This is a genomic window from Paraglaciecola hydrolytica (assembly GCF_001565895.1).
GTDB lineage: Bacteria > Pseudomonadota > Gammaproteobacteria > Enterobacterales > Alteromonadaceae > Paraglaciecola > Paraglaciecola hydrolytica.
The window spans coordinates 867,562-916,887 of sequence record NZ_LSNE01000005.1; the positions used below are offsets into that span (position 1 = coordinate 867,562).

Here is a 49,326-nt window from a genome sequence, read left to right on the forward strand (position 1 = left end):
AAAACAAAGTGAGAGCCATTCAATTTATTTAACAGGAAAGGAAAAGGCGATTTTTAAGCAAATCTGATTATACCTGTATAAAAAATCAGCAAGTGCTTAGGGTAAATGATAATGACTGTTTTGTCTGATCTCCTGCCAGTCACGTTTGATTCATCGTATGCCGAGTATTTGCGCTTTGTAGCTCTTTAGATTACGGGCTGCAATTACCTAAACTCCCCCTGAATAGTCACCACTAGAGATTCACAATAGTCATCGAAAATATTGCCAATAGATCTCAATCATTTGAATTACAATGAGAACTTGCATAATTTCGTCACAAAAAATCTCAATCAAACCAAGGAGCGTATAACCATGTCATTTAGTGTTTTAGGCTTGGGTGATGAGTTGTTAAAAACCCTTGTCGAACAAGGTTACACCCAGCCAACTCCCATACAGATTGAGGCGATTCCGGCGGTGCTAAGTCAGCGTGATGTGATGGCAGTGGCGCACACTGGCACGGGTAAAACGGCGGCTTTTGCGCTGCCGATGTTGCAGCTATTGTCTGGCGGTTTAAGTCCAAAACCACAATCTGTGCGTGCCTTAGTTATTACTCCCACTCGCGAGTTAGCTGCGCAGGTTGCCAGCAGTGTACAAACTTACAGCCAGCAAATGAATACTCGCTGTGGTACGGCGTTTGGTGGCGTGCGCATAGAGCCGCAAATAGCTCAGTTACAAGTAGGTGTAGATGTGCTGGTTGCCACACCAGGCCGTTTGCTTGATCTTTACCAGCAGCAGGCACTTAACTTTACACAGCTTGAGATCTTAGTTTTGGATGAGGCGGATCGCATGCTGGAATTAGGCTTTATTGACGATATCCGGCGCATTCAGTCGTTACTGCCCAAACAACGTCAGACCCTGATGTTTTCAGCCACCTTTTCTGAGCAAATCAAATCTCTTGCCAAAGGCATGTTAAATAATCCACTTTTGATTGAAGTGGCTGCTACCACCCGCTCTCTAGATAGCATCAAACAACTGATTCATCCGGTAGATAAAAAACGTAAGAGTGAGTTATTGATCCACCTGCTTAAACAGCACAAGTGGTCTCAAGCATTGGTGTTTAGTGGTACTAAACATGGCGCGGATAGTTTGGTAATCCAGCTAGAAAATGCCGGCATTAGTGCTGTATCCATCCATGCCAACCGAACCCAACATGCTCGTACTCATGCTCTTGATGACTTCAAAAACGGTGATGTTAACGTATTAGTTGCTACCGATATTGCCGCTCGGGGCATTGATATTAATCAACTACCTTGTGTGTTTAACTTCGATTTGCCTTATGTAGCAGAAGATTATGTGCATCGTATTGGCCGCACGGGGCGTGCTGGCAGTTCGGGTTTAGCGATTTCATTTTTTAGTGAAGATGAAACTAAACAGTTACTGGCGATTGAACGTTTAATTGGCCATAAGTTTACACATGAAAGCATCCCAGGGTTTGCGCCTTCTACTAACACTAAAACCAGCGCCGCCCCAAAACTCTCTCCAAGTAAAAAACCAGTAGCCCCAGCTGATGATGACGAATATGGTAATTTCGAGCCAGATCCTAAATCCCAATACAAAGGTCAATCCCAAAAACCTCGAGGTCGCAGAAGTCGCTAATTTACGTTTCACCCTGTTCTTTGGGCGTATGCCTATTAATAATTTTACTTAGTAAAGTGCTACATGTTAGGTAATTTAAATGGTCGTATTGCTTGCAATTTACTGATATTAGGTTAGGTTGGTATCGATCTTTAAAACAGAGGGCTTGGGTTTACTGAGACTTCTACATAATCTGTTGATATGTTTACTAAGAAGGTCCCTTTATGTCTGTCAAAATTAATCACTACGCTCAACCCATTGAAACTAACATTAGAACGTGTATTGAAGCTGGTTTTATAGAGCTTTTTATTGGTCTTATTTGTGCGGCATTTGCCTATTTTACTTACAATGAATCCTTGGTTTTATTTGTGTCTACGGCCCTGATCGCTGTAGTCTGTTTTGGACTGACTCTCTTTAACCTTTATGGGGTTATCGATCATTTTAGATCGCAAAGACAGCAACAAGCTCTGCAAAACACGCTTAAAAGTGACGAATAAATTAACCTAACATCGAGTTGCTAGCCTCTATTTACTAGTAACTCGCTTCTGCCTTACCTTGAATTGTCACAACCACTGTCCTCGCGCCACCATGATTACGGTGTTCACACAAATAGATGCCCTGCCAAATACCCATATTTAATCTGCCGTTAGTGATAGGAATAGTCACGTTTGAACCTAATATGCTGCTTTTAAGATGGGCAGGCATATCATCACTGCCCTCATCTAAATGTTGATAATAAGGCTCATTTTCTGGCACTGCGTGATTAAAAAAACGCTCAAAATCACCACGCACCGTGGGGTCGGCATTTTCATTAATGGTTAAAGAGGCCGACGTATGCTTAATAAATACTTGGATCAAACCTACTGATACCGAACGCAACTCGGGCAACTGGCGCACAATTTCATCGCTGATTAAATGAAAACCTCGAGGTTTAGCTTTGAGTGTTAGCTCTGTTTGATACCACATGTTAATTCCTCACTCTGTATCAGAAAATTAAAGCTGAATATTATGCGGCATGAACAGTTGAATGGCTATGAGGCTTGAATCCGTGCGATTTATCATCAGAGGTGTTACTGAGCCCAGTGGATTATGATTATACTCAGTACACGCTATGTAAGTTACATTCGACTCTGACCTTGCTTTGTTATTTAATAACTTACTGCATCTTGTGTTTATCGTTTTGAGGTGGGCTTTGAAACAAATTGAAATCTTTGAAATAACCAGCCCCTGCATTGGTGTATGCCAATCGGGTCCGTCTGGTTATTGCTTAGGTTGTTTCCGCTCACGGGATGAACGTTTACATTGGACTAAGTTAGATCAGGATGTGCAAAGCAAGATCATCAAAGTCTGCGCCATCCGCAAAAAACGCCTAGCCACAACTAAACAAAAACCAGCTAACGAGCCAAAAAAACCACTGCAAAACGATTTTTTTGATTAAGCCAAATAACCTTACTTTTTCATTCGCAGCTTTTTGCCAAGTTGATAATTTGCATGACAACATCCTGCTGAATTTCGACGGGAATAGTATGCCCCATACCTTGATAGCTCAGAAACTTAGCTTGAGGTATGGCCTTAGCTGTGGCGATACCACAGTCTAAGGGCAATAAAGGGTCGAGGCTTCCATGGATAACTAAGCTTGGGATCTTCAGCTTGGCTAAGTCGATAGTGCGATCGGGCGAGGCTAAAATAGCCGCCAATTGTCGACTAATGCCCTGACCATTAACCCCACGTTGCCATGACAACTGTAGTAGCTCACTTATCTTTTTTGCATCAAAAGGAAAGTGATCTGCATGCAGAATCCGCCAAATATTTAAACCACGTTTAACATAGTCTTCGGCATTTTTTGCAGGCGTGGTTAGGAGCTTTAACAACGTACTATTTTTGGCCCTTGGCAAAGCTCGATTACCGGTAGTAGACATAATCGACGTCAGGCTGATGACACGTTGTGGAGCCTGAATTGCCAGGATTTGAGCAATCATGCCGCCCATAGAAGCCCCTACAATATGGGCACGTGGGATGTTTAATGCATCCATTAAACCCAAGGTGTCGGCGGCCATGTCACTTAGCTGATAGGCACTTTGGAGTTTTTTACCTGTCAGTATATTGAGTAAAAAAGCCAAACCACTGGGTGGATTGAGCTGAGTCATATGGGTACTTTTACCAATGTCTCTATTATCAAAACGCAGTACCCAAAAGCCCTGCTGAGCAAGTTGTCGACAAATATCGCTGTCCCAAAATATCATCTGAGTTGCCAAACCCATGATTAAAATAATAGCGGGATGAGCAGGGTCACCAAAGCTGTCATAGTTCAATTTGATATTGTTGCTCGCGATCTGCTGCTCGCTGATATACTGCATCGTGTTAATCCCTAACTTACTCATTGAGTGTGTGGCGATGCACAACAGCATATCAATCTTTATACCGGTTAATCGATAAAGAAACTCTCATTTATCACACCTTCTGTTTATACTACTTCCCATGTCTCATTATGCCTTATCAGAATATGCTGACCATTAACCCAAAAAATGTAGCCAAAATCGCCAGTCAGTCTTTTGTTTTACCGGATATATGTATACGCATCCGTGAAATGTTAGACAACGATAACGCCAGCATTGAAGATATCGGTGACTTGATAGCCTTGGATCCATCCCTCTCGTCTAAGTTACTCAAACTAGCCAATTCGTCACTATTTCGATTTGAATCGCAGATTGATACCTTAAGTAAAGCGATTAGTGTGATAGGCGGCGAGGCCTTGTATAACCTGGTGATGGCAGAAACCGCCAGTTCAGCTTTTGAGCATTTTAGTAGCGATGTGATTAACTTAAACCGTTTTTGGCTACAAAGTGTCTATGCTGGTTTAGTCGCCAAACATCTCGCCAAAATTGCCAAGGTACGTGGCAGTGAACGTTTTTTTGTTTTGGGTTTATTGCATAACCTAGGTGAATTGTTAGTTGCGGTACAGGCTCCAGATTTGGCGATTGAATGCAGTAATTTTAGTGAAACTGTCAGTCCCTGGAAACGTCAACAACAAGTGCTTGGATTTAATTACGCCAGTTGTAGTGCCGAACTCATGCAAGCATGGCGTTTACCTTCACAGCTATATATACCGGTGATGCACATACATGATGAAAATAAAGCATTAAAAGATAAAGAAATTGCCATTATTTACTGTGCTGTCAGAGCCAGTATTGCCATGGCCACTGACGGAATGTATACGACTAATCAATTGATCCCACCGCTAGTATTAAGCTCCTTAAAATTAGAAACCTACGATGTCAACGCTGCGGTTAAATTTGCTCTCATGGAAGCGGACAATATTATTAGCATCATGCAACCAAAACCCAAAAAACGTTAATTAATGCACCTGTAAACCAAATAAAATCGGCTTTTTAGCCGCTCTAGGCATTTTTAACTTTGCACATTTATTCCATATGCCGATACAATGCCTTTTTGTTGTTAAAGTCGTTGTGAAGCACCTTATTTTGTAATGAAAAAAATTCTCCTGTTAATCTTATTGGTATCCAGTAGCTGCCATGCTCAGATCAATATAATGCGCTCATTATATATGGCCGAAAAACCGGGTTATGCAGTAGGCCAGGATAATGAAATGTCGATGATAGGTGAGTTTGGTTTGGTCGTTTCAGCAGGCAATACCAATACCTCCACCATGACCGCCAAGATCAATACCAGTCAAGAATTAAAGTACTGGAGTTATCAGATTATCAGTGACCTGCTCTACAAACGCAGTACAACAGTAGTGAATGGTGAAGATGTAAAAGCCACCTCCGCGCAAAAAATGTTTTTGTCTGGTCAATTTGATTACAAACTAGAAGATCCCAGCAACCGGATTTTTATTTATGGTGAATACGAAGATAAACGTTTTAGCGGCTTTGATTATCAAACTTCTGTGGCGGCCGGTTGGACCTCAAGATTATGGCGCGACGACATCAGTGAATTAAAATACAGCGTTGGCCCTGGTTATACAGTGTCTAAGTATGAAGCTAAAAAAAACCTAGCTGATTTACAAGGTTTGATTGTCAGGGCAGCCTTTGAATATAAACATAAATTTAGCAAACAGGCGACCTTCAGACAGTTTGTCAGTGCCGAAGCCGCGACCTTTGCAACTAAAACCAAATCAGAAACGTCTTTGTCAGCAAAACTCAATGGCTCATTAGCCATGAAGCTTACTTTTGTGATGAATCATGACTCTGGTGTGGGTGAAGACAGAGATGAACTTGATACCGAAACCGCAGTAACCTTGGTTTATCAATTTTTTTAATCTCGTCTTTGGCGTAAGATCCCATTAACGCCATCAGCCTAACGAAACAATTTCTACATTTTCAATAAGGATTTAACATGCAAAAAACATTATTAATAATCGGACTTTGCGCTTCAAGCACCGTATTTGCTGCCGACGAAGTCAAGCCCTTAACCATGGACGGAGAATTTGGTTTTATCTCCACCACAGGTAATACCGAAACCACCTCTTTTAAAGGCAAGTTGGCTGCCCATCAAGAACTAGAGATGTGGAGTAATGACTTTGTATTAGAAAGTTTATACAAAAAAGATGATGTGAATGGTGAGTCTAAAACTACCGCACAAAAATACTTTATGTCAGGCCAAGGTAACTACAAACTAAATAATCCAGATCATCGTTTGTTTGGTTTCGCTTCGTATGAAGATGATAAATTTAGCAGCTATGATTATCAGGCAACACTTGCCGCGGGTTGGCAACAAAAGCTGTGGGAAACCAAAACTAGCAAATTTAACTACAGTATCGGTCCGGGTTATTCGTTTAGAAAAAACCGCGATACCCTTGATGCCGATGGTAATGTAGTTGCAGGTGAAACTGATAATGGCGCCATTGTCAGGGGAGCCTTGGATTACCAATGGAAAATCTCTGATACAGCCACTTTCAAACAACTGTTTTCAACGGAAGTGGGTAGCGACAATACGAAATCTAAATCTGAGACTTCAGTGTCAGCGCAAATTAATGGTTCACTGTCGTTAAAAGTATCATTAATTATGGATCACAACTCAGAAGTTGCCGCCACTAAAGAAAACCTCGACACTCAAACTGCCGTGACTGTGGTGTATACCTTTTTCTAAACCCAAGGGTTTGAACAAAACAAAACCGACATTGTTCGAGTATATAGTAAAAAATATGTACATTCGCGAGTGAGTGAGTGAAAGACCTTTTATAATAAGGCTTTTAGTATGTTCCATTAATGTACACACTATGTATATTAAGTGTGTACGTTTTTTAAAAATCATCGTATTTAACTATCCATCTAATATTTTATATGGCTATTTACATTATAGGGGTGAGGGTCGGCTTTGAGCGATCAACGGTCATTCGGCCAATCGTAGTCGTCCGGCCGCTTTTCCCAAGGTAGCAGACGCATCTATTTATTGTCTAATGTCAGCTTCAAGCGAATTGTGAGTCATCAATTTATAATTGATGACGATTGGCAGTGCTAAGAAAGTACGCAACTATATAGTTGATTAGTATTGATGAGTGCTTGCCATATATGGAATTAAGGAAGAAAACTATGTATTAGTAACTTTACCTAATCTGAACCATGATGAAACCGTAGGAAAGTTTAAAACTATAAGACTGATAGATATGAGTATTACTCTTCAAGCAACTGCAATACCCCACACTCTTTAACTTTTCTATTATCTGTGCATGCCGAGGCCATCTCAGATAGGGTAAGCTTCAGCTCTTGAAGCTCTGCAATGCGATGTGTGACGTCAACCATATGTTGATGGATCAAGTTGTTCACACTAGAACAACTTTTATCGGGATTATTTTTTGTATCCAATAACTGTTTAATTTCAATTATAGTCAATCCTAAAGATCGGCATTGTTTAATGAATTGCAATGTCCTTAACGATGAGGCGTCGTAAATTCTGTAGTTGCCTTCACTGCGATTGCAAGCTTCCAACAAATCCTGTTTTTCATAAAAGCGGATCGTCTGAATAGAACACCCACTCTTTTTTGATAGCTCACCTATTTTCATAAACATGCCTTTGTGCAGTTGACTCTATACTTGGTATAGACTTTACACTGTGGCTACGGTATTTGGAATAAGAGTTAAAAAATGAGTGGTTGCGGTTGCGAAGTAGAAATCAAAAATTCGTCACAAAAGCGCATTTTGTATTGGCTCCTAGGCATCAATGCGACGATGTTTTTTATAGAGATAACTATAGGTATATTGGCTGATTCCACCGCTTTGATAGCAGACTCGCTGGACATGCTGGCAGACGCAACTGTGTACGGCATAGGTATATATGCTGTAGGCAAATCTTTGCTTCACAAAGCCAACGCTGCTCAAATCAGTGGCTACTTTCAGTTATTGCTGGGCGTGATCATTCTCATTGATATTACCAGAAGGTTATTTTTGGGCAGTGAGCCTATCTCATCACTAATGATAGGAATGGGATTCATTGCACTAATTGCAAACGTCGCTTGCTTGATAATTATTCGTAATCATAAAAATGACGAAGTACATATGCGAGCCAGCTGGATTTTTTCAGCCAACGATGTCATCGCCAACATGGGTGTCATCATCGCTGGTATTCTGGTGGTATGGCTTGATAGCCGTATACCCGATATTGTCATAGGTTGTATCGTATCAATAGTCGTACTACGCGGGGCATGGATGATCCTAAAAGACGCAAAGCAGGAATTGCTTAACAATGAACTGTCTAAAGACAATGTGAGAAGCTCCCTATGAAATACAACCAAGCTGTTAAGCCGCATATCGACTCCAAATTGACGGACTACTCGGGCGCAATGTCAAATAACAATGAAAAACAAGCATTTTCTGCACTAGAGGACGCACATGTAATTGGTCAGCACTCTACTTATTATCATTGTTTAATTCATTGTAAAATGCTGCAACATGGTCTTCGAAACAAAGATTGGAGAGCCGTTTTTGGACAAGTAATAAGAATAATTGGTGCTGCAACCAAAACCGCTATCGGCCTTGTACCCAAAGGGAACACAGGTGGCACGAATATCAGTCCATTCAAACGACTACCGGTAAGTGCTGAAAATCAAGCTATATTGGACAAAATCAACGATGCATAACCACAGTCACAGTGATAACAGCGCATCAAAACGCATTGGCTGGGCATTTTTCTTGAATGTCGTATTCACTATCATTGAATTTATAGGCGGATGGCTGACAAACAGCACGGCTATAATGGCCGATGCAGTGCATGACTTGGGCGATAGTTTATCCATTGGCACTGCTTGGGGCTTAAATAAACTCAGTGATAAAGAAGCAAACAATACATTTTCTTATGGCTACAAACGCTTCTCTCTTCTTGGTGCATTGATCAACGGGTTAGTGTTAACGACTGGCTCAATATGGATCTTATTCGAAGCTATCCCTAGGCTTTCAGCACCCGAAATGCCACAGGTGGAAGGCATGTTGTTGCTGTCAATTTTTGGCATCGCCGTAAATGGTTTTGCCGCGTATAAACTCAGCGAAGGGAATTCTTTAAACGAGCGTATCTTAAACTGGCACTTGTTAGAGGATGTATTGGGTTGGGTGGCAGTGCTGATCGTATCGATTGTGCTGATGTTCAAGTCATGGGCGATCTTGGATCCCATTTTATCTATTGGCTTTACATTATTCATTTTATTCAATGTCGTCAGAAATCTAAAAGAAACCTTATTGTTATTCTTGCAAGCCACGCCAGATATTACTCAGATGGAGGAAGTGCGTAAAGTGCTCATGTCAAACGCTGATGTGGCGGATATACATCATTTTCATATTTGGTCGTTGGACGGTGAACATAGCGTCATGACCGTACATGTGGCGTTGAAAAAAGATGTTTCTGTTTCTCAATTGAGAACACTCAAAGACGAACTTCGCCACGGACTTGATGAGTTTGATTTTGTGCACACTACCATTGAAATTGAATTTGCCAATGAAGATTGTCGAGATGAGTAATGTTAGGATTGAAATACTTTGTTGCGGTTGGTCGATTGGTCTTAGTTCGATAAGCTGTTAACATAAAAATGATGAGAGTAGATAGATATGTTTAGTGTGAGGGTGGCAAGTTACCTGTTGATTTCGCTGATTTTGTTTCAGTCGTTTTCGGCTGTCGCCAATTCCTTGGATTTTCATGCTATCGACTCGCAACATCTAAGCGAAATACACGAACATCAAGCGGGAGATAACACCGCTTCTGCGAATACGCATGTTCAATTACAATCTAACGAACAAGCCGATACTAATAACGTCACCGTAGATATTTCTCACAATCCCGCTGATTGCCACCACTGTGGTCATTGTCACGGAACCCATGCCCAATGGCTTGGAAACATCAATGGTATCGAACTCGATGCTGTTACCACCCATCACGGTTTCTATTACTTATCAAAAGTAATAGATGCACCGGTCACACAATTATTACGCCCACCTAAAGCATAACCCTGAACTAATCAAACACCGTTCGCCAACAGTTTGGCGATATACATTTTTGATAATTTAGGAATAAAACAATGATGAATATTTCATTGAATCGCCCTGTGCGTGTGCACGCTTGGGTGGTTTCCACGATGCTTGTCCTTTTGACAACACACACCGTGGTAGTAGCACAAACAAACAGTATCACCAATGGCGAAATGACGTTGCAAAGCGCCATACAGCAAACATTAACAAATTCGCCAGAATTGCATGAGTTCACATACAAGCAAGAGGCGATAGAAGGGGAAATTAAAACAGCTTCGCTCAAACCTGCTCTCAATGCAGGCATTGAAGTGGAAAACTTTTTAGGAACAGGTGAGGTCTCCGGCATTAAAGGCTCGGAGTTAACTCTCACATTGTCATCGGTAATTGAATTGGGCAATAAACTCAACTCACGTAAGGCGTTTGCTAAAGCGCAATTCACCTTAGTCGAAGCGCAAAAACAAGTGCACACTTTGGATGTATTGGCTGAAGTGACACGTCGCTACATCGATGTATTGGCGCAACAAGCACTAATTGACGCGCAACAAGAGGCAGAAACTCTTGCTCGATATACCTATCAAGCTGTTACAAAGCGTGTGGATGCAGGAGCATCTCCGGTATTTGAACAGCAACGCGCTGAAGCAGCACTGGCAAGAGCCAGACTGGATGTGGTGACGGCACAGCAAACTAAGCAAGCCATGATAAATAGTCTGGCGATTATGTGGGGGGAACAATATCCCACTTTTACCGATGTAGCGGGTGACTTATTTGCGCTGCAATCGTCACCATCTTTAACCGTGCTTTTCAACACCCTATTGGGCAGTCCCAATCTCGATGTCTATACGCAAGAAGCGAGATTACAGGCATCCCAAGTACGTCTGACCCAAGCAGCCAATCAGTCGGATTTAAGCTGGACAGCCGGAATCAGGCGCATGAATGGTATAGATGAAACAGCCTTTATAGCGGGAGTCAGTATGCCGTTATTTGCCGGTGAGCGAAATATTGGAGAGTACGAAAAACAGCGAGCAATTCAGGCACAACTGGAGCAACAAAAAGAGTCAGCGACTCAAAGTCTATACCATCAGCTAAATATGGCATTGATGGTCAGAAATAATGCGTTGCTCAATGTGCAGACACTACAAAATTCTATTATCCCACCCTTAGTTCAAGCGCTCGAATTGGTAGAGCAAGCCTATATCAATGGACGATTCAGCTACCTTGAATGGGTGAGTACACGTCATGAATTGCTCAATGCCAAACAAGCCCTAATTCAATCAGCGAAGCAAGCTCATCAACGGGGCGCAGATATCGAATCACTGACTGCACAGCCCCTTGTGGATACGATCAACACCTCTTTTTCGAGAAAAACAAAATGAACAAAAAAATAGTAATCAAGAAGCAAAACACTATGTTAGTTTTCATTTTTTGCAGTGCGCTGGGATTTTTTTCAAGCACCACAATACAAGCATCAGAGGATGCACATGGCAATGTAGAAACCCATGAGGATGAACTCGTGCTCATGTCTGATAGCATGGCGCAAAAAATGGATGTAATGACGCAAAGTGTTCAAGCTGGAAGCCTTAATATTACCATCTTGGTCTACGGAAATATCGTAACCGACCCTGCTTCACTGAGTCATGTTCGTGCACGATTCGACGGCATGGTAACCAAGGTCAATGCAAATTTAGGTAACAAAGTTAAAAAAGGCGAGACACTGGCGGTTGTAGAATCCAATGAAAGCCTCAAAAGTTATCCTGTTACAGCCCCGTTTTCAGGCACGGTGATTGCCAGACATGCCAATGAAGGCGAGTTATCCAATGGTCAAGTGTTATTTTCAATCGCAAACTATGATGACGTGTGGGCACAACTTAAAATCTTCCCTCAACAGCTATCAGATATTGCAGAGCAGCAACCCGTTCAGCTTAGCCTGTCAGGGGCAGCGTTAGACACCACTATCCAACATATTTTGCCCTCACCCGATGAAAAGCCTTATGTCTTGGCATATGCCAAAATAGCTAATACCTCAGGTCGATGGCCGGTCGGTGCAGCTATTAAAGGGCTTATAACAATCAACAAACTTGATGTCGCCATGATGGTGCCTAAAACGTCGATTCAAGAGTTTGAGGGGGCTTCTGTCGTGTTTGTCAAAGAAGGTGACGAATACCGTCCTGTGCCCGTTACCTTAGGTCTACAAGACAGCTTCAATATCGAAGTGTTATCAGGTCTGCACATTGCAGATGTGATTGTCAGCCAGAATAGTTATCTATTTAAAGCCGATTTGGAAAAGTCGGAGGCTGGTCATGATCATTAATAACTTAATGCCATCTACATGGTTAGACGTCTCGGTATTTGGGGGGCTAACACATGATTGAATCCATATTACGTTTGTCCATCGCGCGACGAGGTCTAATGCTGATGTTGATCTTCCTTGTGCTTGGCATGGGGATATTCAGTTATCAAAAATTACCTATTGATGCGGTACCCGATATCACCAACGTGCAAGTGCAAATCAATACACAAGCATCGGGCTATTCGCCTTTGGAAACCGAGCAGCGGATCACATTCGTAGTAGAAACAGCGTTGGCGGGATTGCCTGATCTGTCCTACACCCGCTCATTATCTCGCTACGGGCTATCTCAGGTAACAGCGGTATTTGATGAGGGCACTGATCTGTATTTTGCGCGTAATCTCATTAATACCCGATTGGGTGCAATCAAAAGTCAGCTACCTGAAGGGTTAGAGCCTGAAATGGGGCCTATCGCTACTGGATTGGGCGAAATCTATATGTATACCTTGCGAGCCAAGCAAAATGCCATGCAAAAAAATGGTGAGCCGTACAATGCAATGGCGCTTCGCGAGATACACGACTGGATTGTAAAACCGCAGCTCGCACTGGTTAAAGGGATCACTGAAGTAAACGCCATTGGAGGCTATGTTAAGCAATACCATGTGAATCCTGAACCACAGCTTATGCTGAATTTTGACATTAGTCTAAGTGATATCCATCGTGCTTTGGCGCGAAACAACACGAATCAGGGAGCGGGGTTTGTTGAGCGAAATGGGCAACAAATTCTGGTGCGCTCACAAGGTCAACTCCAGACAATTAGCGATATCGAAAATGTGGTGATAAAACGCATTAATACTGTCCCCGTTGCGGTGAAAGACATTGGCAGTGTCGCTATTGGCAAAGAGCTGAGAACGGGTGCGGCAACGCAGGAAGGTGAAGAGACCGTTTTAGGTACAGCAATGATGCTAGTCGGCGAAAACTCACGAGCCGTTGCCCAATCAGTTGCCAAAAAGGTGAAGGACATTCAATCCAGCTTACCTGATGGTATTGTCATTGAGCCAGTCTACGACCGCACCCTACTCGTCGATAAAGCGATTGACACGGTTCAGAAGAACCTTGTGGAAGGTGCGTTATTGGTCATCGTGATCTTGTTCATCTTGCTTGGCAATATTCGCGCTGCGCTGATTACTGCGGCAGTTATACCGCTAGCGATGTTGGCGACCATCACTGGAATGGTTAATACCGGTGTCTCTGCCAATCTGATGAGCCTTGGGGCATTGGATTTTGGATTAATTGTCGATGGGGCGGTGATCATCGTAGAGAACTGTATCAGGCGGTTATCCGAGTCTCAAAAACGCACAGGCGGAGTCTTACCCCTTAAAGAGCGGCTAGAACTGGTTTTTCAAGCAACCAACGAAGTCATTCGTCCTAGCTTGTTCGGTGTATTGATTATTACTGTGGTGTATATCCCGCTGTTCTCATTGACAGGCGTTGAGGGCAAGATGTTTCAGCCAATGGCCGCAACGGTCATCATGGCGCTGATAGCAGCGATGCTGTTCTCCATTACTATTGTTCCGGCGGCAGTCGCGATGTTTATGGGCGGTAAAGTCAGTGAAAAAGAAAGCTTCATAATTGTTGCAGCCAAATCCGCCTATCGCCCCATCATTCACCTTGCACTGAAATTACGCTGGATAGTGCTATTCGGTTCAGTCCTGCTGGTAGTGGGCAGCTTATGGTTGGCAACGCGATTAGGCTCTGAGTTTGTGCCCCAGCTTGATGAAGGAGACATCGCACTGCACGCCATGCGCATACCAGGAACCGGTATTGAACAAGCCGTTGCCATGCAAAAAACACTTGAATCTACCTTGATGGAATACGAACAGGTACTCACAGTGTTTGCGAAAACCGGTACCGCAGAAGTCGCTACCGATGCGATGCCGCCCAACGTAACCGATACCTTTGTTATGCTAAAACCACGATCACAGTGGCCTGATCCTGACCTATCAAAAGCTGATTTCGTGGAAACCCTTGAGCGAGACTTGCAAGCGGTGACAGGCAATAACTATGAGTTTACTCAGCCTATCCAAATGCGCTTTAACGAGTTGATCAGTGGGGTAAGAGCTGACCTTGGTATAAAAGTATTTGGAGATGATTTAACCACGCTAGTTGCTTCTGCAAACGACATCTTAACCGTTTTGCAATCAATTGACGGCGTGGCGGATGCACGACTTGAACAGGTCGATGATATCCCTATCTTCACTATCAACCCTAAGCCAGTCGAGTTGGCACGTTATGGATTGGACGTCGCCGATTTGCAGGAATGGTTGGCGTCGGCCATCGGTGGTAATATCGCTGGCTTAATTTTTGAGGGAGATAGACGATTCGAGTTGCTTGTGCGATTTGATGAAGGTATTCGCACAGATTTAGATGCCATTGGCAGCACTCCTATCATTACATCCGATGGGGAATTTGTGCCATTATCAGAAGTTGCTTCGCTGGGTTACTCGTCTGTTCCCAATCAAATCAGTCGAGAAAACGGTAAGCGCAGAGTCGTGGTTACCGCCAATGTCAGAGAACGAGACTTGGGTAGTTTTGTTGACGAAGCAAAAATCAAAATAACCGAACAGGTTGCACTCCCAGCAGGCTACTGGCTAGATTATGGCGGCACATTTGAGCAGCTTGAAAGTGCCAGTCAGCGGCTGTCTATCGTGGTGCCAGCTACACTATTTCTGATATTGGTGTTACTGGTAGTCGTGTTTGGCTCAATTCGTGATGCCTTGATCATCTTCACTGGCGTGCCTTTGGCCTTAACTGGGGGTGTTTTCGCGCTCTGGATGAGGGACATGCCAATGTCCATATCAGCTGGAGTCGGATTTATTGCGCTCTCTGGTATTGCGGTGCTCAACGGTTTAGTGATGTTGTCATTCATTAGACAGCGAGTAATGGAAACAGGTGACCTAATTAACTCTATTGTCGATGGTGCTATCACAAGATTACGTCCGGTTTTAATGACGGCACTAGTAGCAAGTTTAGGTTTTATTCCGATGGCACTGAATGTCGGGACGGGTGCTGAAGTGCAAAGACCACTAGCAACGGTAGTGATTGGCGGGATCATCTCTTCCACCATTTTAACATTGATAGTGTTGCCTATTTTGTATCGGATGATGCACTCGAAATCAACCAAAGTGTGATTATTGGGCACCGTATTGCATAAGATACGGTGCTCTTCGTCTGGAGATTCAAAACAACTGATAATGACTACTGAATTGTGTATTCACCAATAAGAAGCTGATTGTCCGGAACGCTACAATTACCACCAACTCAATCAAGGTCGAATGAAGATCCGCAAATGACACAGAATCTCAGTCAGGGTTAACGCTCGACTGTCCGCTTAGGTTCACAGCTGCCTTCCAGAGAACTTCTACTCAACGGCTGCAAATGGCACTGAGACGACGGAAAGCTTCAAGTGAAGCAGTCATACGACTAGGGCCTGCTGATTGTGTCATAATAACACTAGATAGTGAAACTGTTAGAACCTCAAGCTGCTATAGACAAAATTTTAGCTGCAAATAAGCACATTTTGGATGAAAGCAAAGTGCAAAAAATGCACATTACTAATTCTGCAAGACCTCTGCAAAATTAGCCGTAGAAAGTGGTTTGTTCCAGTTGGAGCTGTTCACTCAAAAGTGCATCTGCTAATTTGATCAGTCACAAAGCTTATCTCGAAAGTCTTTCTCTGAAAGATAAAGGCAATATGCATAAAATGCATATTCGAAATATTCGCTGATGGCACTTTAAAGCAGGCAGTAATTGACTAAAAAAGTCCCAATGTTATACAAAATGCTTGATGAGGTTATCAGCATACAAACTGAGGTAACGACACTTATCAAGTGTCGTTAAATCGAATGAGTTTGCAATCGATACCATTCGCTTTACTGCGTTCCACAATGTTATCGAGAACACAACCAGTGTAAAACGTAGTGCAATTTTCGTCTTCAACTCTTAGTTTATATATACTGCCGGATGTTTGAGGCCAAGTGATCACACCCTCGTGCAATTCGGCATCCTGGGGACTAAACGAGCCAGATGACATCTGCCACGTGTCTCCATCTAGATATCCCCCTCTCCATGTGCCAAAAATCTTGTAAAAAGTAGGCGTATCAACGGGCATAAATTTTACAATCACCCAGCCGTGTGGTTCACAAACTGCTGACATAGGTCACTCCGTTAGCTATTTAAACAATCAAAATAGCAATTAAAATTTAATTTAGTGCTAGCCGTACATGAAAATACAAACCAAAAAAATCTTCAATCACTGGTTTAAAATATTTTGTTTTCTCGACCATGTTTTACTGAGTTTACAATTGTCACGCCATTAATCTTGTTGTTCACTTCAGCTATTGCTCCTAATGAAAGAGATGCAACATCTACGGAATTGTTAATTAGGAACGCTCCTCCATAATAAGTGATAGTGTAGCCTTTTGTTGATACCAAAATTACGCCAAGAGCTTCTGGCACTTCGCCAGCAATCAATTCAAGATTTTCAGTCATTAACCCTCCTTTAGTCCGATTTTCGGACATTTTTAAATCCATTGTATTCTCCTGGCTATGAAATTCAAATCAATTTACGACCCTCACTACAGGAAACTAGTCGCGACATTAGTCGAGGCAAGGAAGAATGCTGGAATAAGTCAAACCCAACTAGCAATAGAGCTTGGTTTAAACTCCCATTCATATATTTCTAAAATTGAAAGCTGTGAGCGAAACGTCACTCTTCTAGATTATATTAGAATATGTAGAGTTCTAAAATTTGATCCTAAAGGAGGTATAGATATCTTGATGAAGGCTTCTTCCAAAATGCGATGAAAGTATCAATAAGAATATTGACGTCATCGATTACGTAATAATTCACCTACATCAATATTAAAGTGTTAGTACATATTAGTAATATAAAAATCATGAACGACCCCTTTATATTAAAGCAGTCATTCAAGGTCGTTTAATAGAGTTCACTTTCGGAGTTGATTTCTGTCATTTAATTTAAACAATTTTTTCAGTAATTAGGTGAAACTGGACGTTGAGTCCGGTTAGTTTACATTTAGAACATTCTGTCTATAGGGCTTGTGGTTCCTGAAGAATGTTGTCCAATGACATGAGTGTATATTTGAGTTGTTTTCTCAAGTCGGTGTGTCCTAACAACTCTTGGACAGTGCGGATATCAGTTCCACTTGTGAGAAGTTGTGTGGCAAAAGAGTGCCTGAATGTGTGGGCAGTAATGTGTTTGTATATTTTTGACTTCTTCACTGCTTTTCTTAATATGTTACTTAGTGAAGTCCAGTGCAGATGATGGCTTATGGCACATTGACGCAGTTCGAATAGTTAAAATCCAACCCTAGATTTCAATAGCCTATTTAAAAGATGGTTTAGCAGGGCGCGAGGTGAGAAAGTCACTGTCATTGGCATTGTCTGCGCGTCGCAACTCGTCAACTGTCCTCATGTCCCGCAGGTTTAGCAGGTTTAGCATCAAGAGGCTATCGCCCCTTAATAATCCCCATAGCGAATACTACGATAGAAGTTGTGACAGATAACTTCTTCGACTATTGGAATTGCTGGGTGATTTTGTTATCTCGGCAAAGTCTGACGCACTACCTACAATATGAATTTCACTTTCAGCCCTAGTGATGGCAGTATAAAGCCATGCACGGTCAACGATACGACCCTTTTGCAGTGCAATGATTATACGTGGAAATTGCGACCCTTGAGCTTTATGAAGGGTTATGGCGTAACCCAGTTTCATACAATCAAGAACAGCTTGAGTAACTTCAATTTTATCACCCGTATCGAGTGTCACTTCACCATAACTTTCTCCAGATGCAACAACACTTGTGAGGATACCAAGCGATCCATTCTGAATGCCTTTATCATAGTGATTTTGCGTAAACAAAATGATGTCATTAAGGCGCAGATTTAGAAATAATTGCTCACCATGCATTTCAAACTCAAGCCTACTGCCTCTGTGATTCACAGCCTCTTGAGTGAGCGTGTTGATTTCATCAACCAATGCTTTGGTTGGTGCCATCACACGGCAGTTTTCAGGAGATTGCTGATACAATTTACAGCAGACTTGAGGTATCTCTTTCTTGTCTGTTTCGTGGAAATGAATTGCGCCTGTGGTAAGACATTCTGGGATGTTGCCTTGATTGATTAGTTGTGAATACTCAGGGATACCTGTCGATGCCTCAGCACGTTTAACGATGTTCAAAGTGGTATTAACTATCGTCTTCGACTCAACGATGTCTGCTAACACCTTCCCACAGCCAATTGGCGGAAGCTGATCGGGATCACCTGCAAAGATAATGCGCACGTAGGGGTGAATGTGATTTACCAAGCGATACATGGTTGGTAAATCAATCATGCTGGCTTCATCAATAACAAGCAGGTGTTTTTGTTCATCTGAATCAATAGGATCATCTCTCAGGAACTTGGCAATCGTTGACGTGATAAAACCAATTGACTCATGTAAGCGCATGGCCGCACGACCACTTAAGGCAACTGCATGTATTTCAAACCCCATTGTATGATAGGCACGCAATGCCGTTCTAAGAACTGTCGTTTTGCCTGTACCCGCACCACCTGTGATGCAACTGACGGCGTTATCTAAACATGCTGTGATCGCTTCAACTTGTTTCTTTAATAGTTTGTAAGGCAGCTCACCTGCCGCTGAGCAATATGCAGATTCTGCATAATCGTCATAGAGGTTTTTTTGAGTAGCGAGCGATTTAAGTCGTTTCGCGACGACATTTTCCATCAGCAACTGAGCTGTTGGATGGTAAGTGCCTGTCTCGTGATTTAAAAGGTATTGAGCCTTGTTATGACCCGCCTTAAACGCTTTGGCGACCAGCTCTTTGTCTTTGAGTAACTTAGTTAGGTGAGGACGTAAATTGTCTTGTACTGTATAGGTATGGCCTTTTTCAATCTCTTTGCGTATTGCTACTTCAAGGGCTGCGCTCAATCGTCTGTCATCATCTGTTGCGTCCTCAAGTTGCACTTGAGAAAGAGCATCCACCTCTGTAAAGCTCATACCGAAACCAATTAACACATAAGGATTCTGTTTAATTGCTTCAATGGATTGCTCAGCGTGATACTTCAGCAAACGCTGCTGAACACTGGCAGGTATCTTGTATTCGGACATCCAATTGCAGTATGCTAAATTCTTGTATTTAGCATACCCCTTAAATAATGCGATGATAGAATCTTCGCTCAGAACGCTTCTAAGTAGCCCCCTTGATTCTGGAGTATCATTACTCAAAGTTGTATGAAAATTTTTACCTAGAAGCTCCCAGAGTGCTCTCGCTTTACTTTCACCAACACCTTTAAAATCTCTTTCTTTGGCGATAAATTGGATAAGTTGCTCACCTGTTTCTGGCAAACTACATTCAACATGCTCAGGTGACTGGTAAGTATGCTGCTGCATCACGTAATCACCCGTGTCCATGCTTTCAATTTGTCGATTCCCTTTGACTGACCAATACTGACCGATTGCAGGCTGTGTAGGCAATGCGTCAGGATCTATCTTTATCGTGACATAGTATTTACCGCTGTTGACTCTGTAAGAGTTTTTCTTCAGCGGTGTGCCGCTGAATATCACCATGTTAGATGAACTGAAAGGGATACTGGTAACGCGAAATTGGTCTTCATGCAATTTCGCAACAGCTTGTTGCAAAATTGGGTTTCTCAATATTTTGGGATTTTGTCCGATAGCTTGTTGGACAATTGAATTATCACCCATCATCTTGGCATGAACCCCATTTCTGATAAGGTTTCTGACAATTCACCAAAGCGTTTAAGCTTACCTTCAAGCTCTTTGATTTTGGCTTTTAACTCGACATTCTCAGCCTCAAGTGACGATGAACGCTTTGAATCAAGCGCCTTGCGGTTCGCTGTATTGTCGTATTGCTTCGGCTTATCCGCTTCTTTTTTTGCGGTGTCTGTCAGTGGCGGCAGCACGCCTTTGTCACGCAGGTTGTCTTCCAGCATTTTTAAGTGCTTTCGTATGTCAGGATTTTGATTTAAGGCTGACTTACCAAAGCCTACAGCTTTTGCCACTTCGATACGATTTAGCTGACCTCTAAACGCAATCTGCCTGTAGTCATCATCAGTTTGGGTTGCAGACCACGCCAGAAACGCATCGAGGTTTTGCTGTGCTTTTTGCTGCCCACTTGCCATCAGTCGTCAACCTCACCTAATAGCTTTCGCAAGCCAGTCACAAAGCCACGGGGAAATATTTCAGCGTTGTACTCCATATCTTTCACTTGACCTGCCTGCGTGGTTTGCCAGCCGTTCTTGTCCATACACTCATCGGAGATGGCGTAAGCCAGTGCTTTTTTCTCTGATTCGGTAAACACACCAGAAAGAGAAGGTAGCACTTCAATGCTTGGCTCTGCGCTGGCATCAAACTGACGGACAGGTCGCTTATCAATGGTGATATTGGCATGCTGCTTAAGCAGGTTCACTTCTTTGCGGTAGCGGTTGCGCTCAGCAATGATTTGCCCAAATAAAGCGCGAACGGCAGGGTCTGGAATACGCTCTAGCAATTTATTATCAACGGGTACGGACTTTGAGCGAGAATGCGCCACCAATGGTTTTTTGGTGTTGGTCTTGCACTTTTGCGCCCATGCTTCAATCAAGGCGCGGTAATGCGTGTTACGGGTTGCTCTAAGTGCTTCATAACCTGGGCCAGATTCGGCTGCCGAAATGCGTCCAATCTGGGTAATGGAGAAGTCCTTCTGACCTGAACCAGCATACGCTTTTAAGATAGTGTTGAGCGTATCTAAGTTTTGTTTGGTTCTCGGTACTTTACCGTCTTTTAAATCCTCAAGAATGACATCTATATCCAGCTCCATGCTATTTCTCCACTAGTGCAGGTTGGATGAAATTTTCTAAGCTTAATACTTTACCTGTCAGGGCATTCACACCTGCACTGAACAGCTTGTTGTCAGTCAAATATTCACCCGCTTCGATGTAACTAGCCACTTTACGGTAGCCCTCCATTTTGTCGTCAGGGTCGGCTATCTTTGCCATTTGGCGTAGCATGGCATTACCAGCGATTAGCTGTTGTTTTTCATCCATTTCCATAAAGATAGGCTCAAAGCCTTTCTTCATAAGCGCACGACTAAGCTGCATGGAACGCTTTTGGATAGCTGGCGTCTTGCGCAATTCATCCTGCAAGTCTGGAAAGAATTCCGCATCGTCACACAGCAGTGATAGATGCAGCAATTCAGAGTCTGTTTCAATGAATTTCAAGGCGTGGCTAATGTCACGCTCACCCCCTACCGCAATCATTTTATCTTTCGTATCACCATTGCCTCTAGCTTCTTCAACATGAATAATTTTGCCGATTAACTCAAAGCAGGCTATCCAATCTTTGACATATTCATCAGCCTCCACTTGTTGCTTTTCATAGCGGCGTTGCAATACCTGCATGTCATCATGCTTGGTAAACGGCGTACCTTGCTCTTCACAGAAGAACTGCTTGTCTTTAAGCGCTTCCAGCTCACCTTCGATTTCAACCGATAGATTGGCGGCTTGGTACGCCTTGTAGCTGAGTTGATTAAACTGAGCATTAAGCGCTGGCAGGTATCGTGCTTCGGTGATAAACCAACGGCAACGGATGCAGTTTTCAGGGCCGTGCGGTACGCTGCTATAGACACGATTAGCGGAAGCACTTGAATCTCTAATCAACTCTCCACCGTTCCAGCAACCGCCGAGCGTACTGATTTCATCGGATTTGACTGTGTTGCCTCCGACCAAACATAAGCCAGATGAGCGTTCTTCCCAACCGATGGGGTTACGGTTAATCAATGCTGCCTGAATGCTATCTTCTTTGTGGTAGACCATCTTGCATTGAATTTGCGCTAGTGAGGCATCTTTGAGAAAGTTGCGCACCGACTGCTGAGATTTACCTTTTAAGTGCCCTTCTGCTTCACTCATTTTTTCCGCCATCACGGATGGGGTAATTTTGTTGTAGTAGATGGTCATTAGGATACGTGAGTGGCCTGCCAGTAGTTTGGATATGACAGGCAGGGGTAATTGGGTATCCATCGTGTAGGCGGTTATCAATGACACACGCAAACTGTGTAGTGGGTGGTTCGTGGCAGCCTTATGGCCTTCTGGAGTGCCTTCTGGGTAATCCAAAACCAGTTTAAGTCGTTCGCCGTTATCAAGCGTATTACCTTGCTCAGCGAGCTGCTCTTCTAGTGTTAGCAAGAGTTGATACCAGAAAGGAGTCATAGCCGTATTGCTAATTGGTTTTGAACGGTCAGCCCCTTTCGCTGATGCTTCCCGAAACAGAAACGCAATTTCACCCATGCTTTCTAACTGGGTTTGTGACTTCTTATCGCGAGTATGCTTAGCTAGCAACGTAGTACAGTCTGTCGGTCTCTCTATCGGGTTGTATTTTTCCTGCCAGTTACGCAACTTTTCCAGCCAATACAGTACCTCTTCGTTTTGCCAAGGAATAATGTAGCCGCGCTCTAGTTCCGATTTATTCTGGTCTGCGGTTTTGTTGGTGTTGACATACAAACCTGTTGAATATTGCCCTGTCATGGTGTCATGAATGCGGCGAAAGATACCTTTACCAAAGGGGCGTTTTTCGCTACCGAGCGCAAAGTCATGCTTATCATTAAGCTTCCAATGACCACTTTCATAACGCCACGTATCCGCTTCACCACTGTCTAACATACGCACCTGATAGGTGCGCAGTGGCAGATGCAGCTTCATAAATATAACCATTGCTTTGACGGGTGACCAGATTTGGTGGAGGGTGGTTTTTTTACCATTTCTAGTCACTTCTTTAGTGCGCCACACGCAATCGGGGTCGGCTTTGTCAATCAGCTCAGACTCAACCTCGAACCAGTCTCCACTTCCACCTTTTTTACCTTGCCCTGACTGCTCTTGCGCCCACGCCCAATGCTTGAAATGGCGATAGTGATAGCTAGGCAGTAACGACTCACCTTGCGGTAGATTTTGCTCAATCACCTTCAGTTCCGCTTTATCTGGCAACGGGCATAGGATTTGGCGCTGGTCTTGGATGTACCGATACGGCAGTGGGTTACGCACGGTTTCAGTGTGTGAGCCTTGGGTCTTGATTTTGCTCAGCGGATTGCGAACCAGTGGCATTAAATTGCCACTATCATCTTCTTCAGATAAATGATGCTCAATGATGTAATCAATGAAGTCACAGGGGTAGTTGATACCGTTTGATACTTCGTTGGGGTCGTTAATAGTTTTTCTCGTACTAGCTTCTAGCTCTTCAGTGGAGCAGATATGACCGCTGTACCCCTTGAAAAACAGACCAATATCAGTTGCATAGGGAGCGCACTCCAACAGGTAGGACTCAAAGAAACGGCTCAACGCCTTAAGCTTGTGGTTTATTCCTGAATGTTGTGTCGCCATCCACTCAGCGGCTAGTTCCTGCCATTGCTCCCACTCAGGGCCAAGGGTGGTGAGCATCCATTTAAACGTTAAGTCCGATGCACGCCCGTCATTTTTTCTACCTTTCGTTGCCATTATTTACCTCGTAATTTCGGATGTTTGCCTGTGAAATAGCCTTGCGGGTCAATATCGTCAAAGCCATGTTCGACCAATGATTTCCAATCTAGCGGTTTCACTTTGGACTCAGGATTTGCTAGTTGTAGCGTGGCCTTGTTGAGTTCATTGGAGATTTCCTGTTGCCCTTTGCCTGTGTAGGGAACTTGAGACTCCAATGATTTGTGGTGCATACAGCGACGAATGACTAACGGGTTAAGCCCTGAACGCTCTAATCGTCTGCCGTAGTTATGTCGATGTCCGTGAGGGTCTAACCCTTCCGCTTTATTCGGTGCTAACCCAATGCGTTTTAATCCTGCCGCATAGCCTTGATGAAAAGCGTTAAGCGTGTATGGGTTGCCGAGGGCGCTGTGATGGAATGAAATGAACGCATACGGGTGATGACAATCAATACTGGCTCGGTACTTTTGATAACTCTTCCACAATAACATAAAGACCTTGCCAAACTCCGTGGGGAACCATTGCACTTGGATGTAATTATCACGATGGTCTACAACACGATTTTTCCAACCAATCCGCGATGTACCCTGCATTTTGATGCGCGGTATACGGGCATATTCTTCTTTAAGATAGTCTGCTCTGGTATGCTTTCCACTTCGACTGCGCCAGCCATCAGGTGCTTTACCATCAACTTCGTTGTATACCCGAACCACAGCATTATCTGGATTGTATGGGTCTTCAAACACGTCCGTCACCCAAATTAATAATGCTTCACTTTCTCGCAGACCACCGCCGTGCATTAGCAGAAGAATAAGCTTATCCCTCAGCGTCACTCTTGGGTCTGTAGCACCACCAATGCCGTCTTTGAAGAATGACTCCCAGTGTTTTTCTGGAAAGGCAATCGCATCGTCTTCCGTCTTGGTGAGTGGAGTGCGCCCCTTCATTGTTCTGGCTTTGCGAATAGTTTTATTGATGCTCTTGTCTTCGATATGCCCAAGAAAATCATGCTGGTTTTTACGAAACCATGCCGCATAATTTAAGCGTTGTTCATGCGGAGTCGCATCCCTCAAGGGATTCATTGGCTCAGTGCCTTGCTTATTAGCAATCCAGTCAGTAAAAGCTGTCAGCCTATGGATGTGTTTATTAACATGCTCTGTCGAGCTTGGCATCCAATATAAGCCAGACGGATCGAGTCCATCTTCACCGATAGTGCCGCTATAAAGGCGCTTAGCAAAGGTTTGGAATAAAATTTTAGGGTCGTTGAACAAGTCCTTGTTCGCCTCCATATATTCTAAAAGCAAAGAAACGACTTGAATGAATTGATTCATAACGGACGCACTGACACCGTTTGCCTCCATTTTAAGAAGGTAATCCGTTACAACACTCAATTCGCCTTGTTCGGTAAGCAACACTGGCAGTTGACTTTTTATGCCCGTGTTATCTTCAATAATGGTGGCTTTTACTTTTACTGAAGACAAATATCGTATCCCTATACACTATAAACATATAGTACACTATAATCCCAAAAGATTTTTTGTCAAATAAAAGGCAGATTTCTCTGCCTTAATACACATTATACACAGTTAAATCACCTATATATAACTCCGATGTCGGTTTTTTTATTCAACTCCTAATAAGACCAGCGGTATTGCAACACTGCCATGCTTTGTTGCTGCTCTATTTGTGGATCTTGTTTGAGCGATAAACGACTCGCCGCATAGTTACGATTAAAGTGCTGCTCCAATCCAAATTGCCACTGTGCATTAAAATCATAACGCCACGCCAGTGTCAGCGCTTCACCATGGCTGTCGTTCCAGTCCCAAGGAAAAACATCATCTTCAGTGACCTCAAACTTATCAAAACGCGCACTTAACCTATGAGGTCCTAATGTATGACTTAACAATATATACCAAGCGTCAAAATCAGCGGCGACATAACGTTTGCCCATCACGGTATCACCTGACATCCACTGGGCAACGGCTCGTGTATTGGCACTAAACTGATGTTGCATGGCTAAGGAATGAAAACGTGTACGCCAACCATATATACGCTGAGCATTGAGCTGATTGGGATCGGCTTGATTATCGTAATAATAGTAACGCACACTGCTTTGTTTATAGTATTCAAGATGAGCTCCGACATAAAAACCTAAACGCCCATCAAATTCGTGAAAGGGCTCAACATACGCCGGGTGGTTGAGGCGATAAGCGCCTGTGACACTAGGATAGGCCGCCATCGGAATTTGTTCGTTGTATAGGCTCTGCCTGTCATGCATGGCAAAACCACGCCAAGTTAACATTGCGCCCATGGGATCGTTGCCTTTAAAAAGCCCACCATGCAGTTCCCATGAAAATGCACTGTTGCGCACCCTACCAGGACTAAATAAGGTCATTTCAAGCCCAGCTATACGTAACTCTTCACCCAACCAACTATTTATTGCCGATTGGGTATAACTATAAGGAGATAACCAGCCTTGCGCAGTGTTTTCCAGCGACATGGCGGGATAAAACAATCCGGCTCTAGCGCGCCAACGCACTGTATCTTGACTCAAGGGTTTATAACTGAGCAGGGCTTGAGATAAACCTATATTTTGCTCGCCCAAGGGATAATAGTTCGCCACTACTTCGTAACTCAGGCCAGAACTAAAACTATCACTGACATCTAACACTGCTTGTTGGATATTGGCACCACTGTGTGAATAAGCCAAAATGCCGGTATCACCTGCATACCATGAAGCTTGTTGGTCGGCATTAACGTAGTTTGCCTGCACCAGCACATTGATTTCTGCCGCTTGCAGACCAGATGTAAACGCAAAACTCGCAGCAAATAATGCCAAGACCTTTTTCATATTTATGCTTCCACCCGATGAAAGTTGTGATACCAGGTCTCAAATTGTGCCGCCGGTAAGGCCTTACTTAAATAATAGCCCTGAGCCTTGGTGCAATTAATACTTTGTAAAAACTCCAAAGTCGCTAAGTCTTCAACCCCTTCAGCGACAGTTTGTAAGCTGAGGTTTTGTGCTAAGGAGACCAAGGTTTTGACCATAATTTGATCGTCTTTGTTGTTAGCTAAATCGAGTACAAAGGCTTTATCAATTTTGAGTTCATGTACCGGCATTTTTTTCAATTGAGCCATAGACGAAAAACCTGTGCCAAAATCATCTATGGATAAAATGACTCCCATAGAGCGTAAAGTATGCAAGGCTTTTAGGGCATTTTCTGGATTACCCATCACGGCGCTTTCGGTGACTTCTAAGGTCAATAAATCGGCGGCTAAATCATACTTACTGAGCAGTTTGGCAATGTAAGCGGGCAACTGCATATCCACTAAATCCATAGCCGAAATATTTACCGCCAAACTTAAAGTGATATTCTGACTCTGCCAGTTTTTTAACTGCATACAGGCCGTATTGAGCGCCCAGTGGGTAACATGCCGAATGGCTCCGGTTTGTTCCGCCAAAGGAATAAAATCATCAGGAGCAATAAAACCATGCTGGGGATGGATCCAGCGGATCAAACATTCGGCAGTTGTAATTTTATTGTCTGCAATGGCTAACTTGGGCTGATAATAAAGTTGCAGTTGACCGGCGACTAACGCACCTTTTAACTCCGACATTAAACTTAAACGCATCACCGAATGTTTATTTAATTCAGGCTGATACAAGGCATAACGGTAATGCTGGTCTTTACAGCTATACATCGCAATATCAGCACATTGCAATAGTCCTTGCTCGTTAATGGCATGCTCAGGATAAACTGCCAGTCCGATACTCACATCAATGTCCAGATTCAAACCATCAACAGCAAAAGGCTGCTCAAATAACGCCACCACAGCTTGGGCAATCGCCTCAGGATCGGCCTTGCGACCTTCTTCATTCAAAGCCTCAATGATGATACCAAACTCATCACCACCTAAGCGGGCAAAAAAAGCCTTAGTACCTGTATAGGTTTTTAATCGCTGGGCAATCATTTGTAATAGGTGATCCCCCTTTTCATGGCTGATGGTGTCGTTAATTTCCTTAAAACGATCCACATCCATGGTTAATACGATAAGTTTAGCGGCAATGTTTTGCTCAATACTACGGGTGATATGCTGATGAAACTGGATACGGTTAGGCAAACCTGTCAGCTCATCAAAAAACGCCAGATGATTTATCTCTTTTTCTCTTTCAATAATGCCATTTTGCATGTCATTAATTGCCGCAGTCAGGGTCACAACTTCTTTTGTATTGGATTGTGGAAATTGTTGAACATATTTACCCAAGCTGATTTTTCTAGCGATAGCAATCAAGTCTTCTAATGGCCGTGTAATAGTGCGCGACATTACTATCGCACTAATTAGGGCTAACACCCCCGCCACACTCAAGATGATCACTAGCTGTTCAATCAAACTTTGGGTAGACAAATAAGCCTTGGTTTCTTGAGTGGCCAACAAGGTATAAACCGGACTCTCGCCCCATCGCCCAAGCTGACTGCTGCCATAAATGTAGTTTTCATCTGCCAGAGTTAGCTCGTGTAATGTTGGAGCGATAACAATCGTGTGACTGCCAAGCTCTGTCGCTAGTTGCGGGGCAAATGTTGATGTCAGAATAGTGGCGGTGTCTGGATGATAAACACTGATTTGCATATCAGTGAGGCTCACTAACTTTTGATCAAACAATCTATCAGCGCGAATCCCCATAATCAGCCAGGCATTGTTTTGTACTGAGCTTTCTACAAATTTAAGCGCTACGGCTTCTAACAAATAAAACTGCCCGCCATGTTGGTACCAATGCAAACCAGACTGACGCAGTTCACTTAGCGCGTTTTCATCCATCACACTGTTATCTTGAGAGCTCACGAGTGGCACATAATCAGCGTCTAATACCCAAAAAATATCGGCTAGGGAGCGTGCCTGAAAATTTTCCATCGCTGAATACAATGACTTTTTATCGTCAGCTGCCGTAGCGATTAATTGTTTGATACTGAAATCTTTCGCTAGGATAATTAGGTTTGAGCGTAATACTGAGGCTGTGTTAGAGATTTTTTCTGCTACTACACTGGCTGAGGTTCTAACATGGGACTGCAATTGTTCAGTAGAGTGGTTATACGTTGCACGCCATACAAACAGCACTGTTACCAATACAATCAGTGTCAGCAGGCTCAAAAAAATCAAGGCCATACGCCGCTGTAAAGAAAAATGCCTGAGGGACGTTTTACTCATAGTCGTTGACATCGGCAGGCACAGCTTCGTATTGGTTTACATCTGGCAGCAAGGCTTGGTCTAGTTGAAAGTGCAAGCTTGTGTCGCCATTCACCACTATTATCTGTTCAAGATTTTTACTGTTTGCTTTGATACGTGGATGCCAGATATTCAAACGATACTCACCCTCGACCAAGTCAAACTGTGTTTGCCCCTGACGATTGGTTTTTGCAAAATATGGAGTATCTACCACCAGTACATAACCCAGCATCCAATCATGAATATTGCAGCCTAGCTCGACTATCCCGGTTTTACTGAACAATAAAGGGTTAGCGTCTAAGCCGCGATACAGTTGTAATTCAAAGGTCTTGGCGGGAGAAAACGAATAAACATGATGTTTGATAGAATCAGAATTTGGAAAACGGATTTGACTATCTTTTTGCACCACCAAGATGTGAGGAGAAAACTGCCTATCGATCTGATCCATAATCGCTACGCTGTGTGGTGTAGATGGTGATAATGCCTTAGTTGGTGTGAGGTAGATCACGGCATTTGGCATCGCCTGATTATCTTGAGTATGCAATTCGATGTGCAACTCTGCCGCGCTAACGAGGCTGTTTAATTGAGTCAAAAAAAATAGTAAAAAAAACTTCTGCATATATTTCTCGTTATTATTTTTTTACTAATCAAAAGGATAGTCAAAAATTACGACTGGATAAAGCAAGACTACCATAGAAAAAAACTGATTAACCAGCGAGATTTATAGCCACTTAGCAAAGCAGACAGAATTAACTGTCAATTTCATTCATTAAAATACACACACTAATATTGGCGAGTGGGATGAGAGGGGTTTTTGACCCTTAACTTAAGAGTAAAGTCCGTAAAAGTTTACAGGGTCGATAAGCTATTGAGGATGGTTTGCGCTTCTGACTTTTGTTGCTCGTTACCACTTTCAATCACTTCTTCAAGTAATTCAATGGCCGATTCGTTTTCACCAATTTCGATATAAGCATGAGCCAGATCCAGTTTAGCGCCAATGCCACTGTCGCCGTCTACATCAACAGACTCTCCCTCGGCTGACTCTCCAAAAAACGCAGCCAAGGGAGCTGAGAGATCTAAATCTTTATCCGCGGGGGAATCATTATCTTCTGAGTCACTGTCATTTAATAAGGTTTCAACATCGAGAAAATCATCTTCATTGTTATCTTGTGTGGACTCTTTAGCACTTTTACTCGGTGCGGCTTGTTCTGATACCTCTGGCTCTTCTGACAACAGGGCGCTGATATCCAAACCATCCAACATGGGATCGTCATTTTTATCATCCAAATCAATGGCACTGAGTAGTTCATCAAAGTTGGCTTCTTCAAGCTCATCAAGTAATGACTCGTCTTCATGGCGACTGTTGTTTTGCGCGGATTTTTTAGCGTTATCCTGTCCAGATGATTCACTTAGCCAGTCACCCAGCCCAGGCATATCATCTAGCTCATCACTTTCATCGTCATCGTCTAGTTCGTTGTCTTGCTCATCTAATTCGGCTAAAGCTTGTTCTAACAAAGCGTCATCAGGCTCTTCATCCGAGTCGTCTGTCTGAGCCGGCTCTGGCTTATTGTCAGCGTTTTTGTCGGTGGATTTATGCTGGACAAAATCCTCTGCGACCATGCCAAATTCTAAATCATCGAAAGAATCTAAGGACGAGGATTTATTCGAAGTAAGGTCTTCTAATACCGCATCGAGTTCTTGTTTTTCAAAGTCTTCCAGCGCTTTTTCAAGTTGATCTTCATCTAAGCCGTGTTCATCTTTGCCATGATTGCTGAGCTCTTGCTGATTTGACTCGTCGTCGGCTTCGCTGTCATCTTCGTCATCTAATTCATTTCTTTCGTGCAGGTCTGAATCAGCAAGTACTGTTTCTTCTTGTGGCGCTTCTGCTTCTGCTTCTGCTTCTGCTTCTGCTTCTGCTTCTGCTTCTGCTTCTGCTTCTGCTTCTGCTTCTGCTTCTGCTTCTGCTTCTGCTTCTAACACGTCATCGGTTTCGAGTTCGGCGTCAGCAAGCTCTAGTTCATCATCTTCTGACGTTTCTAAGTCCGCGTCTGCTAACTCTGCCTCAGGTAATAAGTCCTCTGCAGCTCCACTGATTTCTAATTCTTCTTCGTCATCTTGTTCGGGTGATACTTCATCACCTTCGACATCGACAACTTCACTTAAGTCATCCTCGCCAATGTCATTACTTAACTCAGATTGACTGGTTTCTCCTAGCTCATCATCTGCAAGTTCGTCATCTTCCAGTTCAGTTTCATATTCGGTAAATTCGGCCAGGTTAGCTGGTGCAGGTTTATCATCTTGCTCATCAGCCACAGGTTCAGATGCAGCTGAAGAGGGACTTGATGTGGCATCATTTGGTGATTGCGCAGTATCGTCGTCTAATACATCAAGGAAATCGGGTTCAAAACCACCTTCTTCGTCAAACCCTTCTGCCAGTGAATCTTCATCCAGCTTTTTAATACTGGGCTGCACAATCTGATCTTGCTCGTCATCATCATCTCCATCATCGCCCATCAGATCGCGCATTTGCTCTACTTGCTCTAACTCATCAAGCAAATTGCCGGTAATATTGTCCAACTCAGCATTTTGTGCGGCAATTTCTTTATCGAGTTGCTGCAACATTTCTTCGTTGATTTCTTCGCCATCATCAGTAGTACCGCTGTGACTAATCTTTGTGTCCGGCCCATCAAACAACTCTTCAATGCTGATTTCGGGTGGTTCTTCATGGTCGGTAACTTTAGTGATAACACTGGCTGCTTCTGCTGGTAATTCTGCGAGTTCAGGCTCAGCCAAGCTATCGAGCTCGTTTTCTTCTACAAGTGCGGTATCGATTAACTCGGCTTCACTGCCATCATCATCAACTTGTTCGGCTATATCGTCATCTTCGCCAAATAAACTATCAAGTTCACTTTGCTCTATTTGCGCAGAGCCTTCTTCAAACTCATCTTCTTGCTCTTCAGGCTCCAGTAAGTCATCGCCCAAGTCGTCAAAATTATCCAGTTCAGCTTCAAAGCTATCTTCAAGAGAGTCATCCAAGGCTTCATCTAAGGATTCACTTAATTCTTCAGCAAGGACATCGTCGATTAAATCATCTTCACCAAACAGATTATCGTCGTCTAGGTCTGTGTCATCTAATTCATCCGACAACTCATTACTCAGGGCATCAGAGAGATCGTCCATCGCTGAATTATGACTATCTAGCTCAATATCATCATCCTCAACAATATTAACTGAGGTTTTGCTTACAGTGGAATTGCGGCGCATAAGCCAATAAGCAAAACCACCTAACAGTGACAGCGACAACATGGTGCTAAGACCAATATACAACCACGCATCATCTAGCCAACTTGACTGGTTTTGTGTCTCTGTTTCTTGTTGTTGCATTGCATCTTGGGCGCGGGATTTGGCTAACAACTCTTCAATACTCTGCCCCATCTGGGTCATCTTTTGAGTTCTATCCTCCTCATCAGCGCGCATTTCATTGATATCGGTATTGACTTTATCCAGTCGCTCAAAAAGTTTTTGATTTTCGTCGAGGATCGCTTGGGCATTGGTAATTGATTCGGCAAATTGCTGCCGTATTGCCATAAACTGGCGAGTCTGTGCCTCATCGAGCGCACCAAGTTTTTGTTCGATAAGCTGTTTGGTTTCGGCAAATTCATTTTTACTGCTGTTTGCATTGCCACTTGCAGCAGATGCCATATTTTGTGCGGGAGTAGCACCTGTATTATCGGCAACTACATTGCTATTAGCCGTTTTTGTCCCATTGAGCTCTTTTAAACGTTGCTCGTCACGCTCGAAACGCAGCAGGGCATCGGCTTTATTAATGCTGGCGATATACCTTTCAGGCGGGAGCTCAAGCACATAACCATCTTTCATTAAATTCAGATTGTCATATTCAAAGGCATTAGGGTTGAGCTGGTAGATGGCATACATAACCTGATACATCGACAAATTTTTGTTTTGACGATGACGTCCAGCAATTTGCCACAGAGTATCGGCCGAAGTAATGGGGCCATAGGTAAATTCAGACAGCGTAATGCTGCCATCAGCATTAGTAATAGTATTGATATCGTAAGTACGATTGTTGCTATTGGCGTTATTGTTTGTATTACTAGAGCTTGTATTGTTAGCACTATTGTTAACAACAGGCTTACTGTTTTTTGGCCCCCTGACTTGCACTTCCGCCGAATAGGCAACAGACACAACAAAGCTAAGACAAGCCAACAGTGTTATTACTCTGTTTAGCATTAGCCTAGTCAAGCTTGATATCTCAATCTGGTTTGTGTCATGTATTTTGCTATTCCGCGCAGCACTGATAAATCCCATTATAAACCGGTGAATGTCAGTATGATGTCGCTCATGAACGACTATAAACCTGACCAATGCAACGGATATTTATACTTATAATTCTGTTAGTTAGCGATAAAACAAGAGCTAAACCTGCGTCAAATAAGTGTCATTGCGCATCTTATTAGCACACCTAATTAACAAATACTTAGCAAATCACATTCCAACATTTGCTCATGCGCTAAAAATCATCCGCTTAACTATAAACCAGATGCGAATTGGGATCTAGAAAGCACAGAACTAAGTCTGCTATTGGTTCATCATTTTGCACAATGGACTATTAGGTAATCGGCATATCAGGGGAATTCATAAGCGCCGTATACTAGGATATATATGGCGCTTATGGGTTAAAACAGGTTTTAACTACATGTAATCGCGGATCAACACTTCGGCAATCTGAATACTGTTAGTAGCAGCACCTTTACGTACGTTATCCGAGACTACCCACATGTTAATACCATTGGGATGGCTGATATCGTTGCGAATACGTCCAACAAAGACTTCGTCATGGCCACTGGCATTACCAACTTGGGTTGGAAAATCTTCACGCTCTGCCAGCAATTTGACACCTGGGGCATTAGCCAACAAGTTTTTAACTTCTTGCGCATCGATGGGCGAACGGGTTTCTAAATGGATAGCTTCGCCATGACCAAAAAATACCGGTACACGTACGGCAGTGGCGTTAACCAAAATAGAGTCATCACCCATGATTTTTTGGGTTTCCCACACCATTTTCATTTCTTCTTTGGTGTAATCGTTATCCATGAATACATCAATTTGTGGAATAACGTTAAAGGCAATTTGACGACTAAAGGCTTTGGTTTGCACTTCTTTGCCACTGAGTAGAGCAGCAGTTTGGTGAGCCAGTTCGTCCATGGCTGATTTGCCAGCACCAGACACCGACTGATAAGTAGAAACGTTTATACGCGCAATACCCACTGCATCTTGAATAGGTTTTAAGGCCACCATCATTTGAATGGTTGAACAATTAGGGTTAGCGATAATATTACGGTTTCTAAAATCAGCTAAAGCGTGAGCATTCACTTCTGGTACAACTAAAGGAATATCAGCTTCGTAGCGATAGTGAGAGGTGTTATCGATAACCACACAACCCGCATCTGCGGCTATAGGGGCATACTTTGCAGATACACTGCCACCCGCCGAGAAAAAGCCTAACTGCACTGAAGACCAGTCAAAGGTCTCAGCATCCAGTACCGTCACATCCTTACCTTTAAAAGATACTGTGCCACCAGCAGAACGAGAACTAGCTAAAGGATAAAGTTTGTTGATCGGAAAATTCCGTTGTTCCAGAATTTCGATCATATGCTGACCAACTAAACCAGTAGCGCCAAGCACAGCAACATCAAAGGCACGAGACATGTTAAAGGTACTCCTCTTAAAAATTTAAAGTAAAAAATAGCGAATTATTCGCCCTTGGCAAATCCGAGGGCGTAGATTGCCTTTGATTGGGCAAAATTTCCAGTATTAACCTTGATCGCAGAAAACTCTCTTCTTATAGGGTAGTGTTTTCTGATATATCCAAACTGTTCGGCGCTGTTCACCGTCGCCATAAACTCTTGGTTATCACTGGCAATATTGTAGACTTCTAAGACTAATTGTTCGAAATTTTGCCAAGCACTTAACTCTGGCTTAATCGCCAAACAGTGGAGTTCCACCGGCAAATAATCACTGAGCTTTTTAGTGGCAGGCACTTGGTATAGTTCACACACGGCCTGATAGAGCATCTCGGTACCACGGGCTTTACCTTCTATGGTATGGCCAGCAATATGTGCCGTACCTAAGGCCACATGAGGTACAAGATCCAAATTAATATTGGGTTCGTTTTCCCATACATCCAACACTAAATTGAGCTTTTTACCTTGCTCAAATAAAGCCAATGCCCCAGCGTTATCTAAAACCTCTCCACGGCAGGCATTGATCAAAACTTGTTGTTCATTTAACTGTGCCAAACGTAAGGCATCAAACAGTTTAGCCGTAGGATATTTACCTTGGGTAACAAGCGGCACATGCAGGGTGATCACGTCACATTGCATGATGCTATCCATGTCAACAAAACTGCGCTGATCACCGGCATCTTGCAAAGGTGGATCGCAAAGTTGATACGCAATACCTAAGGCCGTCAGTTTTTGTTGTAAGGCAGTACCTACATGACCTGCCCCCACTATACCCACGGTTTTATCTTGCAGTTGCCAGCCAAGTTTATTAGCCATGATAAATAAGCTGCTTAAGACATACTCTGCTACCGCCACCGCGTTACAGCCTGCAGCTGATTGAAACGGAATACCCCGCTCTGTCAGATATTTTTTATCAACATGGTTGGTACCAGCGGTAGCCGTACCCACAAACTTTAAATTGCGAGTATGAGCCAGTAATTCAGCATTGACTTTGGTTGTTGAACGTACCAGCAGTACGTCGGCATCAGCTAACTGTTTGGCAGTAATCGATTTATGCGAAAACACCTGACAATCACCCAGATCAGCAAAAAATTCTGCCGCATAAGGCATGCTATCTTCGTAATAAATTTTCATGGATTTCATGGATAAGGCTGCCGTTCTTTATGCTGCAAAATAAAGGGCGCTAGTATGCCACGATGCAGCGTTAGGTAAAGTTTGCTGACACAATTTTTATAGAAATATTCAGCTTTGAATACCCTGTAAAAAATCACGATAACAACGTAATACTTCATCGGGAGCTTCGAGTTGGGGATAATGCCCCACATCCAGCAAAGCCGTTTGTGCTTCGGGGATCACTTCAATATACCTATCGAGCATATGACGACCTGAGATTGGATCCTGTATACCATTAATAAAATACAGAGGCACTGTCGAAGTGATCATGGCTTCCACCCACCGTTCGCCCCACTGATAACGTTCATCGATATATCGCAGTATGTCAGGTATGACTAGGTGACCATCATTGTGTCGTAGCAATTGCCAAATCATGTCGATTTCTTGCTGCATGGGCGGGGTGTCTTTGCCAAAAATTTTAATAAAACTTTTTTCCAGACTACTTTTGCTCAGATATTTCACTACCCATTTTCCCAACCAACTTTTTAATAAGCGCTGGGCTAACAAGGGGCGATGACAGGCTGGGAATATGCCGCCATTGAGAAAACACACTGACTTTAATCTAGCCTGTGGTAACTCTGTGTTTTCTAAACGTCTAGTCGCTTGCCGATACAGCAATTCTTGCGCCACCGAATCACCATAATCGTGGGCCATAATGTGATAATCACCCACGCCTTTTTCTTGTAACAAAGCTTCAAAAATATCGGCCTGTTCTGACAAGCTATAACGGTGTTGACGGGGTTTAGCCGACAAACCAAAACCTAGCATATCGGCGCATAACAACGAATAATCCCGCGCCAAATACTTCCATTGATAATGCCAATCCCAAGACGCACTAGGGAAACCATGGATAAACAAGATAGTTTGTTGTTTATTATTGGCCGTCGCGTCATAAGATTGCCAATAGGCGATCTTATGACCGCATAACAGACTGGTTTTAGCTTCTTGCTGATAACGTTCGAAACTGAGTGAGCTCAAAATTTACTGATCATATCCTGGGTACATACGGTCTAATTTACGCAAAATACCAGGCCATGCCAAGCCTCCACCGGCAGAACGTGTTACTTGCTGCGCTTGTGCCCTTATTCCCGCTAAAATAGTGTCAGGAATAGCTAACAATTCGCAGCCTGTCAATTGCGCTTTTAATTGAATTTCACATGCGCGCTCAAGTAAATACATAAACAAAAAAGCATCGGCAATGGTGGTAGCACAAGTTAATAAACCATGGTTGCGCAAGATCATAAAGTTAGTTTGCCCTAAGTCAGCTACCAAGCGTACTTTTTCATCTTGGTTTAAGGCAACCCCCTCATAGTCGTGATAAGAGAGAGATGATAGTGCAAATAAGGATTGCTGGCTTATGGGTAACAAACCTTGTTTGGTAGCGGAGATAGCAATACCCGCCGCAGTGTGCAAATGCAATACACAATGGGCATCTTCTCTGGCCTCATGTACCGCGCTGTGGATCACAAATCCGGCAGGATTTATATCAAAGTCCGAATGCATGACTTTATTACCTTGCAAGTCAACTTTCACCAAACTCGACGCAGTAACTTCCTCAAACATCATACCGTAAGGATTAATCAAAAAGTGGTGTTCAGACCCAGGTACTCGAGCTGAAATATGGGTAAAAACCAAGTCATCCCAACCGTACATAGCAACAGCACGATAACAAGCGGCTAAATCAACTCTTAACTGCCACTCCTGTGCTGAGACTTGCTGTTTAACTGAATTCATATTATCGCTCTCCATTGATTGTTAATTAATTGTCACCAACATAAGCGAAGAGCCCTATAATAAACTGTCGCCAAATAGACAATTGGATAAACTAATCACTATGGAATTTGATTTGCTGCTCCCTACCCTACAACAAAGCCAATGGTTTAGTAGTTTGCCCATTGAATTACAACAAACAATTGTGACAACAGGGACGACTAAACAGCTAAAACAAGGGCACTATTTGCATCGCAAAGGCGATAAAGTGGATGGTTTATATTGTTTAATAAGTGGCAAACTGCGTGTTAGTAACCTAACACTCGCTGGACAAGAACTGATTTTAACTTGGCTACAAGTAGGTAATTGGTTTGGCGAAATATCGATGTTTGATGGTTTGCCCCGCACCCATGATGCTATTGCCGAACAAGACTGTATTTTATTGAAGTTATCCAATCAAGATTTCGAGCAATTGTTAGCTAAACAACCCAATTTATATCCTCATTTTATGCGTTTGCTGTGCCAACGTGTGCGCACAACATTCAAACTTATTGATGAAATGGCTAGCCTGTCATTAAAAGGGCAGCTCTGTCGGCGTTTGTTATTGTTAGCAGAAGGTTTGGAGCTGTGGCCTACAGGCAGTATCATAAGTGATGCAGGTTTATTTAAGCTCACAATTTCACAAGAGTCTTTAGCCCTAATGCTGCATAGCTCACGACAGACAGTGAATAAAATATTGAAGGAGTTACAGGCTGAAGGCCTATTAAAAGTCCACTATGGGCAAATCACCTTATTTGATAAATCAAGGTTATTGAGTTTGAGCCAAGTTTAATCATGACTTAAGAATCAAAAAAAGCCGTTCAATTGAACGGCTTTTTGAAATTCAAACACGCTAAAAAATTACGCTTTGTATTTTTGCATCACCAAGGTTGCGTTAGTGCCACCAAAACCGAAGCTGTTTGACATTACTGTCGTCAATTCAGCTTGGCGAGTAGTGGTTACTACATCCATGCCGACTGCTTGCTCATCTAGTGTTTCAATATTAATTGAAGGCGCAATGAAGCCGTGTTCCATCATCAAAATACTATAGATAGCTTCGTTAACACCCGCAGCACCTAAAGCATGGCCTGTCATGGCTTTAGTTGCACTCAATGGAGGTGTGTCATTGCCAAATACTTCACGGATAGCCCATAACTCTTTGACATCACCTACCGGTGTAGAAGTACCGTGAGTATTGATGTAATCGATAGGTTTATCTAAACCTTGCATGGCTTGTTGCATACAACGCACTGCACCTTCACCAGAAGGAGCGACCATGTCTGCACCATCTGACGTTGCGCCATAACCAACAATTTCACAGTAGATTTTAGCGCCGCGAGCCAAAGCATGTTCGAGTTCTTCAACTACCACCATACCGCCGCCGCCAGCACCGACAAAACCGTCACGGTTAGCGTCATAGGTACGTGAAGCTTTGCTTGGATCATCATTGTACTTAGTCGACAAAGCGCCCATGGCGTCAAATTCTGCTGACAAGGTGAAATGTAATTCTTCACCACCACCAGCGAAAATAATATCTTGTTTACCTAACTGAATTTGCTCAAGGGCATTACCTATACAGTGAGCACTGGTAGAACAGGCTGAACTAATCGAATAATTCACACCTTTAATTTTGAACGGTGTGGCTAAACACGCAGAAACCGTACTACCCATACAACGGGTAACCATGTATGGCCCAATACGCTTTACACCTTTTTCACGCAGGATATCAACAGCTTCAACCTGATTTTGTGAAGAAGCTCCACCCGAACCCGCGATAATGCCGGTACGTACGTTAGATACCATGTCTTCGCTCAGGCCTGAATCTTCAATGGCTTGTTGCATAGCAACATAAGCGTAACCAGCGGCATCGCCCATAAAACGCTTAATTTTACGGTCAATAAGTGCATCAAGATCAATATTAACCTTGCCCCACACATGGCTGCGCATACCAGCTTGCTCAAACTCCTCTGAGTAAGTAATACCCGAACGCCCATCTCTAAGAGACTGTGTGACTTCTTCTTTATTGTTACCGATACTGGATACGATACCAAGTCCAGTGATTACCGCTCTTCTCATGCTTAACCCTTCAACTAAAATTTGCCGCATATTTTAATGATTTTACCGTGTAAACTGGTCTGCTCTTTACTCGGCTGCTTTACCTACAGTTACTGATTCTAACTGACATTGTCTTGTAATGATAATTTGTTGCAACTAACTCGATACCTTAAACTACCCCCACAGCTTAGGCTAAGCCGTATTTAATAGCATTATGATGACAGTCAACAGGAAAAATAGTTCTTGAAAGTAATACACGCCGCTATTCATTTTAATCAAAATGGCACCCCTTTTGCGGAAAAATTTGATGATCTGTATTTCTCTGACTCATTAGGCATTGAAGAAACCCAGCACGTATTTTTACAGCATAATCAACTACCTCAGCGCTGGGATGATTGGCCTGCAGCCCAGTTTGTCATCGCTGAAACCGGCTTTGGTACAGGTTTAAATTTTTTAGTTACGCTGGCGCTTTATGCTCAACTGCACACTCAGAAAAATATTGCTGATTTCAAACTGCATTTTTTAACCGTGGAAAAATACCCACTTAAAAAAACGGATTTAATCCAAGCTCTAGCACTTTACCCAGAGTTAAGTCTGTTTAGCCAAGAATTGATCGAGCAATACCCCATCAACGTGGGTGGCTGTCATCGCCTTGAGTTTTTTAATGGCAAGGTAAGCTTGGATTTATGGCTAGGTGATGTGCATGACGTGCTACCCCAATGGTCTGCAGGTGAATTTGGCATAGTAGATTGCTGGTATCTGGATGGTTTTGCACCGAGTAAAAACCCAGAAATGTGGACTCAAGATTTATTTACGCAAATGGCTCGGCTTGCAAAACAAGATTGCACATACGCAACTTTTACCGCCGCGGGAGTAGTGAAACGAGGATTGCAGGATGCTGGTTTTTCAGTTGAAAAACAGCCTGGCCACAGTCAAAAACGCCATAATTTACGTGGTAAGCTAATCAGTAAATCAGCAATGCGCTGGCCCAAACCTTATTTTAATCGCGCTCCTGCTTACCTAAGCGACCTCAATAAAACCAATCAAGCCAAAATTGCCGTAATCGGTGGCGGTTTAGCCGCGGCAAATTGTGCTTATGCCCTGAGCCAACGAGGTCTTAAATGTGATGTTTATTGTCAAGATGCAACCATAGCACAAGGCGCATCGGGTAATCATCAGGGCGCGCTCTACCCTCACCTTAATTCGGTAGCCAATACAGCCAGCCAATTTCATGCCTTAGCCTATTTATATGCCAGTCGGTTTTATCGGGCCTTGAACAAAAACGGCAACGCATCTGCGCCCCCTTCTTTTGCACATCAATGGTGTGGCGTGATCCAGCTAGCCTTTAGCGACAAGGTAGCCCAACGTTATCAAAATCTAATTGAACAAGGCGTGTGGAGCGAAGAGTTAGTACGTTGGTTAGATCCAGCTGAAGCCAGCAACATCGCCAATATTGAGCTGCCTTATGCGGGTTTGTTTTTCCCTCACGGCGGCTGGCTTAATCCTCCTGCTTTGGTTAAGTCATTGTTTCATCAAGCTAACACTGAAGTACATTGTGCCAAACAACTTCAGCATTTAACGCAGATAAACCAAGGTTGGCAGCTTAGTTTTAGTGATCAAAGTCAAGTAGACGCGGATATCGTGATCCTCGCTACCGGCAGTGATTTTGCGAATATTAAACAACTCAGCACCATGCCTCTCAACGGTGTCAGAGGTCAGGTTGAACACATAACGAGTAATGCCGAACTTAGCCCTTTAGCCACTGTTATCTGTCATAAAGGTTATTTAACACCGGCATATAACAATATCCATGCCTTAGGATCGACCTACATCAAAGGCGATTACAATTGTGATTATCGGGTGACTGAACAAAGCACTAATCTGAATATGCATAAAAAGTCTCTTGCCTTAAGTGACTGGGCCCAACAAATTTCAGGGCAATGCCAAGGGCGCGCGGCTGTCCGTTGTGGCACGGCCGATCACTTACCCATGGTTGGTGCGATCCCCGATACAGCCAGTCAACTACAACAATATCCTGATCTATATAAGGCCTTGCCTGCTCAGCGTTACCCCGTCGCTAAAGATTACACCAACCTTTACATGCTTAATGGATTAGGCTCCCGAGGGCTTACCACTGCGCCACTACTGGCAGAAGTTTTGGCGAGCCAAATCTGTGCCGAGCCTTTGCCCCTGCCTATCACAATACTTGATGCCCTCAATCCCAATCGTTTTTTGATCAGAAGCCTTATCCGGCGAGAGTTCGAAATTGACTAAATCTCTAGCCTATATGCAGCTACCGATGGTTTTAATGTTAATCGCTGTGCAAAAACAGAAGTGTCCGTTAATCGGTCGAAAGTTTTCATTGCAGAAGCGTACCAAGGTCAAATAGAAGCACTTAAACGCCAGCAAGAACTTGACGAATTATTTATATCACAGGGCAAAAAACGCTTGTTAGCTGAACAAGAACTAGCGAACTGAGTTGACGTGAATTTGCCGCCAGCGTTACCAATATAGGTAACGACGGAGGCACTATTGATGGCGTCAAGTTTATGTAATACCAACTCCATTAAATAACTGTACACTCAGCGAGAAATTAATGGAATTGGTATAAGTTGGGTGGGCTCTATTTGTTGGTAATGAGTTTTGAAGTAGAGGCAAGTTTAACGCTGAGTTCAGAGGGTACAACACTAATAGGTAGAATGTATGTTGACAGCAACACCTTTTTGGTGAGTTTATTTAAACGTTAACGAGTGATGCGTGAATAGCTGTCAATCAGCGGATGAATTTCACTAACGGGTAAACCCAGAACTATAGCTAAATCATCTTGCCTAACATGAATTTTATATTCATCAATAAGCATAAAAGCGCCAGTTTCGTCTTTGCCATCTGGAGCAAAACGCAAGGTTCCGTATTTGTTTATTAATCCGTTAAAATCCATGACTTACCCAACAATTCCGCAGAGACAAAAAACCAACAATAGCGTTTTTTTGTCACTTAGCAAGTTTTACAGACCAATAAATTAACCGCCAACTTGTAAGTAAATATCTCAGTGATGCATCAAGCCAACACAGATTCCAGAGAAAATAGTTGATCAACTAAGGTCTTAGTTTCGATTTGATCCTGTAGTTCAAGTTCTTGTTTCGCAAAAGCATTTTCTAGGCTTGCCAGTAAAACGGCTTTAAACTGCTCCACCGATTGCATATTTTGTTGGGCAACGGTAGCCAGTACTAATGAAAAATGGCCATGTAAATAACCAGCAATAAAAAGCTGCTGATCACTGCCCTTGTCTACTACATCACTAAAATAGGTTTCTGCGTGTTCTACTATCGTTGTAATTGTCATTGGTGTTTCTACTTCTTAACTTAATTGCTTACTAGGTAAATTTTCGAGATCAGCCAGCGGGTAAAGCACCTGATCACGGTAACCGGTGATCACCGGCATCAAACCAGCCAACTCACGGTCCAACTGCATATCACCACTATCAGAAACTAATGCTTTGCCAGCCAGACTATTAAGTTTATTTTTAGTGGCAATCAACAAAATGTTTTCTTTACCCACAAAACGGAGCACAGCCGGACTGAGTTGCTGATTACCACGACCAAAGATATGGCCTTGACCACCGATTAAAGTGATCACTAATTTTGTTGCTTGATTTTTTACGTAATCGAGTAATGTGTCGGCAGTCAAGTCACTGGCGATTAGCTGCCGATCCTTGACTAAATCAACCCCCAGCAAGGTATTAGCAAGGCCAAGCTCCTGCATCACAAAATCCACGGTGGAGCCCGAACCCATAATAAAATAATGCTGTGGATGTTCAGCCATGATATCGATTATGTGGGCGGCGATATCAGTGAGTACCAGTTCGTCTGATTCTTTGCCTCCCATTTTAACCGCCTGTATATAACGCAATTCTGTCGGAACTTGCATCTCGCCATATTGCCGCGCATTGACACGCCCTTGGCGGAAGAGATCCTCGTCGATGTCCATAACATCAGCTTGATTCAAACTAACTATTTGTCCTTGGATCACCTGAGACAATACTCGACCAGCCGCTTGTGGAGTAATGGCATAAACCCCTGAATGAATTTTACAACCTGCAGGCACTCCTAATACGGGAATATGCTGGTCAATAACATGGCAAATATTACGAGCTGTACCATCGCCACCGGCAAATAATACTAAATCTACGTGCTGAGCTAACAAAGCCTTTGCCGTGGCTTCGGTATCGCTGCCTTCGGTTTGTATGTTGTTACTCTGGTATACCAAGGTATAGGTAAACCCCATGGCTTTGGCTAAGTCTTCGCCCATTTCACCGGCCGCCGTCAATATATGTACCTTGTCTTTTAATTGGCTAATTTCGTCCAGTGCCAAACGGGTTTTGTCAGCGGCTTTTTTTTGTGCGCCTAACGCTAAAGCTTTGCTGCGGATCTCAGCACCATCACTGCCTTTTAATGCCAGCGCACCACCAATACCAGCATAGGGGTTAATAATCAGACCAAGTGTAAAGGGTTTGTCAGACATCAAAATCTCGCTCTGTTGGTTTTGCTGTACCGTAAAAAGCGACTAAAGCATCGATAAATATTTGAGCTCTGGGAGGAAATCCATTCTGTATATAAGCGATTGCCTGTTGACGCACATTATGCGTAAAACCAATAACATCCACTGGCGCACCATTAAGATTGTCGGTGCTCACTCTGAAGTTTTTGCCACAAGCCACTGAAAATGCCCACTCAATGGCCTGAGGCTTGATTTCGACTTGCTCAAATTCAACTTGTTGCTTTGCATCACGTCCATCCGGACTGTACCAGTAGCCGTAGTCTTCTAATAAACGGCGTGTTTTACCTGCTAAACACCAATGGGCGATCTCATGTAAGGCACTGGCAAAATAACCGTGAGCAAAGATGATGCGATGTTGCCGATGTTGTCTGTCAGCCGGCAAATAAATAGGTTCTGCCTCGCCTCTGACTAAAATGGTATTTTCGCTACGTGAAAATGTTTGGCCAAATAAGTTGATTAAATCCTGATAGTTAAATACTTGCTCTTTAACACCCTTATCCATAAAACAAAGGGGTGCTGTAAGTTCAGCCAAGGACAAGCCGGATTCTCGTGATGATATGGGGTAATTGTGTGTACTTCTCATAAGGGCGCGCATTTTAAACTGAAGCCCTGATGACTTCCAGCTATTGTTTTCAGAGTTATATTACGCCAAGCTATGGCAAGTTTTATAGGCTCACACCGAGTAGAGCTATCAATGGAAGTTATTCCTAGTCTATGACGGATATTAGTAAACACATTCTACGTCACCTGCATAGCGTACATACCATGCAGGAAATTGCCGAAAAAGCCGGTCTACTAAGTACTATCAGCGCGGTGCAAAGTTGGCAATGTCAGCGATTATTACTCAGCCATCAGGCGATTTATCAACAAAAAAATTACCAAGTCGCCTTGGATTTTTTTGTACATGAGTTATATGGCCCCAAAAATTTCAGCCAACGAGATCAGGACATAATACGAGTTGTGCCCAAGATGGCTTTGTTACTGCCTGTTAGCGCATTACAGTCTTTGGCTTCTGCCCTAGAATTAAATGCTTTAACTTATGAACTCGACTTTGCCTTAGCTAAACAGCTGAAAGACCAAGCATTAGATGACATCATCATTAACCGTGAGACTTACCTTGCTGCGTATCGAGCCTGCAACAACGCCAATATGCGCCAGCAACAAATTCATCTCATTGAAGTTATGGGCAAAGATTTAGCTCAAGCAGTCAATATACGTGGTGTTTCGAGTTTACTGATGTTATCCCGCAAGCCAGCCAAAATAGCGGGGGTTTATACCCTACATCAATTTATCGACTCTGGTTATAAAGCCTTTAAACCCATCAGCAATGTTGACGATTTTATTTTACCCATAGTACATTTTGAACAAGGATTAAAAGATCAGATGTTTGACCTGAATATGCCTAACCCCTTGCCCACCCTATTGGCCTAAAATGCCAGTACCACTTACACAACTTAACTGGCGTTATGCTCAACCTTTTGTCACCCAGTGGACGGTTACTAGCGAGCAAATCGATCATTATGGTCATGCCAATAACGTGGTTTATGTGAGTCAGTTAGAAAAAGTTGCCTGGGCACATTCTAATCAGCTAGGTTTAACCATCCAACAATATCAAGCCTTAGATCGTGGCATGGCAATTAGTCGCCATGAAATATCCTATCTGGGTGCAGCTTATTTAGCTGATCAAGTTGCTTGCGCAACTTGGATTGTAGAATGTGACCAAAGATTAAAACTAAGCCGTGAATTTCAGTTTATCCGCCTTAGTGATGGTCAAACACTGCTCAGCGCCCGTACTGATTTTGTATGCATCGCCTTATCTACCGGCAAAGCTAAGCGTATGCCTGCCGAGTTTGCGCACATTTATGGGCAGGCTAAAATTGCGGTTACGGTACAATGAGGGGCCATCCTCTTTTATGGCTAATTTGTTTAGTGTCAGTGACATTAAACGTATATTTGATTTATGGCATGACTTCAGCTTCAAAACCCTATACTCCCCCTAAAAACCAAGCAAGCCCGGCAGGCAATCAAACACCTGCTAATCATAACCTTGCACCTGATGAAAATGTACTTTCACATCAAAATGACAACATAACGACTTTAACTGCACAACGAAAATCAGTTCCGCAAAATGACAATCGAAGTGACCTGTTAGCGCAGGCTGCAAGTTTACTGCTTGAAGAAGATTACACTGAATTGCGCCTGTTACTACGTGACTATTTACAGCAACACCCCTTAGATATGGATTTTTTATTACTCGAAGCCCAGCTCAATGTTAAAACTGAATTGCTCAGTGATGCTATTGCTCATTATTACAGTCTAACTAAGCTACCAATGAGTGCGGCGCAATATCAGGAAATACACAACCGTATTAGCGAACTAAGTGGCCAGACGATTAGTCAGTTACAACGCGCTTACAGTTGGGATACTTTGGCAATATTTGTTGAACCGCTATTACAACTCGAACCCCAAAACCGCAGTTATATACTCGCCTTAGCCGAGGCTTATGCCCAGCAAAATCAATTTAATCTGATGGAAAACATTCTGGCGAGTCTTGATTTTGACGACCCGGCATCAGAGCGAATTCGTCAACTAAATTTAACGGCTTCATCTGCCAATGAGTATGGTGGGGATGATTCAATGTCCGCCGACAGTACTGCCCACAAAGCCGCCAATATGAGCATTAAATTACTGCAAATAGGCGACCAATATATTGTTAACGGCCTATTGAGTGGCAATAACGTGGCCTTACTGATTGATACAGGAGCCTCAATTACCGCCCTCTCGCGACAATACTTTAATGGCTTAAGCAACCGCCATAAAGTCAATTTTGTTGGCCGCTTTAGTGTGAATACTGCGTCTGGGCCAGTATTAGCTCCCATGTATCAATTCAGTGAGTTGAAACTAAATCATGCTGTGGTCGAGAATATTTCAGTCGTCGTTTTGCCCATGCGTAACATAGATAACGTAAATGGCTTATTAGGTATGAACTTTTTGCGTGAGTTTGATTTTAAGATTGATCAGCGCAAATCACAGTTGTTACTCAAACGATAGTTGTCTATGCTCGCAATGAATTACGGCAAACATTTTACACTGTCTCCAATACTCACAATGTTCAGGAATAAGACTTAGTCATGAAGTATATTTGGGCCATCGTATTTTTAATTTGTAGCACTTTACCAGCCTATCTTAGCCTTGATCTATTCAACTCTAATGAACACACTCAAACTAAACAAACCTTAGTCGTTGAAAACCTCGTCAATCAACAAATCTGGCCCAGCCTTACACTGCTAACAGAGCATAGTCCACCAGGTGGCTATCTGGATGATTCAGGGAAAGTTGCAGGTAACACTGTCGAACTGCTACGCATTTTAAGTGAGCGTTTAGGCGAAAAAACCAATATCGAACTACTTCCCTGGGCTAGAGCACTTGAACTAGCTAAAACCCAAACTAACATTGGCTTGTTTGAAACCATCAGATCAGCAGAACGGGAAGACTGGTTTCATTGGGTAGGGCCACTCAAAATTTACGACATTGCTTTGTATGCACGGCAAGGCAAAATGTCAGCGCCACTCACTAAACAAAACATCAATAATAAACTCATTGCCTGCGCCAATCGCGGCTCAAGTTATGTAAAGTATCTTGAAGATCTGGGATTTCGTATTGGCATTAATCTGGTGCAAACGGTTAACGAAGATAACTGCGCAAAATTAATGATCCAAGGAAAGGTAGATGTTGCACCCTATAATGAGCGCTCAATTGAAGATTTAGCGTCACAACTCGATCCACAAATAAAACTTATGCCCGTTTTTCCCCTATCGCAAATTTCCCTTTATTTGGCATTTTCCAAAGATGTCGATACCAAAAGGGTGCAACAATGGCAACAAGCTCTCGAACAAAGTTACCGCGATGGCACCATGCGCCGTTTATATACAGGTACTTATAATGAAAAGCAGATCAAACGCTTAGAAGATATCGTAAAAAAACATTAACAGGAACAAGCCTCTCTGCAGGAGAAGATTAATCTCTTTTAGTAATTATATAGGTCGGCTACGTCAGTAGCACTTGGCTAATCGTTGCTTAGAGTCCTATGACGCAGTACTCGATGTTTGTAGCAAAGCTTGGAATAACTTTATTAGCGATCTAAACCACGTTAGCAGAATGTACTCTCGAGATTGGTTGGTGATCAACCATTAAGATGGGATGGTATTACGAGAATCTGTATTGTATAACACTTTATGGGTATGGTTGCCCTTTGGGATTTGCTCTGCGCGGCAGCGCTTAGAATGAAGTCACCTTAATCAAGTTCAATAAAGGCCTGTTGTTTTGCGACCATCAGAAACGAAAAAAGCCACCCTATTAAGGTGGCTTTGTTCTAATTGGGAGCCTGGCGGTCGACTGCAGGGATGCAGGAGGTAGGGCGAAGCAGGATGCCAGAGCCGAGTGCTACTCTCACATGGGGGTGAAACTGGATTTTTTAGCAACGTAGTTGCGCCCAGTTGAACGGCACCACATGCGACCACCATGGATGGTGGAAGGTAGAATAACGCAGGAGCAGTTATCGAGATGTTGTGACTGGTGCGCAACACCAAGGACGGGTTGTTACTTTGAAGTTTATGCACAACGATGCAACTTAGCAGTTTCCCGATGGGTATGGGTGAGGGCGGAGGCTTTTGCGAAGCGCAGCTTTGCCCGTCTGAACGACCGACAAGGATGTCGGGCTGGTTAGTTCACCAGGGAGGGCTTGATACTCGGAAGCCTAAATTTCTGGCATAAAAAAAGGGCTACCCTTGCGGATAGCCCTTAATCTAATTGGGAGCCTGGCGGTGTGCTACTCTCACATGGGGAGACCCCACACTACCATCGCCGCTAATGCGTTTCACTTCTGAGTTCG

The 49,326-nt window shown here is 43.2% G+C and carries 42 protein-coding genes and 1 pseudogene; 20 read left to right on the forward strand and 23 right to left on the reverse strand.

The window, feature by feature from the left end; genetic code table 11:
• Positions 1–351: 351 nt before the first annotated feature.
• Both AX660_RS11850 and AX660_RS11855 read left to right on the forward strand, forming a co-directional pair.
• Positions 352–1,635, forward strand: coding sequence for a DEAD/DEAH box helicase (locus AX660_RS11850; RefSeq protein ID WP_068376796.1), 1,284 nt, complete (start codon positions 352–354; stop codon positions 1,633–1,635).
• Positions 1,636–1,838: 203 nt separating this feature from the next.
• Complete coding sequence (locus tag AX660_RS11855; protein WP_068376799.1) at positions 1,839–2,111, forward strand: hypothetical protein; 273 nt, start codon at positions 1,839–1,841, stop codon at positions 2,109–2,111.
• A 34-nt stretch (positions 2,112–2,145) separates the two neighbouring features.
• On the opposite strand, the gene AX660_RS11860 is transcribed toward AX660_RS11855, so the two are convergent.
• Positions 2,146–2,580: a secondary thiamine-phosphate synthase enzyme YjbQ gene (locus AX660_RS11860; RefSeq protein WP_068376804.1), complete on the reverse strand. Its 435-nt coding sequence runs from the start codon at positions 2,578–2,580 to the stop codon at positions 2,146–2,148.
• A 226-nt stretch (positions 2,581–2,806) separates the two neighbouring features.
• Here AX660_RS11860 and AX660_RS11865 point away from each other — a divergent pair, with 226 nt between their 5' ends.
• Positions 2,807–3,052 (forward strand): DUF1289 domain-containing protein, encoded by a 246-nt coding sequence (locus AX660_RS11865; protein ID WP_068376807.1) that lies wholly within the window; start codon positions 2,807–2,809, stop codon positions 3,050–3,052.
• A 19-nt stretch (positions 3,053–3,071) separates the two neighbouring features.
• Here AX660_RS11865 and AX660_RS11870 read toward each other — a convergent pair whose 3' ends face one another.
• Positions 3,072–3,971 carry an alpha/beta fold hydrolase gene (locus AX660_RS11870; protein ID WP_235594724.1) on the reverse strand — a complete coding sequence of 300 codons (900 nt, stop codon included), beginning with the start codon at positions 3,969–3,971 and terminating at the stop codon, positions 3,072–3,074.
• Positions 3,972–4,102: 131 nt separating this feature from the next.
• Between AX660_RS11870 and AX660_RS11875 the strand changes: the two genes are divergently transcribed.
• From AX660_RS11875 to AX660_RS11885, 3 genes are all read left to right on the forward strand, one after another.
• A complete protein-coding gene (locus AX660_RS11875) occupies positions 4,103–4,969 on the forward strand; it encodes an HDOD domain-containing protein (RefSeq protein WP_235594725.1) in 867 nt (288 codons plus the stop codon).
• 132 nt (positions 4,970–5,101) lie between these two features.
• Positions 5,102–5,893 carry a DUF481 domain-containing protein gene (locus AX660_RS11880; RefSeq protein ID WP_082768858.1) on the forward strand — a complete coding sequence of 264 codons (792 nt, stop codon included), beginning with the start codon at positions 5,102–5,104 and terminating at the stop codon, positions 5,891–5,893.
• A gap of 77 nt (positions 5,894–5,970) precedes the next feature.
• A complete protein-coding gene (locus AX660_RS11885; RefSeq protein WP_068376813.1) occupies positions 5,971–6,723 on the forward strand; it encodes a DUF481 domain-containing protein in 753 nt (250 codons plus the stop codon).
• 524 nt (positions 6,724–7,247) lie between these two features.
• On the opposite strand, the gene cadR is transcribed toward AX660_RS11885, so the two are convergent.
• Entirely contained in the window at positions 7,248–7,637 is a 390-nt protein-coding gene (gene cadR, locus AX660_RS11890) for a Cd(II)/Pb(II)-responsive transcriptional regulator (RefSeq protein WP_068376816.1), read from the reverse strand.
• An 81-nt stretch (positions 7,638–7,718) separates the two neighbouring features.
• Here cadR and AX660_RS11895 point away from each other — a divergent pair, with 81 nt between their 5' ends.
• The 7 genes from AX660_RS11895 (at position 7,719) to AX660_RS11925 (ending at position 15,560) form a co-directional block, all read left to right on the forward strand.
• Positions 7,719–8,354: a cation transporter gene (locus tag AX660_RS11895; RefSeq protein WP_068376819.1), complete on the forward strand. Its 636-nt coding sequence runs from the start codon at positions 7,719–7,721 to the stop codon at positions 8,352–8,354.
• Positions 8,351–8,710: a DUF3703 domain-containing protein gene (locus tag AX660_RS11900; protein WP_068376821.1), complete on the forward strand. Its 360-nt coding sequence runs from the start codon at positions 8,351–8,353 to the stop codon at positions 8,708–8,710. The genes AX660_RS11895 and AX660_RS11900 overlap by 4 nt, the downstream gene beginning before the upstream one ends.
• The gene (locus AX660_RS11905) at positions 8,703–9,581 is read left to right on the forward strand and encodes a cation diffusion facilitator family transporter (protein WP_068376824.1); all 879 of its coding nucleotides are present in this window, start codon (positions 8,703–8,705) and stop codon (positions 9,579–9,581) included. The genes AX660_RS11900 and AX660_RS11905 overlap by 8 nt, the downstream gene beginning before the upstream one ends.
• 87 nt (positions 9,582–9,668) lie before the next feature.
• On the forward strand, positions 9,669–10,064 hold the full coding sequence (locus AX660_RS11910) for a hypothetical protein (RefSeq protein WP_068376828.1): 396 nt from the start codon (positions 9,669–9,671) through the stop codon (positions 10,062–10,064).
• A gap of 71 nt (positions 10,065–10,135) precedes the next feature.
• Positions 10,136–11,458, forward strand: coding sequence for a TolC family protein (locus AX660_RS11915; RefSeq protein WP_201027436.1), 1,323 nt, complete (start codon positions 10,136–10,138; stop codon positions 11,456–11,458).
• Positions 11,455–12,393: an efflux RND transporter periplasmic adaptor subunit gene (locus AX660_RS11920; protein ID WP_068376832.1), complete on the forward strand. Its 939-nt coding sequence runs from the start codon at positions 11,455–11,457 to the stop codon at positions 12,391–12,393. Before AX660_RS11915 ends, AX660_RS11920 begins: the two co-directional genes overlap by 4 nt.
• A gap of 53 nt (positions 12,394–12,446) precedes the next feature.
• Entirely contained in the window at positions 12,447–15,560 is a 3,114-nt protein-coding gene (locus tag AX660_RS11925) for an efflux RND transporter permease subunit (protein WP_068376835.1), read from the forward strand.
• Between the two features lie 1,129 nt (positions 15,561–16,689).
• Here AX660_RS11925 and AX660_RS11935 read toward each other — a convergent pair.
• The gene (locus tag AX660_RS11935) at positions 16,690–16,962 is read right to left on the reverse strand and encodes a hypothetical protein (RefSeq protein ID WP_068376842.1); all 273 of its coding nucleotides are present in this window, start codon (positions 16,960–16,962) and stop codon (positions 16,690–16,692) included.
• 15 nt (positions 16,963–16,977) lie between these two features.
• On the opposite strand from AX660_RS11935, the gene AX660_RS23710 reads away from it, so the two are divergent.
• A complete protein-coding gene (locus AX660_RS23710; protein ID WP_068376845.1) occupies positions 16,978–17,235 on the forward strand; it encodes a helix-turn-helix domain-containing protein in 258 nt (85 codons plus the stop codon).
• Between the two features lie 232 nt (positions 17,236–17,467).
• On the opposite strand, the pseudogene AX660_RS22830 reads toward AX660_RS23710, so the two are convergent.
• The 14 genes and pseudogenes from AX660_RS22830 to AX660_RS12005 all read right to left on the reverse strand — a co-directional run.
• Positions 17,468–17,718, reverse strand: a pseudogene (locus tag AX660_RS22830) (tyrosine-type recombinase/integrase); the annotation flags it as partial.
• A gap of 214 nt (positions 17,719–17,932) precedes the next feature.
• The gene (locus AX660_RS11945; RefSeq protein ID WP_235594726.1) at positions 17,933–20,161 is read right to left on the reverse strand and encodes an AAA family ATPase; all 2,229 of its coding nucleotides are present in this window, start codon (positions 20,159–20,161) and stop codon (positions 17,933–17,935) included.
• Complete coding sequence (locus AX660_RS11950) at positions 20,158–20,595, reverse strand: VPA1267 family protein (RefSeq protein WP_068376849.1); 438 nt, start codon at positions 20,593–20,595, stop codon at positions 20,158–20,160. Before AX660_RS11950 ends, AX660_RS11945 begins: the two co-directional genes overlap by 4 nt.
• A complete protein-coding gene (gmtX, locus tag AX660_RS11955; RefSeq protein WP_068376853.1) occupies positions 20,595–21,272 on the reverse strand; it encodes a gamma-mobile-trio protein GmtX in 678 nt (225 codons plus the stop codon). Before gmtX ends, AX660_RS11950 begins: the two co-directional genes overlap by 1 nt.
• A 1-nt stretch (position 21,273) precedes the next feature.
• The gene (gene gmtZ, locus AX660_RS11960; protein ID WP_068376856.1) at positions 21,274–23,937 is read right to left on the reverse strand and encodes a gamma-mobile-trio integrase GmtZ; all 2,664 of its coding nucleotides are present in this window, start codon (positions 23,935–23,937) and stop codon (positions 21,274–21,276) included.
• The gene (gene gmtY / locus AX660_RS11965) at positions 23,937–25,394 is read right to left on the reverse strand and encodes a gamma-mobile-trio recombinase GmtY (protein WP_068376859.1); all 1,458 of its coding nucleotides are present in this window, start codon (positions 25,392–25,394) and stop codon (positions 23,937–23,939) included. The genes gmtZ and gmtY overlap by 1 nt, the downstream gene beginning before the upstream one ends.
• A gap of 152 nt (positions 25,395–25,546) precedes the next feature.
• Positions 25,547–26,764, reverse strand: coding sequence for a hypothetical protein (locus AX660_RS11970; RefSeq protein WP_068376861.1), 1,218 nt, complete (start codon positions 26,762–26,764; stop codon positions 25,547–25,549).
• 2 nt (positions 26,765–26,766) lie between these two features.
• Positions 26,767–29,118 carry a putative bifunctional diguanylate cyclase/phosphodiesterase gene (locus tag AX660_RS11975; protein WP_235594727.1) on the reverse strand — a complete coding sequence of 784 codons (2,352 nt, stop codon included), beginning with the start codon at positions 29,116–29,118 and terminating at the stop codon, positions 26,767–26,769.
• A complete protein-coding gene (locus AX660_RS11980) occupies positions 29,111–29,755 on the reverse strand; it encodes a methylamine utilization protein (RefSeq protein ID WP_068376868.1) in 645 nt (214 codons plus the stop codon). The genes AX660_RS11975 and AX660_RS11980 overlap by 8 nt, the downstream gene beginning before the upstream one ends.
• 230 nt (positions 29,756–29,985) lie before the next feature.
• Positions 29,986–33,342, reverse strand: a complete 3,357-nt coding sequence (locus AX660_RS11985; RefSeq protein WP_162266419.1) for a FimV/HubP family polar landmark protein — start codon at positions 33,340–33,342, stop codon at positions 29,986–29,988.
• A 507-nt stretch (positions 33,343–33,849) separates the two neighbouring features.
• Positions 33,850–34,866, reverse strand: a complete 1,017-nt coding sequence (locus AX660_RS11990) for an aspartate-semialdehyde dehydrogenase (RefSeq protein WP_068376874.1) — start codon at positions 34,864–34,866, stop codon at positions 33,850–33,852.
• 44 nt (positions 34,867–34,910) lie between these two features.
• Positions 34,911–36,035, reverse strand: coding sequence for a 4-phosphoerythronate dehydrogenase (locus tag AX660_RS11995; protein ID WP_068376877.1), 1,125 nt, complete (start codon positions 36,033–36,035; stop codon positions 34,911–34,913).
• 108 nt (positions 36,036–36,143) lie between these two features.
• On the reverse strand, positions 36,144–37,052 hold the full coding sequence (locus AX660_RS12000) for an alpha/beta fold hydrolase (RefSeq protein WP_068376880.1): 909 nt from the start codon (positions 37,050–37,052) through the stop codon (positions 36,144–36,146).
• Positions 37,053–37,055: 3 nt separating this feature from the next.
• On the reverse strand, positions 37,056–37,808 hold the full coding sequence (locus AX660_RS12005) for a class II aldolase/adducin family protein (protein WP_068376882.1): 753 nt from the start codon (positions 37,806–37,808) through the stop codon (positions 37,056–37,058).
• Between the two features lie 82 nt (positions 37,809–37,890).
• On the opposite strand from AX660_RS12005, the gene AX660_RS12010 reads away from it, so the two are divergent.
• On the forward strand, positions 37,891–38,616 hold the full coding sequence (locus tag AX660_RS12010; RefSeq protein WP_235594728.1) for a Crp/Fnr family transcriptional regulator: 726 nt from the start codon (positions 37,891–37,893) through the stop codon (positions 38,614–38,616).
• A 68-nt stretch (positions 38,617–38,684) separates the two neighbouring features.
• Here the strand turns inward: AX660_RS12010 and fabB are convergent, their stop codons facing one another.
• Positions 38,685–39,899: a beta-ketoacyl-ACP synthase I gene (gene fabB / locus AX660_RS12015; protein ID WP_068377175.1), complete on the reverse strand. Its 1,215-nt coding sequence runs from the start codon at positions 39,897–39,899 to the stop codon at positions 38,685–38,687.
• Between the two features lie 222 nt (positions 39,900–40,121).
• On the opposite strand from fabB, the gene mnmC reads away from it, so the two are divergent.
• Positions 40,122–42,152, forward strand: a complete 2,031-nt coding sequence (mnmC, locus tag AX660_RS12020; RefSeq protein ID WP_068376888.1) for a bifunctional tRNA (5-methylaminomethyl-2-thiouridine)(34)-methyltransferase MnmD/FAD-dependent 5-carboxymethylaminomethyl-2-thiouridine(34) oxidoreductase MnmC — start codon at positions 40,122–40,124, stop codon at positions 42,150–42,152.
• Positions 42,153–42,621: 469 nt separating this feature from the next.
• On the opposite strand, the gene AX660_RS12025 is transcribed toward mnmC, so the two are convergent.
• The 4 genes from AX660_RS12025 to AX660_RS12040 all read right to left on the reverse strand — a co-directional run bounded on the left by AX660_RS12025 (position 42,622) and on the right by AX660_RS12040 (position 44,937).
• Positions 42,622–42,816: a hypothetical protein gene (locus AX660_RS12025; protein WP_068376891.1), complete on the reverse strand. Its 195-nt coding sequence runs from the start codon at positions 42,814–42,816 to the stop codon at positions 42,622–42,624.
• 119 nt (positions 42,817–42,935) lie between these two features.
• The gene (locus tag AX660_RS12030; RefSeq protein WP_068376895.1) at positions 42,936–43,220 is read right to left on the reverse strand and encodes a YfcL family protein; all 285 of its coding nucleotides are present in this window, start codon (positions 43,218–43,220) and stop codon (positions 42,936–42,938) included.
• A gap of 15 nt (positions 43,221–43,235) precedes the next feature.
• Positions 43,236–44,399 (reverse strand): ATP-NAD kinase family protein, encoded by a 1,164-nt coding sequence (locus AX660_RS12035; RefSeq protein ID WP_068376898.1) that lies wholly within the window; start codon positions 44,397–44,399, stop codon positions 43,236–43,238.
• Positions 44,392–44,937 carry an elongation factor P hydroxylase gene (locus tag AX660_RS12040; protein WP_068376901.1) on the reverse strand — a complete coding sequence of 182 codons (546 nt, stop codon included), beginning with the start codon at positions 44,935–44,937 and terminating at the stop codon, positions 44,392–44,394. Before AX660_RS12040 ends, AX660_RS12035 begins: the two co-directional genes overlap by 8 nt.
• Before the next feature lie 212 nt (positions 44,938–45,149).
• Between AX660_RS12040 and AX660_RS12045 the strand changes: the two genes are divergently transcribed.
• From AX660_RS12045 to AX660_RS12060, 4 genes are all read left to right on the forward strand, one after another.
• On the forward strand, positions 45,150–45,866 hold the full coding sequence (locus tag AX660_RS12045) for an FFLEELY motif protein (RefSeq protein WP_068376904.1): 717 nt from the start codon (positions 45,150–45,152) through the stop codon (positions 45,864–45,866).
• Between the two features lies 1 nt (position 45,867).
• A complete protein-coding gene (locus AX660_RS12050; protein ID WP_068376908.1) occupies positions 45,868–46,332 on the forward strand; it encodes an acyl-CoA thioesterase in 465 nt (154 codons plus the stop codon).
• A 68-nt stretch (positions 46,333–46,400) separates the two neighbouring features.
• Positions 46,401–47,486: a retropepsin-like aspartic protease family protein gene (locus tag AX660_RS12055; RefSeq protein WP_235594729.1), complete on the forward strand. Its 1,086-nt coding sequence runs from the start codon at positions 46,401–46,403 to the stop codon at positions 47,484–47,486.
• An 80-nt stretch (positions 47,487–47,566) separates the two neighbouring features.
• Positions 47,567–48,424: a substrate-binding periplasmic protein gene (locus tag AX660_RS12060; RefSeq protein WP_068376914.1), complete on the forward strand. Its 858-nt coding sequence runs from the start codon at positions 47,567–47,569 to the stop codon at positions 48,422–48,424.
• The last annotated feature ends 902 nt before the right edge of the window (positions 48,425–49,326 follow it).

Excerpts from the sequence above, each read along its gene's own strand:
- AX660_RS11850 (WP_068376796.1), top strand. The coding sequence starts at position 352 with ATGTCATTTAGTGTTTTAGGCTTGGGTGATGAGTTGTTAAAAACCCTT.
- AX660_RS11925 (WP_068376835.1), top strand. The coding sequence starts at position 12,447 with ATGATTGAATCCATATTACGTTTGTCCATCGCGCGACGAGGTCTAATG.
- AX660_RS11900 (WP_068376821.1), top strand. The coding sequence starts at position 8,351 with ATGAAATACAACCAAGCTGTTAAGCCGCATATCGACTCCAAATTGACG.
- AX660_RS11915 (WP_201027436.1), top strand. The coding sequence starts at position 10,136 with ATGATGAATATTTCATTGAATCGCCCTGTGCGTGTGCACGCTTGGGTG.
- AX660_RS12060 (WP_068376914.1), top strand. The coding sequence starts at position 47,567 with ATGAAGTATATTTGGGCCATCGTATTTTTAATTTGTAGCACTTTACCA.
- AX660_RS11910 (WP_068376828.1), top strand. The coding sequence starts at position 9,669 with ATGTTTAGTGTGAGGGTGGCAAGTTACCTGTTGATTTCGCTGATTTTG.
- AX660_RS11935 (WP_068376842.1), bottom strand. The coding sequence starts at position 16,962 with ATGGATTTAAAAATGTCCGAAAATCGGACTAAAGGAGGGTTAATGACT.
- AX660_RS11990 (WP_068376874.1), bottom strand. The coding sequence starts at position 34,866 with ATGTCTCGTGCCTTTGATGTTGCTGTGCTTGGCGCTACTGGTTTAGTT.
- AX660_RS11875 (WP_235594725.1), top strand. The coding sequence starts at position 4,103 with ATGCCTTATCAGAATATGCTGACCATTAACCCAAAAAATGTAGCCAAA.
- AX660_RS23710 (WP_068376845.1), top strand. The coding sequence starts at position 16,978 with ATGAAATTCAAATCAATTTACGACCCTCACTACAGGAAACTAGTCGCG.
- AX660_RS11995 (WP_068376877.1), bottom strand. The coding sequence starts at position 36,035 with ATGAAAATTTATTACGAAGATAGCATGCCTTATGCGGCAGAATTTTTT.
- AX660_RS11885 (WP_068376813.1), top strand. The coding sequence starts at position 5,971 with ATGCAAAAAACATTATTAATAATCGGACTTTGCGCTTCAAGCACCGTA.
- AX660_RS12055 (WP_235594729.1), top strand. The coding sequence starts at position 46,401 with ATGACTTCAGCTTCAAAACCCTATACTCCCCCTAAAAACCAAGCAAGC.
- fabB (WP_068377175.1), bottom strand. The coding sequence starts at position 39,899 with ATGAGAAGAGCGGTAATCACTGGACTTGGTATCGTATCCAGTATCGGT.
- AX660_RS12005 (WP_068376882.1), bottom strand. The coding sequence starts at position 37,808 with ATGAATTCAGTTAAACAGCAAGTCTCAGCACAGGAGTGGCAGTTAAGA.
- AX660_RS11905 (WP_068376824.1), top strand. The coding sequence starts at position 8,703 with ATGCATAACCACAGTCACAGTGATAACAGCGCATCAAAACGCATTGGC.
- AX660_RS11895 (WP_068376819.1), top strand. The coding sequence starts at position 7,719 with ATGAGTGGTTGCGGTTGCGAAGTAGAAATCAAAAATTCGTCACAAAAG.
- AX660_RS11975 (WP_235594727.1), bottom strand. The coding sequence starts at position 29,118 with ATGAGTAAAACGTCCCTCAGGCATTTTTCTTTACAGCGGCGTATGGCC.
- AX660_RS12030 (WP_068376895.1), bottom strand. The coding sequence starts at position 43,220 with ATGACAATTACAACGATAGTAGAACACGCAGAAACCTATTTTAGTGAT.
- cadR (WP_068376816.1), bottom strand. The coding sequence starts at position 7,637 with ATGAAAATAGGTGAGCTATCAAAAAAGAGTGGGTGTTCTATTCAGACG.
- AX660_RS12025 (WP_068376891.1), bottom strand. The coding sequence starts at position 42,816 with ATGGATTTTAACGGATTAATAAACAAATACGGAACCTTGCGTTTTGCT.
- gmtZ (WP_068376856.1), bottom strand. The coding sequence starts at position 23,937 with ATGGCAACGAAAGGTAGAAAAAATGACGGGCGTGCATCGGACTTAACG.
- AX660_RS11950 (WP_068376849.1), bottom strand. The coding sequence starts at position 20,595 with ATGGCAAGTGGGCAGCAAAAAGCACAGCAAAACCTCGATGCGTTTCTG.
- AX660_RS12050 (WP_068376908.1), top strand. The coding sequence starts at position 45,868 with ATGCCAGTACCACTTACACAACTTAACTGGCGTTATGCTCAACCTTTT.
- AX660_RS11880 (WP_082768858.1), top strand. The coding sequence starts at position 5,102 with ATGAAAAAAATTCTCCTGTTAATCTTATTGGTATCCAGTAGCTGCCAT.
- AX660_RS11855 (WP_068376799.1), top strand. The coding sequence starts at position 1,839 with ATGTCTGTCAAAATTAATCACTACGCTCAACCCATTGAAACTAACATT.
- AX660_RS11945 (WP_235594726.1), bottom strand. The coding sequence starts at position 20,161 with ATGATGGGTGATAATTCAATTGTCCAACAAGCTATCGGACAAAATCCC.
- AX660_RS11980 (WP_068376868.1), bottom strand. The coding sequence starts at position 29,755 with ATGCAGAAGTTTTTTTTACTATTTTTTTTGACTCAATTAAACAGCCTC.
- AX660_RS11920 (WP_068376832.1), top strand. The coding sequence starts at position 11,455 with ATGAACAAAAAAATAGTAATCAAGAAGCAAAACACTATGTTAGTTTTC.
- AX660_RS11970 (WP_068376861.1), bottom strand. The coding sequence starts at position 26,764 with ATGAAAAAGGTCTTGGCATTATTTGCTGCGAGTTTTGCGTTTACATCT.
- AX660_RS11870 (WP_235594724.1), bottom strand. The coding sequence starts at position 3,971 with ATGCAGTATATCAGCGAGCAGCAGATCGCGAGCAACAATATCAAATTG.
- AX660_RS11860 (WP_068376804.1), bottom strand. The coding sequence starts at position 2,580 with ATGTGGTATCAAACAGAGCTAACACTCAAAGCTAAACCTCGAGGTTTT.
- AX660_RS12040 (WP_068376901.1), bottom strand. The coding sequence starts at position 44,937 with ATGGATAAGGGTGTTAAAGAGCAAGTATTTAACTATCAGGATTTAATC.
- gmtX (WP_068376853.1), bottom strand. The coding sequence starts at position 21,272 with ATGGAGCTGGATATAGATGTCATTCTTGAGGATTTAAAAGACGGTAAA.
- AX660_RS12045 (WP_068376904.1), top strand. The coding sequence starts at position 45,150 with ATGACGGATATTAGTAAACACATTCTACGTCACCTGCATAGCGTACAT.
- AX660_RS12035 (WP_068376898.1), bottom strand. The coding sequence starts at position 44,399 with ATGTCTGACAAACCCTTTACACTTGGTCTGATTATTAACCCCTATGCT.